General features: G+C 39.1%; 56 protein-coding genes, 1 tRNA gene and 1 other RNA gene (2 of these 58 running past the window's edge). 8 read left to right on the forward strand and 50 right to left on the reverse strand.

Going from position 1 to position 57671, the window contains the following annotated elements:
* Positions 1-13: the end of a glycoside hydrolase family 18 protein gene (locus ACFQU5_RS19795; RefSeq protein WP_390291897.1), read on the forward strand. It extends 1295 nt beyond the left edge of the window; 13 of the gene's 1308 nt are visible here — the last part of the coding sequence; its start codon lies beyond the left edge, outside the window; it ends in the stop codon at positions 11-13.
* 57 nt (positions 14-70) lie between these two features.
* Here the strand turns inward: ACFQU5_RS19795 and ACFQU5_RS19800 are convergent, their stop codons facing one another.
* A complete protein-coding gene (locus tag ACFQU5_RS19800; RefSeq protein WP_390291899.1) occupies positions 71-3388 on the reverse strand; it encodes an Eco57I restriction-modification methylase domain-containing protein in 3318 nt (1105 codons plus the stop codon).
* Between the two features lie 259 nt (positions 3389-3647).
* Between ACFQU5_RS19800 and ACFQU5_RS19805 the strand changes: the two genes are divergently transcribed.
* Entirely contained in the window at positions 3648-4211 is a 564-nt protein-coding gene (locus tag ACFQU5_RS19805) for a recombinase family protein (RefSeq protein ID WP_390291901.1), read from the forward strand.
* 238 nt (positions 4212-4449) lie between these two features.
* Here ACFQU5_RS19805 and ACFQU5_RS19810 read toward each other — a convergent pair whose 3' ends face one another.
* Together ACFQU5_RS19810 and ACFQU5_RS19815 are read right to left on the reverse strand one after the other, a co-directional pair.
* Positions 4450-4905 carry a hypothetical protein gene (locus ACFQU5_RS19810; protein ID WP_390291903.1) on the reverse strand — a complete coding sequence of 152 codons (456 nt, stop codon included), beginning with the start codon at positions 4903-4905 and terminating at the stop codon, positions 4450-4452.
* Between the two features lie 37 nt (positions 4906-4942).
* Positions 4943-5527, reverse strand: coding sequence for a hypothetical protein (locus ACFQU5_RS19815; protein ID WP_390291905.1), 585 nt, complete (start codon positions 5525-5527; stop codon positions 4943-4945).
* Here ACFQU5_RS19815 and ACFQU5_RS19820 point away from each other — a divergent pair.
* Positions 5520-6152, forward strand: coding sequence for a site-specific integrase (locus tag ACFQU5_RS19820; RefSeq protein WP_390291907.1), 633 nt, complete (start codon positions 5520-5522; stop codon positions 6150-6152). The two genes, ACFQU5_RS19815 and ACFQU5_RS19820, sit on opposite strands and share 8 nt — an antisense overlap.
* 137 nt (positions 6153-6289) lie before the next feature.
* Here ACFQU5_RS19820 and ssrA read toward each other — a convergent pair.
* From ssrA to secG, 5 genes are all read right to left on the reverse strand, one after another.
* Positions 6290-6645, reverse strand: a transfer-messenger RNA (tmRNA) gene (gene ssrA, locus ACFQU5_RS19825).
* Positions 6646-6852: 207 nt separating this feature from the next.
* On the reverse strand, positions 6853-7320 hold the full coding sequence (gene smpB / locus ACFQU5_RS19830) for an SsrA-binding protein SmpB (RefSeq protein WP_390291909.1): 468 nt from the start codon (positions 7318-7320) through the stop codon (positions 6853-6855).
* A gap of 228 nt (positions 7321-7548) precedes the next feature.
* Positions 7549-9978 (reverse strand): ribonuclease R, encoded by a 2430-nt coding sequence (gene rnr / locus ACFQU5_RS19835; RefSeq protein WP_390291911.1) that lies wholly within the window; start codon positions 9976-9978, stop codon positions 7549-7551.
* Between the two features lie 46 nt (positions 9979-10024).
* Entirely contained in the window at positions 10025-10774 is a 750-nt protein-coding gene (locus tag ACFQU5_RS19840) for an alpha/beta hydrolase (RefSeq protein WP_390291913.1), read from the reverse strand.
* A gap of 426 nt (positions 10775-11200) precedes the next feature.
* Positions 11201-11428, reverse strand: a complete 228-nt coding sequence (secG, locus tag ACFQU5_RS19845) for a preprotein translocase subunit SecG (protein WP_301137398.1) — start codon at positions 11426-11428, stop codon at positions 11201-11203.
* A 362-nt stretch (positions 11429-11790) separates the two neighbouring features.
* Here secG and ACFQU5_RS19850 point away from each other — a divergent pair, with 362 nt between their 5' ends.
* A complete protein-coding gene (locus tag ACFQU5_RS19850) occupies positions 11791-12768 on the forward strand; it encodes a bile acid:sodium symporter family protein (RefSeq protein WP_390291916.1) in 978 nt (325 codons plus the stop codon).
* Between the two features lie 224 nt (positions 12769-12992).
* Positions 12993-14666 (forward strand): alkaline phosphatase, encoded by a 1674-nt coding sequence (locus ACFQU5_RS19855; protein ID WP_390291918.1) that lies wholly within the window; start codon positions 12993-12995, stop codon positions 14664-14666.
* 66 nt (positions 14667-14732) lie between these two features.
* On the opposite strand, the gene ACFQU5_RS19860 is transcribed toward ACFQU5_RS19855, so the two are convergent.
* On the reverse strand, positions 14733-15656 hold the full coding sequence (locus tag ACFQU5_RS19860; protein ID WP_390291920.1) for a DMT family transporter: 924 nt from the start codon (positions 15654-15656) through the stop codon (positions 14733-14735).
* A gap of 161 nt (positions 15657-15817) precedes the next feature.
* Between ACFQU5_RS19860 and ACFQU5_RS19865 the strand changes: the two genes are divergently transcribed.
* On the forward strand, positions 15818-16387 hold the full coding sequence (locus ACFQU5_RS19865) for a DUF6434 domain-containing protein (protein WP_390291922.1): 570 nt from the start codon (positions 15818-15820) through the stop codon (positions 16385-16387).
* Positions 16388-16468: 81 nt separating this feature from the next.
* On the opposite strand, the gene eno is transcribed toward ACFQU5_RS19865, so the two are convergent.
* From eno to ACFQU5_RS19900, 7 genes are all read right to left on the reverse strand, one after another.
* On the reverse strand, positions 16469-17761 hold the full coding sequence (gene eno / locus ACFQU5_RS19870) for a phosphopyruvate hydratase (protein ID WP_390291924.1): 1293 nt from the start codon (positions 17759-17761) through the stop codon (positions 16469-16471).
* Between the two features lie 56 nt (positions 17762-17817).
* Entirely contained in the window at positions 17818-19353 is a 1536-nt protein-coding gene (gpmI, locus tag ACFQU5_RS19875; protein ID WP_390291926.1) for a 2,3-bisphosphoglycerate-independent phosphoglycerate mutase, read from the reverse strand.
* Between the two features lie 75 nt (positions 19354-19428).
* Positions 19429-20184 (reverse strand): triose-phosphate isomerase, encoded by a 756-nt coding sequence (gene tpiA, locus ACFQU5_RS19880; RefSeq protein ID WP_390291928.1) that lies wholly within the window; start codon positions 20182-20184, stop codon positions 19429-19431.
* 12 nt (positions 20185-20196) lie between these two features.
* The gene (locus ACFQU5_RS19885; protein WP_390291930.1) at positions 20197-21381 is read right to left on the reverse strand and encodes a phosphoglycerate kinase; all 1185 of its coding nucleotides are present in this window, start codon (positions 21379-21381) and stop codon (positions 20197-20199) included.
* A gap of 383 nt (positions 21382-21764) precedes the next feature.
* Positions 21765-22763: a type I glyceraldehyde-3-phosphate dehydrogenase gene (gap, locus tag ACFQU5_RS19890; protein WP_390291932.1), complete on the reverse strand. Its 999-nt coding sequence runs from the start codon at positions 22761-22763 to the stop codon at positions 21765-21767.
* Between the two features lie 113 nt (positions 22764-22876).
* On the reverse strand, positions 22877-23905 hold the full coding sequence (locus tag ACFQU5_RS19895; RefSeq protein ID WP_390291934.1) for a sugar-binding transcriptional regulator: 1029 nt from the start codon (positions 23903-23905) through the stop codon (positions 22877-22879).
* Between the two features lie 155 nt (positions 23906-24060).
* Positions 24061-24294 carry a glutaredoxin family protein gene (locus ACFQU5_RS19900; protein ID WP_390291936.1) on the reverse strand — a complete coding sequence of 78 codons (234 nt, stop codon included), beginning with the start codon at positions 24292-24294 and terminating at the stop codon, positions 24061-24063.
* Between the two features lie 125 nt (positions 24295-24419).
* On the opposite strand from ACFQU5_RS19900, the gene ACFQU5_RS19905 reads away from it, so the two are divergent.
* Positions 24420-25040, forward strand: coding sequence for a spore coat protein (locus ACFQU5_RS19905; protein WP_390291938.1), 621 nt, complete (start codon positions 24420-24422; stop codon positions 25038-25040).
* A 105-nt stretch (positions 25041-25145) separates the two neighbouring features.
* Here the strand turns inward: ACFQU5_RS19905 and ACFQU5_RS19910 are convergent, their stop codons facing one another.
* The 4 genes from ACFQU5_RS19910 to ACFQU5_RS19925 form a co-directional block, all read right to left on the reverse strand.
* Positions 25146-25868, reverse strand: a complete 723-nt coding sequence (locus ACFQU5_RS19910; RefSeq protein ID WP_390291939.1) for an amino acid ABC transporter ATP-binding protein — start codon at positions 25866-25868, stop codon at positions 25146-25148.
* On the reverse strand, positions 25865-26572 hold the full coding sequence (locus ACFQU5_RS19915; RefSeq protein ID WP_390291941.1) for an amino acid ABC transporter permease: 708 nt from the start codon (positions 26570-26572) through the stop codon (positions 25865-25867). Before ACFQU5_RS19915 ends, ACFQU5_RS19910 begins: the two co-directional genes overlap by 4 nt.
* A 24-nt stretch (positions 26573-26596) precedes the next feature.
* Positions 26597-27388, reverse strand: coding sequence for a basic amino acid ABC transporter substrate-binding protein (locus ACFQU5_RS19920; RefSeq protein ID WP_390291943.1), 792 nt, complete (start codon positions 27386-27388; stop codon positions 26597-26599).
* Positions 27389-27978: 590 nt separating this feature from the next.
* Positions 27979-28053: transfer RNA gene (locus tag ACFQU5_RS19925), tRNA-Arg, on the reverse strand.
* Positions 28054-28474: 421 nt separating this feature from the next.
* Here ACFQU5_RS19925 and clpP point away from each other — a divergent pair.
* Positions 28475-29065, forward strand: a complete 591-nt coding sequence (gene clpP / locus ACFQU5_RS19930) for an ATP-dependent Clp endopeptidase proteolytic subunit ClpP (RefSeq protein WP_390291945.1) — start codon at positions 28475-28477, stop codon at positions 29063-29065.
* Positions 29066-29246: 181 nt separating this feature from the next.
* Here clpP and ACFQU5_RS19935 read toward each other — a convergent pair whose 3' ends face one another.
* The 30 genes from ACFQU5_RS19935 to ACFQU5_RS20080 form a co-directional block, all read right to left on the reverse strand.
* On the reverse strand, positions 29247-29504 hold the full coding sequence (locus tag ACFQU5_RS19935; RefSeq protein WP_282991258.1) for an HPr family phosphocarrier protein: 258 nt from the start codon (positions 29502-29504) through the stop codon (positions 29247-29249).
* Positions 29505-29645: 141 nt separating this feature from the next.
* The gene (gene whiA / locus ACFQU5_RS19940; RefSeq protein ID WP_390291947.1) at positions 29646-30590 is read right to left on the reverse strand and encodes a DNA-binding protein WhiA; all 945 of its coding nucleotides are present in this window, start codon (positions 30588-30590) and stop codon (positions 29646-29648) included.
* Positions 30591-30662: 72 nt separating this feature from the next.
* Positions 30663-31625 carry a gluconeogenesis factor YvcK family protein gene (locus tag ACFQU5_RS19945; RefSeq protein WP_390291949.1) on the reverse strand — a complete coding sequence of 321 codons (963 nt, stop codon included), beginning with the start codon at positions 31623-31625 and terminating at the stop codon, positions 30663-30665.
* Positions 31626-31629: 4 nt separating this feature from the next.
* Positions 31630-32514 (reverse strand): RNase adapter RapZ, encoded by an 885-nt coding sequence (gene rapZ / locus ACFQU5_RS19950; protein ID WP_390291951.1) that lies wholly within the window; start codon positions 32512-32514, stop codon positions 31630-31632.
* Between the two features lie 16 nt (positions 32515-32530).
* On the reverse strand, positions 32531-32998 hold the full coding sequence (locus ACFQU5_RS19955) for an NUDIX domain-containing protein (RefSeq protein WP_390291953.1): 468 nt from the start codon (positions 32996-32998) through the stop codon (positions 32531-32533).
* An 808-nt stretch (positions 32999-33806) separates the two neighbouring features.
* The gene (trxB, locus tag ACFQU5_RS19960; RefSeq protein ID WP_390291955.1) at positions 33807-34754 is read right to left on the reverse strand and encodes a thioredoxin-disulfide reductase; all 948 of its coding nucleotides are present in this window, start codon (positions 34752-34754) and stop codon (positions 33807-33809) included.
* Positions 34755-34886: 132 nt separating this feature from the next.
* Entirely contained in the window at positions 34887-36410 is a 1524-nt protein-coding gene (locus ACFQU5_RS19965) for a tetratricopeptide repeat protein (protein WP_390291957.1), read from the reverse strand.
* A 209-nt stretch (positions 36411-36619) separates the two neighbouring features.
* The gene (gene hisIE / locus ACFQU5_RS19970; protein ID WP_390291959.1) at positions 36620-37252 is read right to left on the reverse strand and encodes a bifunctional phosphoribosyl-AMP cyclohydrolase/phosphoribosyl-ATP diphosphatase HisIE; all 633 of its coding nucleotides are present in this window, start codon (positions 37250-37252) and stop codon (positions 36620-36622) included.
* Entirely contained in the window at positions 37249-38007 is a 759-nt protein-coding gene (hisF, locus tag ACFQU5_RS19975) for an imidazole glycerol phosphate synthase subunit HisF (protein ID WP_390291962.1), read from the reverse strand. The genes hisIE and hisF overlap by 4 nt, the downstream gene beginning before the upstream one ends.
* Positions 38001-38648 carry an imidazole glycerol phosphate synthase subunit HisH gene (hisH, locus tag ACFQU5_RS19980; protein ID WP_390291964.1) on the reverse strand — a complete coding sequence of 216 codons (648 nt, stop codon included), beginning with the start codon at positions 38646-38648 and terminating at the stop codon, positions 38001-38003. Before hisH ends, hisF begins: the two co-directional genes overlap by 7 nt.
* The gene (hisB, locus tag ACFQU5_RS19985; protein ID WP_390291965.1) at positions 38645-39250 is read right to left on the reverse strand and encodes an imidazoleglycerol-phosphate dehydratase HisB; all 606 of its coding nucleotides are present in this window, start codon (positions 39248-39250) and stop codon (positions 38645-38647) included. The genes hisH and hisB overlap by 4 nt, the downstream gene beginning before the upstream one ends.
* Position 39251: 1 nt before the next feature.
* Positions 39252-40532: a histidinol dehydrogenase gene (gene hisD / locus ACFQU5_RS19990; protein WP_390291967.1), complete on the reverse strand. Its 1281-nt coding sequence runs from the start codon at positions 40530-40532 to the stop codon at positions 39252-39254.
* A 15-nt stretch (positions 40533-40547) separates the two neighbouring features.
* Positions 40548-41171 (reverse strand): ATP phosphoribosyltransferase, encoded by a 624-nt coding sequence (hisG, locus tag ACFQU5_RS19995; RefSeq protein WP_390291969.1) that lies wholly within the window; start codon positions 41169-41171, stop codon positions 40548-40550.
* Positions 41168-42334 carry an ATP phosphoribosyltransferase regulatory subunit gene (locus tag ACFQU5_RS20000; protein ID WP_390291971.1) on the reverse strand — a complete coding sequence of 389 codons (1167 nt, stop codon included), beginning with the start codon at positions 42332-42334 and terminating at the stop codon, positions 41168-41170. The genes hisG and ACFQU5_RS20000 overlap by 4 nt, the downstream gene beginning before the upstream one ends.
* A 676-nt stretch (positions 42335-43010) precedes the next feature.
* Positions 43011-43526, reverse strand: coding sequence for an acyltransferase (locus ACFQU5_RS20005; protein ID WP_390291973.1), 516 nt, complete (start codon positions 43524-43526; stop codon positions 43011-43013).
* A 4-nt stretch (positions 43527-43530) separates the two neighbouring features.
* Positions 43531-44172 (reverse strand): pyrophosphatase PpaX, encoded by a 642-nt coding sequence (ppaX, locus tag ACFQU5_RS20010; protein ID WP_390292085.1) that lies wholly within the window; start codon positions 44170-44172, stop codon positions 43531-43533.
* Between the two features lie 40 nt (positions 44173-44212).
* Positions 44213-45088 carry a prolipoprotein diacylglyceryl transferase gene (gene lgt, locus ACFQU5_RS20015; protein WP_390291975.1) on the reverse strand — a complete coding sequence of 292 codons (876 nt, stop codon included), beginning with the start codon at positions 45086-45088 and terminating at the stop codon, positions 44213-44215.
* 42 nt (positions 45089-45130) lie between these two features.
* Complete coding sequence (hprK, locus tag ACFQU5_RS20020) at positions 45131-46072, reverse strand: HPr(Ser) kinase/phosphatase (protein WP_390291977.1); 942 nt, start codon at positions 46070-46072, stop codon at positions 45131-45133.
* Between the two features lie 257 nt (positions 46073-46329).
* A complete protein-coding gene (locus ACFQU5_RS20025) occupies positions 46330-47868 on the reverse strand; it encodes an acyl-CoA carboxylase subunit beta (protein ID WP_390291979.1) in 1539 nt (512 codons plus the stop codon).
* A 15-nt stretch (positions 47869-47883) separates the two neighbouring features.
* Positions 47884-48663: an enoyl-CoA hydratase gene (locus ACFQU5_RS20030; RefSeq protein ID WP_390291981.1), complete on the reverse strand. Its 780-nt coding sequence runs from the start codon at positions 48661-48663 to the stop codon at positions 47884-47886.
* The gene (locus tag ACFQU5_RS20035) at positions 48648-49568 is read right to left on the reverse strand and encodes a hydroxymethylglutaryl-CoA lyase (protein ID WP_390291983.1); all 921 of its coding nucleotides are present in this window, start codon (positions 49566-49568) and stop codon (positions 48648-48650) included. Before ACFQU5_RS20035 ends, ACFQU5_RS20030 begins: the two co-directional genes overlap by 16 nt.
* Positions 49569-49581: 13 nt before the next feature.
* Entirely contained in the window at positions 49582-49794 is a 213-nt protein-coding gene (locus ACFQU5_RS20040; protein ID WP_390291984.1) for an acetyl-CoA carboxylase biotin carboxyl carrier protein subunit, read from the reverse strand.
* Positions 49795-49887: 93 nt separating this feature from the next.
* Entirely contained in the window at positions 49888-51249 is a 1362-nt protein-coding gene (locus tag ACFQU5_RS20045; RefSeq protein ID WP_390291985.1) for an acetyl-CoA carboxylase biotin carboxylase subunit, read from the reverse strand.
* A gap of 12 nt (positions 51250-51261) precedes the next feature.
* A complete protein-coding gene (locus ACFQU5_RS20050; RefSeq protein ID WP_390291986.1) occupies positions 51262-52905 on the reverse strand; it encodes an AMP-binding protein in 1644 nt (547 codons plus the stop codon).
* Positions 52906-52938: 33 nt separating this feature from the next.
* Entirely contained in the window at positions 52939-54081 is a 1143-nt protein-coding gene (locus tag ACFQU5_RS20055; protein WP_390291988.1) for an acyl-CoA dehydrogenase family protein, read from the reverse strand.
* Positions 54082-54172: 91 nt separating this feature from the next.
* The gene (locus tag ACFQU5_RS20060) at positions 54173-54823 is read right to left on the reverse strand and encodes a TetR/AcrR family transcriptional regulator (protein WP_390291990.1); all 651 of its coding nucleotides are present in this window, start codon (positions 54821-54823) and stop codon (positions 54173-54175) included.
* 154 nt (positions 54824-54977) lie between these two features.
* Positions 54978-55631 (reverse strand): CoA transferase subunit B, encoded by a 654-nt coding sequence (locus ACFQU5_RS20065; protein ID WP_390291993.1) that lies wholly within the window; start codon positions 55629-55631, stop codon positions 54978-54980.
* A complete protein-coding gene (locus ACFQU5_RS20070; RefSeq protein WP_390291995.1) occupies positions 55628-56335 on the reverse strand; it encodes a CoA transferase subunit A in 708 nt (235 codons plus the stop codon). Before ACFQU5_RS20070 ends, ACFQU5_RS20065 begins: the two co-directional genes overlap by 4 nt.
* 285 nt (positions 56336-56620) lie before the next feature.
* On the reverse strand, positions 56621-57004 hold the full coding sequence (gene cccB, locus ACFQU5_RS20075; RefSeq protein ID WP_390291997.1) for a cytochrome c551: 384 nt from the start codon (positions 57002-57004) through the stop codon (positions 56621-56623).
* Between the two features lie 59 nt (positions 57005-57063).
* Positions 57064-57671, reverse strand: partial view of a YitT family protein gene (locus tag ACFQU5_RS20080; RefSeq protein WP_390291999.1) — the 3' portion only. It continues 259 nt past the right edge of the window; 608 of the gene's 867 nt are visible here — the last part of the coding sequence; its start codon lies beyond the right edge, outside the window; its stop codon occupies positions 57064-57066.

The raw sequence follows: 57671 nt of genomic DNA on the forward strand, positions 1-57671 counted from the left end.
TTTCAGAAAATAATTGATTTGTTTATATAAAAAGAAGCTGACCTCTATTTGTGGTCAGCTCTTTTGCATATTAAACTAATTCAAGTACTACTACCGATTCTCGAACTGGTATTTTCCCATATTTAGCCATTTGCTGAGGACTATTCCCTTTATATCGAGCTACAAGAATTTTCTCTAATTTATAACCAACACGTTCTGCTATCAATGCTAACAAGTGATCGACAGGTACCACTACTCCTCCCCACCGTGAATTTCCTACAACAAATGCTAATTTCGAACCGTGCTTGAGAATAGATTTCATCGAAATTAAAGTCTCTTGTAGATCATCAAAATAACCACAAATCATGTGAGGGATTTTAGGATTATTATTTTCTGTCAGCTTAACTTTATTTAAAATTTCATTAACTTCAGGGATATCAGAAACGACGTCATTTTTAAATGAAGCTTCTACATGGGATTTATATGAGTCCTTAACTAGTCTCTTATATTCTTTCTCTGAGTTTAAAATCCCAGTTATGCTTAGCTCTGCTTTTTGCTGAGCAAAATAGTTATTTCTATTTAGATATGGTGGTGATGTTATTACAAACCCAGCTTCACCTTCAGGAACTGAATCTCTAGCGTTCATAGTAAAGACTTTCGCCATTACAGAGGGGTCTAATGAATTTCTTTCGATATCCATTACCATTTTCCATAATTTATCTTTTAAAATACCGTTTATATTTATATTTTCATCGACCGTCTTAATATTCAGCTTATTAACACCTACATTATCTTCCTTATTTAGGAATCGATAATGTGAGCCATGTTTTCTAATTAAGCTGATTTCCTCTAAAATAGAAATTAATCCTAGTAGAATAAAATCACGCTCATTTTTTGATAAACTTAACTTTTCTATATATTTTCTCCATCCTAATATTTGTTGAAGTATTTTAGGAGAATATGCTTTTAATAAATAATTCATGAATAACATATCCTCTAACTCTTCCTCTTTTTGATTTTCAAAGTCTAAGGATTTTAGTATTTCCTTAAGTCTCAATGAATCCCAATCACTTATTTTCAATTTAGTAATCCAGGTCATTAATGGGGAAATATCTGTGCCTATTGAATCTATTCCTAATTCTTTACATGCTAATAAGGTTGTTCCACTGCCTACAAAAGGATCAAATACTACTTCATCTCTTTTATACCCTATTTGGTCTAACAAATACTTTATTAAATCCTTAGAAAAGCCTTGTGTGTAGTGATACCAATTATGAATCGGTACATCCCCCTTATTCTTTTGAAAAGTTACTAATTTATTTAACTCTGGTGAATTAATATGATATTTATTGAATTTAGTAATTTCTACAGGTAAATACTTCAAACGACTATCAATTGAAAGTTCCTTATAATAACTATCACTAATTTCATCAACATTAATTTTCTGTTTAATATCCAGAATTTTTTTGTCCTCTATTTTAGGCTGTAAATTAGAATGCGAAACCTCATGATTCCTCTTTAAAAAGTCATTTATATGCGTTATCATTTGTTCATCTAATCCAAGTTTATCTATAATAATTTCATTAAGTAAAGATAAGGCCTCTAAATTATCTCCGTTTAAGTTTTTAATTACTTTTTTGATTTGCATTATTTCATCCGTAGAAAAAATTGGTAACCTTAATGAAACCAAATGACTTTTTAAAACTCTGAACCACCCTCTGTGCAGCTGAGTAGTTTTTTTCCTAAATTGATATTCCATAATTGGTGTATTAAGAATAGCCGTCCAAAAGTGATACTCCTCTTTGGTCATATCTTTAGCGATTAATGCGTATCCTGAGCTAAAAGCATATTTTCCCTCAAGGTCTGCTGCTATCTGTATTGATGGCATCATCTCTCTAATAAGAATTTTCGGTTTAAACATATGAATAATATTTTGAGATCGACTAAATTGAAATATTTTATCTTCTTTCTCTATACTTCTTGATTCTAAGACAGATTTATTTAACTCCATATAAGAGTTGAATTTAGGATAACTCTCTTCGCTGTAATTCTTTAGTTTTACTTTCCCGTTTGAAGAATCGAATTCATATGGCCAGATCAGAAACTGATTTATTCCTTCAATAGAAAATTTTCGAATGTTCGTCCCGTCTATAAATTCCCTCAAAACATCATTTTCAACTATATCTTTATTTTTCTCATCTAAAATAAAGACTTTGTTCGCACCAGTTCTAACTCCCTGAATGATCTTTTCAAAAATACTTGTAATTGAAACTGTAGTTTCTATATTATCAATTTTATTTAAGATTTCTTCTTCCAACGGATTATTTAATCTCCATGGATGCGCGAATAGTTTTGATTGTTCAATAGAGACTATTTTTGCTTTTTTCATTGCCGATCCTACAGAATCCCACTGAGTACCACTATCAAAACTTGTAACTGAAATTAAATTATTGGCTAACTTTTCATCATAACCAATTTTTTGGAAAATAATAACACATGTATAAGTCGTTTTGCCTTTAAAAACTTGCCCATCACCAAAATCAATTATCTCAATAATTCTAGTATTCCGTGATAATAAATTACAGATCTGTTTACCATATTTAGAAGTTAGAAACTTATTGGAGACTACCAATCCAGCAATCCCTTTATCTTTTAATAGATTAATAGTATTTACAATAAAAGGAACCGTTAAATCAAAGTTTCCATCTAGAAATCCATCGTATTCAGCTTTCAAAGCTTCAATATATGGCTCTTCTAAATTTTGAGAACGCACATATGGAGGATTTCCAACTATTAAATCATAATTATTATTTTTGAATACACTTTCAGATTCAAATAATGATATTTGTTCTGAATTATTTAACTCAATTAATGTATCTAAACAAGCAAATTCTATATTTTCAAACTGATTTAATAACTTAGCAGCAAATATGTATTCCTTATTAATATCATTTGCATAAATTTTCGAATCAGTCTCTAAACTAGTAGCCAGTTGGTTTAAAAAGGAACCCGATCCACAACTCAAGTCGCCAACATAGATCGGTTGTTCATTAAAGTATTCTTTATAATGGTTAATAGTTCTTTCTGTGATCATCTGCGCTAGCCATTTAGGAGTAAATACAGCACCTTGATTTTTTTTTATAATTTCATTACTAAAATAATCCCCTGCAGCTAAGAAAATGTCCTCGTTATTTAAACCCCCGTCGATATTTTTACAGATATCCCCTACTTCTTTATCCTTAAGATTTAATATATAATCTTTTATACAGTTTACCGTTTGATCGTCTAGCTCACTCAAGATTTTTTGGATTCTCTCATCTTTAAAAAGTGAAATTGTATCTTCTATTCCCAATCTTAAAGATCCTAAAATTAAAAACTCACTCATTTTACCAATTCTATTATCTTCCATTCTGAAACCTCAATTCTAAAAAAATCACGAGAAAAAAACACGTAACAAAATTATACACTTAAAATATAAAAAAAACAACGATTGCTAGGTATAAATTATATAATACTTAACTCTTATTTATTACGTGTATATAATCTTTAATCAGGAAGAAGCAAAACTTATAAGTTTTGATACCAATTACTTTTTGTGATAAAATCAGTATATCAATTGGTGTCAAAACTTATTATCAAAATTAAACTATCATATCGGGGGATTAATAATGAAATACGGTTACGCTAGGGTTTCAACTGCTGGACAAGATTTAGAAACCCAAATACAAAATTTAAAAACTGCTGGATGTGATGAAATCTTTAGCGAGCATTTTACAGGCACTCATACAAATCGCCCTGAGTTTAATACATTATTAAGAAAACTAGAGCCTGGTGATACATTAGTAGTAACTAAATTAGATCGATTTGCTCGTTCAGCTACAAAAGGAAGCGAGTTAGTTAAGGAGTTAATAGATAAAGGAATTGCTGTAAATATCTTAAATATGGGCTTGTTAGATAATACACCTGCATCCAAACTTGTGAGGAATATATTTTTCTCATTTGCTGAATTTGAACGTGATATGATTGTAGAGCGTACACAAGAAGGAAAAGCAATAGCAAAACTAAAACCTGGATTTAAAGAAGGTCGTCCTCCAAAATATACAAAAAAGCAGCTAAATCATGCGATTCAACTGCTAAATAATAATTCTTATAATCAAGTTTCTGAGCTAACTGGGATTTCTAAAAGTACATTAATACGAGAAGTTAAAAAAAGAAGAAAAGACGAGATCTAAATTTTTACCTCTTTATGTATCAACAATCGTTTGGATAAGTATAATACATGATTCTTCTTGTACATTATATAATAAGTGTAAGTGTTCATTTTTACGAAGTATCATATATATACTATTAAAATTCTCACTTGTACGAAACCAGCTTCCTGTTGAAACTAAAAAATTTACAGAGATAATATAATTAATAATTACCTTCAGAAAAAGGATAATAAAGTTCGCTGCACTCGTCTTTCCTAAATTACTTATGTACATCAACAATATATTGGATTAGTTTCATCCATGATTCTTCTTGTACATTATATGATAAGAGATCTTCATTACGAAGTACCAGATGTATACTATCAAAATTTTCACTTTTACGTAATCTCCACCAACTTTTACCAGAAGGCGCTCGCTCTTTAATAGAGCTGTATACCAACTTTTCTTCTGGATTGATGATTTTTGTTACGCTTCCAAAATTTAACAAATCTATGGGGAAGTCAATATAAAAGCCAAGCGCATTTTTCTTTGGATCAATATATCCGATTTTATAATCTGATTCACCATATTGTTTTTTTAATGACTTTGCCCATGGGACTGGCTTGTGACTCGCAATTAATAAACGACCTCCACGATTAGCTTCAATTTTACAATTGGGCATGTCATTAAATATTTTAACGAATTCTTTCAATTTTATTTGTACTATTTCATTCACTTCGACACCCCTTGTACTCTCCATCAATGTTTTGAAATTAACTATTCGAATTAGTTTCTAATTTTTGCTTCTCTTGAATTATTATATCTACTATCGATGATAACAACCTTGCTCTATTATTTTTTCCACTCATAGTACTAAAAAACATATATAGAATCGTTAGTGAAAACAATAAAAAATTAAGACATTGTATAATAAGAGTAAGTATTTCAAATGTAGTTGTGCCATGATTCAAAATGTCAATCGTCTTAGTAATAAAAAAACCAGATATTATTAGCGTTAGCATACTAACCGCTATTGTTTTACTCGTATTAGCAATGAAATTAGCAAAACCGTTGTTTAAGCTATTCTTTAAGGCATCTCTCAAGAGATAATAATCTACGAGCTCTTCTCCTACAAATATTTCTGTATCCTGTTTAAATTCCTTTAAGTTGTCTATAACATTTATCTTTTCTTCTTTATATCCAACAATTCTAAGTATAAGTTCATCTGTATCTATCTCGTCACCTAAATTAGTAAATAATTTATATTGTGAAGAGACTTGTTGCTTTGCTAATTCTAAATCTGTTTTATACCCTTTTTCCCTAAAAAATTTTAGGTATTGTGGTAGGAATATGGCCATTAACTATTATACAAAAGAACAATTAATAGAGTTTTTACAATGTCTAGAGAAAGAAGATAACATTAAATCTTATACATTATTTCGCTTACTTGCATATAGTGGAATGCGAAAAGGTGAAGCATTAGCTTTAACCTGGAATGATGTTAACTTTAAAGATAATGAAATTCGGATAAACAAAGCTTTATCACGTGGTGAAAATAATTTATATGTAAAAACCACTAAAACTAAAAGCTCTATTCGAACAATTCCAATGGATAAGAAAACAATAGATATTTTACAACAGTGGAAAAAACTTCAGAAGCAGGATAATCTAATGCTAGGTAAAAATGCATTACAACCAAAACAACTAGTTTTTAGTAATGAGAACAATGATTATCTTCAACCTACTAAAACACGAAAGTGGATGAGACAAGTCCAACAAAAATATAATTTAGAAAAGATAACAACTCATGGTCTTCGTCACACTCATTGTAGTTTACTATTTGAGGCTGGTGCGAGTATTAAAGAGGTACAGGAAAGATTAGGACATAGTGATATTAAAACGACTATGAATATTTATACTCATGTTACCAAAAAAGCAAAAGAAGCAACTGCAGAGAAGTACTCTATATACATGGATTATTAAGTTAAAAATCGATGGCATTTTAAATGCCATATTAAATGCCATTGATTGAAATTAAATGCTATTGCCTGATATGGGTAAAATAAAAAACCCTTGATATACAAGGGTTTTGATACTGTTTGAAATCCTATGATTTCGTATTATGGAGACGGCGGGAGTCGAACCCGCGTCCAGAAACTCCAATACTTAAGCGTCTACGCGTGTAGTCTGCCTATTCACGATTCGCGTGGCATTATGCCGACAAACAGGCGTCTTGCACGCTAGCTTGGAAATCTCTTGCCGGTGACTCAAGCGGCACCACCGACCGTATCCCACTAAAGTTGGGCCCTACGTTATCCACATGGGCGATGGATAGGCAGAGCGCTTACGAGCTTACGCTGCGAAAGCTAAATTTTGTTGTTTGCCAGTTATTATATAACTTCCGTTGATGACGGAGCCGAGACCTCCGACGCGCAGCTCAAGCTTGAACCATCCCTGTCGAATCCGTAACGTCCCCCTATATAAGAGAGATGTGTTTTCACACATACGGCATAAAAGGCGGTGAAGCTTTAGCCTTTAGCTACTGGCAACTTGTATACTTAGTATAAAACAAATTTAGAGAAACGGCAACACATCTGATTATTCCTGTCTATCCGAAATGTACCAAACCTGAATCTATCATCTTTTACCCGCGAATTTATCGCTTTAAACTCAACTTAAAAGGTTAAAACTGATTCTTCGCCTTGAAAGCACGTTCCATTTCCCTTTTGGCTTCCTTCTTCTTCAAATCATCACGCTTGTCGTAATTTTTCTTACCCTTCCCTACGCCGATTAATAACTTTGCATAGCCGTCTTTAATGTACATTTTTAGAGGGACAATTGTGTAGCCTTCTTGTTTAGTACGACCAAGTAGTTCGCTAATTTGCTTTTTATGTAACAGCAATTTTCTTACACGTAATGGATCATGGTTGAAACGGTTCCCTTGATCGTAAGGGCTGATATGCATATTGGAAATCCATGCTTGGTTGTTACGTATCTGAACGAAGGAGTCCTTTAGTTGAATCTTCCCTGCTCGGATTGATTTGATTTCTGTTCCTTGCAACACCATGCCGGCTTCAATTGTTTCTTCAATGAAGTAATCATGGTTTGCTTTTTTGTTTTGCGCTAATACTTTTCCAGTTCCTTTTGCCACGAGCGACACCTCACAATTTCTAAAAGCGAAACCGCCCTGCTTAGCCCCGACTAGCGCTGGAAGGTCCAAAGCGAAAGCTCTTTTTGCTTTCGTCGGAGGACATGAAGCGATCGAGGGGCTGGGCGGTGCAGCTAGACAACTTTATTATGATAAGAAGTTTCATATTTTCCTATCATCAAAACAATACCCCAAGTGCAAGACATCTCACACTTGGGCTTTAAATTCACCTTATCGTTTCTTCGTTTTTTTCTTTTTGTTTTTCTTCGCGACGCCTTCGTAATACTTTTGCTTTTGTTTTACTTTGCGTCCGCCTGTACCTGAGCCGGAACCGCCAGAACCAGATCCACCAGAACGACTTTCTGATCCTCTAGATTCCCCACGTCGGCCGCTACCGCCTTTGTCGTCGCCGTCTTTTACGCGACGGCCACCACGACCTTCTCTGCCTTCACCTTCAGATCTTCTACCTGAACCGGCGTGAATGACTTTCGGTGCGCTTTTGCGTGTTCGGCCACCATATGATTTCACCATATCGACCACTTCAAAGTCAACAGAGGACTCTTCTATTGTAACATTTGCGACGCGAACCTTCACCTCATCACCAATACGGAAGATGCGGCCCGTGTGTTCACCGACCATGATCATTTGACGGTCGTCGAAACGGTAATAATCGTCTGTCATATTGCTGATGTGGACAAGTCCTTCAATTGTATTTGGCAACTCAACAAAGATCCCGAAGTTTGTAACCGAAGATACCATTCCTTCGAATTCTTCACCGATTTTATCGGACATATATTGCGCTTTTTTCAGTGCATCTGTATCACGCTCGGCATCGACTGCACGACGTTCGCGTTCAGACGTATGATCGGCAATTTCATCCATTCTTTGTGCCCATTTGAAGGTTGTTTCTTTCGACACATCCCCTTCGATTAAATACGTACGAATTAATCGGTGAACGATTAAGTCCGGGTAACGACGGATTGGCGATGTAAAGTGCGTATAGTAATCCGTTGATAATCCAAAGTGACCGATTGATTCTGGATAGTATTTCGCTTGTTGCATCGAGCGAAGCAGCATTGTCGAGATGACCGGTTCTTCTGGCATTCCCTCAATGGCTTTGATAATTTCCTGCAATGCTTTTGGATGCACTGAATTTCCTGAACCTTTTACCACTAACCCGAAGTTTGTCACAAACTCAAAGAATCGTTGAAGTTTCTCTGGTTTTGGGTCTTCATGGATACGGTAAATGAATGGCACGTTCATCCAGTGGAAATGCTCTGCCACTGTTTCGTTGGCTGCTAACATGAACTCCTCGATTAAACGCTCGGAAACAGTACGTTCACGAAGAACGATATCCTGTGGCCAGCCTTCTTCATCCACTAAGACTTTAGATTCTTTGAAGTCAAAGTCAATCGCACCGCGTTCCATACGTTTCGTTCTTAGGATTTCAGCCAAGTCCGCCATATCCTTGAACATCGGTACAAGCTTTTCATAGCGCTCTTTTAACTGTTCATCGTCCTCTTCCAGGATTTTATAAACATCCGTATACGTCATACGTTCTACAGTTTTAATGACACTCTGGAAAATTTCATGCTCCACAACTCGTCCGTTTTGGTCGATTACCATCTCACAAGAAAGCGTTAAACGGTCCACCTGTGGATTTAATGAACAAATTCCATTCGATAAACGGTGTGGAATCATCGGGATTACTCGGTCTGTTAAATACACACTTGTTGCTCGATCATATGCTTCCTCATCGATAATCGAACCTTCTGTTACGTAATAGCTGACATCCGCAATGTGAACCCCTAATTTATATGTGCCATCTTCATTCTTCGTTACAGTAACAGCATCATCCAAGTCTTTCGCATCGGCACCATCAATTGTAACGATCATTTGATCTCGTAAATCACGGCGACCTACTAAGTCAGCTTCCTTAATTTCATCCGGCACTTCACCAGCTGCATCCACTACTTCTTGCGGGAACTCAGGTGGAATGCCATGTTTATAAATAATCGATAAAATATCGACACCCGGATCATTTTTGTGTCCCAGGATTTGTGTAATCATTCCAGTGGCAGATTTGATTTCATCCGGCCAGTTTGTTACCTCTACAACTACCTTGTGGCCATCTACAGCACCAAGGGAGTCTTCTTTTGTAACAAAGATATCCATATTTAATTTTTTATCATCCGTTACTACAAACCCAAAGCCACGATTCGCTTGGTATGTACCGACAAAAGTCGTTTTACTGCGTTCGATAACCTTTGTTACAGTACCCTCTCGTCGATCACCTGATGTCTCTTTTAGCACACGGATGAGCACGATGTCTCCATTTAAAGCACCATTGATTTCATGAGGTGGAATAAAGATATCATCCATTCCCACTTCTTCTGGTGTCACGAAGCCAAACCCTTTCGCATGGCCGATAAATTTCCCGCGAAGTAAGTTCATGCGCTCCGGAAGACCATAACGATTTGCACGGGAACGCACTACCGATCCTTCGTCTTCCATTCGTACAAGCGTTTTGATTAAATCCCTAAATTCCTCTGCGTCTTCTAATTCAAGTAATTCCTCTATTTCATCCACCTTTAGTGGTTTATAGTCATCTTGTTTCATTAAATCTAATATACGCAGTTGTAATTCATTTTTTTGTGTCATATATTTTCCCTCCTTTTTGCAATACTAAATGTAACTCTCTTGAGGCTTATGAATTTTCCCAATCCAGTGATTGCAAAAATTCAAGAACCGTTTCATGCAATAATTGTTTTTCTTGATCTAGCGTAATGACATGCCCAGAATGCTCGAACCATTTGATTTGTTTATTTAAGGATTCTACATTTTCATAAATAGTATGAGCAGAATGAGGGTCAATAATTTCATCATTTTTAGATTGTATGACGAAAATCGGTGCATATACCATATCGAGCTCTTGTCGAACATCCGTTATGAGCTGTTGTAATTGGGGCAATGAAGGCATTCCTTTTTCCCGGATCGCTTCAACTTCTTGTTCGATTGTCGGCTCCGGTTTTCCTTCAAAACGCTTATAATCCTTTGCGTATTTCAGAACACCCTGGAACATTTTATCGGTGGTTCTCATGGACATTGGAGAACACATCGTAACGATTCCCTTTACAGGCTGCATTAAACTTAGCTTTAATGAAAACACGCCACCTAATGAAAGGCCCACGACAGCAATTTCATCGTAGCCGGCATCTTTTAATGTTGCGTAGCCCTTTTGCACGTCTTCCCACCAATCATCCGGAGACGTTTCGATTAGTTGTTCAGGTGGAACCCCATGCCCCTTATAGTGTGGTGCGTGGCAAGTATAGCCCTGCTTTTCCAGAAAGCGTCCAAGCATCCTGACATCCGAAGAACTACCTGTAAATCCATGTAATAGTAGGACAGCACGTTTCCCTGCTTGAAAGAAAAATGGTTTTATTTCGGTATTACGCATTTTAGGTCCTCCAAATTATTCTTCTATATACATTATTTTCTCCATTATTATAAATTAAAACACTTAGCGCTTGTTGTTTGGGGACTTGTTATTTTATATAGGATGAATGAATTACTTGCGTGTTTGGGCACTTTACTTACGACTTTACACCATTTACGTGCGAACTCGTCCCCTTTTCGTGCGACTTCACTCTATTTACGTGCGACTTTCCCTTTTACGTGCGAGTTCGTTCTCTTTATGTGCGACTTCACGTGATTTACGTGCGGCTTTCCTCACTTTACGTGCGACTTTACACCATTTTCGTTCGAGTTCTCTTCTACTACTATATTTCCCTCTATTACATAAGTTTGGTAATTTCCGAAATTAAATTAAAACGCCTAACCATGCTCGGTTAGGCGTTGCATTCTTTATGAATCAAACTATTCGTTATATTTTTACGATTGCCAAAGTTAAGATAAAGAATAAAACTGCAAGAACGATTGTTATTCTATGTAAAACTAGCTCCATACCTCTTGCTTTCTGTTTACCGAAAAGTTGTTCAGCTCCACCCGAGATGGCACCTGATAATCCTGCGCTTTTACCAGATTGCAATAATACAATCACAATCAATGCAAGGCTTACGATAATTAGTAATGTTAATAACAAAGTATGCATAACTCCACCTCCTGAAATAGAAACTTCACAACAAGGTATAGTATAGCAATAATAGGTTGAAAATACAATAATCAGACGACTAAATGATTGACAAAAGTCTCATTCCTTCTATTTACTATCATCCTCATGTGAACTCTGCACTAAAAATGTTGTTCTCTATTTAAAAAGGAAAAATGACAATTTCACGTAAATCTACCCCAAATGGCCCATTCCTCCATTTTAGTAGTTTCTCACTATTTCTAACTTAATAATGTTTTATTCTCTTTTTATGCATATTAAACTAATTTTTCAGAATTTTATTGTAATTCCGATAATATTATCATAGAATGGTAACCAATATATCGAAAAGGGGTTACATCAGTATGAACACTTTACAAAAGATCGGGAAGTTCGCCGGTGATACGTTTGCTATTTGGGTTTTAGTCGCCGCTGGGCTTGCTATTTGGATGCCTGAAAACTTCACGTGGTTAGGGAATTATATTACACCATTATTAGGAATTGTTATGTTCGGTATGGGGATGACAATTAAATTAAGTGACTTTAAATTGATCCTGCAACATCCAAAAGGCGTTGCGATTGGCGTTGTTTCACAGTTTGTTGTAATGCCTACTCTTGCATTTATATTGGCGAAGGTTTTCGCACTACCACCTGAAGTTGCCGTAGGGGTAATTCTGGTTGGCTGCTGTCCAGGAGGAACTTCTTCAAACGTAATGACTTTTTTAGCTAAGGGTAATACCGCTCTATCTGTAACAATTACTTCAATTACTACTTTACTAGCACCGATTATGACACCAGCTCTTATCTATTTATTAGCTAGTGAATGGTTGCCCGTTTCGTTCTCGGCGATGTTTATGTCCGTAGTACAGGTGGTTTTAGTTCCAATTATCTTAGGGATTGTTGCACAATTTGTCTTTAAACCGGTTGTTGAAAAAGGGGTTGCAATCTTACCGACAGTATCCGTTATTGCCATTGTATTGATTGTAGCAGCGGTAGTAAGTGGAAGTCGTGACCGCATTTTGGAAACGGGGTTAATCATTTTTGCGGTTGTTATTTTACACAACGGCTTAGGTTATTTATTCGGCTATTTAATCGGAAAACTATTCAAGCTGAACTATGAAGATAAAAAAGCAGTTTCCATTGAAGTGGGAATGCAAAACTCAGGTCTGGGTGCTAACTTGGCGATGGCGCATTTCGACCCTGTAGCTGCAGTGCCAAGTGCGATTTTCAGCTTCTGGCACAATATATCCGGACCAATCCTTGCAACTTACTGGAGTTCAAGAGCTTCTAAAAAAGGCAAGGAGGAAGAACAACCAGAAATTGCGGAAGTTGCAAAAGCATAAAGACTGGGGACTACCATTCTAAAGTATTGAAGACTACTTTAATGGTAGTCTTTTTTAATGTCTTCATAATCCCTTTTTCACCTACCTTTTCTTGTTCCCCATAATTTACAAACTGGGACAAGCATTTACATTACTTAACAATGTTTTACAATTTCTAAACGCCAACTAAATAACTAGCTAATAGAATAAAAACTGAAAATACTAATCTATTAGGAGGCTTGGTTATGCCAGGTATACAAAAAAAATGGTTATCAGCAGCTTTAGTAGGAACACTTGCTTTATCTTCTCTTAGTATTGCAGCAGTTAATGCACAAGGGAATGGAAACGGGAACGGAAATGGGAATGGCAAAGCAAACGACAAGAATACTGAAAGTGCTAAAAATGTCATCATGTTAGTGATGGATGGAAGCAGTGATAATGTTAGTACAATCGCTCGCTGGTATAAAGGCGAAAGTTTAGCAATAGATAATATTTTAACAGGAGCTGTTCGTACGTATTCGGCTGAATCAGCTATTACAGACTCTGCACCAGCAGGAACAGCACTTGCGACAGGAAATAAATCAAACAGTGGCTACGTAGGAGTTTTACCTTCTCTTGTTAATACTCCAGGAGTTGAACAAGTCGCTGAAGAAGATGCATTTAAACCTGTAGCAAACGTATTGGAAGGTGCAAAACAGACTGGACGAGCTACTGGTGTTATTTCTACTTCAGAAATCCAGCACGCAACTCCTGCAGCGTTCTCTTCGCACGTGACAAAACGTTCAAACTATGATGATATCGCGGAACAGCAAGTCTTCCAAAATATCGATGTAGTACTTGGCGGAGGAAGTGACCCATTAAACGAAACACGCAAAGATGGGGACAACCTATTATCCGTAATTGAAGAAAAAGATTATGATTACGTAACGACTCGCGACGAATTATTGGCTTCAGATTCCGATAAAATCTGGGGAAGCTTTGCTCCGACTGCATTAGCTTACGATTTAGATCGTGAAAAAACAAAACCTGAGCAACCTACTCTAGCTGAAATGACTGAAAAGGCAATCGATACTTTAAGCCAAGATAAGGACGGATTCTTCCTGGCAATTGAAGGAAGTAAAATTGACTGGGCTGCACATGCAAATGATCCAATCGGTATGATTACGGACTTCCTGGCGTATGATGATGCAGTAGCGGAAGCTCTGGAATTTGCTGAACAAGACGGTGAAACTCTAGTAATTGCTGTAACAGACCACGGAAATAGCGGGATTACTATCGGTAACGTAAATACAGACTCTACTTATGATACAACACCAGTTTCTGCTTATATCGATCCATTAAAAGAAGCAACAATGACTGTTGAAGGGGCTTTAAGTTTACTTGAAGAAGATAAGTCGAATTTAGTGGAAGTAGCAGAAAGCTATGGATTAAAGAATTTAACTGCTGAAGAATTACAAGCATTAGAATCGAGTGAAGACTTAGGTTCTACACTAGTGCAGTTATTATCTACTCGTGCCAATATCGGATTTACGACAGGTGGACATACAGGAGATGACGTATTCCTATATTCTTACGGTCCTTCTCATCCAACAGGTTTAGTTGAAAATACAGATTTAGCTCACATAATGGCAAGTGCAATGGGCTTCAACTTAAATGATTTATCAAATGATATCTTTGTTGATGCAAAAGCTGAATTCGAAAAATTAGGCTATACAACTACAATTGATACAACAAACGAAAATAACCCAGTGTTTGTGGCAAAGAATAATAACCGCACAATCACTATCCCTGAAAATAGAAATACAGTTACGATTCAAAATGGCAATTCGGCTGGAAACACTCGCGAATTCAATACAGTAACAGTATACAATGATGAGAAATTCTTCATCTCTGAAGAAATGTTGAACTTCGCGAAGTAAAAAATAAAAGCAATGCTTGAGATTACATCTCATGCATTGCTTTTTTCGCTCAATTTGAGCCTCACGTTAAGCCTTCACTACGGCTTCTGATAGTTTTTGTTTCCTTTTCCTAATCCATTCTTCCACTCCACCAGTCCCGATCAACACACCGATAATGATTAACAGACAACCAAAGATTTGTGAAAGATGCATTTGTTCACCCAATATCACGACTGCACCGATTAAAGCAAAGATTGTACTTAAATTGTTGAAAATCGCTGTTTCAGCAGTCCCGATTTTTTTAATCATCGAGTTAAATAGACTATGTCCAACGGCTGTTGCAAAAATTGCCGAGAATAAAAATACTGCCCATAGTTCACCATTCAAACCTGAGAAGGCTGTAAACGATTCAGGTGTTATGACAAGGTTATACATAATCATAACCATCGATCCAATTGTTAACATATAAGCTGTCAGTACAAGAGGCGGAATCGTTAAGGTAATCCGGCGAATGATGAAAAAGCTAAAGGCTTGAACGATAATGGATCCTAACACATAGACGTCTCCCAATACAAAAGCAGTCACGGCAGAAACATCGTCTACCACTGCTATAGCAATCCCCAAAAAGCCTATAACAAACCCAGTAAATCTTAGCTTCGTTAACGAAGTTGCTCTCGTTGCAACAGCAATAATTGCTGTAATAAGTGGAGCTAAGCCGAGAATAAGAGAAGCCTTCACTGCAGAAGTTTGTTGTACTCCCGTTGCCAGTAAAGAGTGATGGGCGATGACTCCTAACAAAGTAGCCAGAAGGACAAACTTCCAAGGCATTTCTTTATATACAACTTGCTTTCTCATTACGAATAAGATGAGAAACAAAGTAATTCCTGCAAGGAAAATCCGAGTCCCTTGCATGACGAGAGGCGGTATGTCCAATACAAGCAATTTTAAAAGGGATAAATTAATTCCCCATAAAAACATGGTTAAAATCATAACTCCATAAGCTTTCAGCAAGATAATCCCCCTTCCCTAGAAGTTTATAGGAACTCTACAATTCAATTACATACCCATTATACTTTAACTGGAATTTATTTCATTATTTATTTTTGTAATATTGAAATTTAGGAACACCCGTTCTATAATTGATTTAGATAGTATTAAAGGAAGTGTTGTTGATGAGACCTCATCTAACGAAAGAAATCAATATTCAAAGTTTTAAAGACTTTTATTGGTTGAAAGAAGAACTCCAAACATTTTGCAGAGAAAACGGGTTAAGCCCCTCAGGATCCAAGATTGAAATTTCCGATAGAATCGAGACATTTCTGCAAACAGGAGAGATAAAAAAACCTGATAGGAAATCAGGAATAAATAAAAAGCTTGAACCACAAGCAAATTTAAGCCTGGATACAGTCATCACGGAAAACCATCGTTGCAGTCAAGATGTACGCGCATTTTTCAAAACAGTGATTCCAAATTTTCATTTTTCTACTTATATCCAGAACTATTTTAAAAACAATGTTGGCAAAACGTATCGTGATGTTGTAGATGCTTGGTTTGAGGAAGTCGAGCGAATGAAAGATCCCTCATTTAAGAAGAATATTGCCCCGCAATTTGAATACAATCGGTTTATTCGTGATTTTTTTGCCGACCCAGAAAATCAAACGAAAAGTCGTGAAGAAGCAATTGAAGCCTGGAATGCCATCAAAAAACTCCCTGGAAGCAACGAGTATAAACCTAGTATTTAGCTTGAAGACCACACTACAAATTGAATCCCTACGTAAAAAACCACCTGATTCAACTTGAATCAGGTGGCCCTAAACTTACGATTATCGTAAGTTGTAGAATGTTTTTAAACCAAGGTATTGGCTTGTTTCTGCCAACTGATCTTCGATGCGAAGAAGTTGGTTGTATTTTGCTACGCGGTCTGTACGGGATGGTGCACCTGTTTTAATTTGACCAGCGTTTGTTGCTACTGCGATATCCGCGATTGTTGCGTCTTCCGATTCACCAGAGCGGTGAGAAATTACAGCCGTGTACCCTGCGCGTTTTGCCATTTCAATCGCATCAAACGTCTCCGTTAATGTACCGATTTGGTTTACCTTAATCAGGATTGAGTTCCCCACACCTTGCTCGATCCCTTGAGAAAGTTTGTTTGTATTCGTTACAAATAGGTCATCCCCAACAAGTTGAACACGATTTCCGATACGTTCTGTTAGTAATTTATGGCCAGCCCAGTCGTTTTCATCCAGACCATCTTCAATTGAGATGATTGGGTATTTCGAAGTTAACTCTTCATACCAATCAACCATTTCTTCGGAAGTTTTCACAACACCTTCACCATCTAAATGGTATTTGCCATCTTCTTTGTTGAATAGTTCTGAAGATGCAACGTCCATTGCAAGCTGTACTTGTTCACCTGCTTTGTAGCCAGCTTTTTCGATTGCTTCTAAGATGACTGTAATTGCTTCTTCGTTTGAGCCCAGGTTTGGAGCAAAACCACCTTCGTCACCTACTGCCGTATTGTAGCCTTTTTCTTTTAACACTGATTTTAGGCTATGGAAGATTTCAGCACCAATGCGTAGTGCATGACGGAAAGACTCAGCTCCTACAGGCATTACCATAAATTCTTGAATGTCCACGTTATTATCAGCGTGAGCACCGCCATTTAAAATGTTCATCATTGGAACTGGCAGTTGTTTTGCGTTTACGCCACCAAGGTATTGGTATAAAGGAATGTCAAGGTAATCTGCTGCTGCATGCGCCACTGCCAAGGAAACACCTAGAATTGCATTCGCTCCTAATTTTCCTTTGTTTTCAGTACCATCCAATTCGATTAACGCTTTGTCAATTACTACTTGGTCTAGAACCGAATAATTGCCTTCCAACTCTTCGGCAATAATTGTATTCACGTTTTCTACTGCTTTTAATACACCTTTACCAAGATAACGAGACTTGTCTCCATCTCGTAATTCAACTGCTTCATATTCGCCTGTTGATGCACCAGATGGTACGATGGCACGGCCAAATGCACCTGACTCCGTAAATACTTCTACCTCTACTGTTGGATTTCCACGTGAATCTAATACTTCGCGAGCATAAACTTGTGTAATAAATGGCATAATTAAACTCCTTTATTTGTCAATTTTCTTTTATACTTCTACAGGCAACTCACTACTCACTCATTGTCAAATAGTGGTGAACCTGTCATTTCCTGTGGCTGTTTTACATTTAGTAATTTTAACATAGTTGGGGCAAGATCGGCTAAAATTCCACCATCTCGCAAGCTTATATCTGACTTTGTCACGATGACCGGCACTGGGTTGGTTGTATGGGCTGTCATTGGTTGGCCATCTAGCGTAACCACCTCATCCGAGTTTCCATGGTCAGCCGTAATGATTGCTGTTCCGCCTTTAGAAAGGATTGCCTCAACCACTCTTCCTAGACATTCGTCCACTGTTTCGATGGCCTTAATCGTTGGTTCGAGCAGCCCGCTATGCCCAACCATATCTGGATTGGCAAAGTTTAATATAATGGCATCGAATTTATCTGCTTCGATTTCTGCAACTAAGGCATCCGTCACTTCGTAGGCACTCATCTCAGGTTTTAGATCATATGTAGCAACCTTAGGTGAAGCAATTAAAATCCGTTCTTCTCCCGGGAATTTTTCTTCACGTCCACCACTCATAAAGAAGGTTACATGTGGGTATTTTTCAGTTTCAGCAATCCGCAGCTGCTTCAATCCACTTCTTGAAATAACTTCACCGACAGTATTCACTAAATCAATATTTTCAAACGCCACATCTGCATTTACATCCCCACTGTAATGTGTGAAGGTTACAAATTTCAAATTGGTCGGATGCTTTTCAGATAGCTTAAAACCGATAAACCGATCATTCGTGAATACTGTAGAAAGCTGAATGGCACGGTCAGGTCGGAAGTTAAAGAAAACAACCGCATCATTCGTATCCACTGTTGCAACAGGCTGTCCTTCTTCAGTGATGACAAAAGGAATGACAAACTCATCTGTTGCTTCTCTTTCATAAGAAGACTCTACCCCAATTTTGGCAGATGCCGCCGTTTGTCCAATACCATCAACTAGAGCGTTGTAGGTTAATTGAACACGTTCCCAACGTTTGTCGCGATCCATTGCATAGTAACGGCCATGAATGGAGGCGAATTTACCGACACCAATATCATTCATTTGTTTTTGCGTTTCTTCGATATATCCGATCGCCGTTGTTGGGCCCACATCACGGCCATCCAAGAAGCCATGCACATAAACCTCATCCAATCCATTTGCCTTGGCTAATCGGAGTAAGGCAAAAAGATGTTCATAATGGCTATGAACGCCGCCATCGGATAATAAGCCCATTAAATGAAGCTTTGAGTTATTTGCTTTTGCATACTCGACAGCAGCAATAAATTGCTCGTTTTTATGGAATTCGCCATCTCGAATTGCTTTATGAATACGAGTCAAACTTTGGTAGACAATTCGTCCTGCTCCAATGTTTAAGTGACCCACTTCTGAGTTGCCCATTTGACCTTCCGGCAGGCCAACTGCTTCCCCACTCGCAGTTAATGTAGAGTGGGGAAATTCTGCCCAGTAACGATCAAAATAAGGTTTCTTGCTTTGTGCAACAGCATTTCCGAAAGTTTCATCGCGAAATGCGAAGCCATCTAAAATAATTAATGCAACAGGTTGTTTAGGCATTGGTTTCCACGCCTCCAATATTTTATCCACTACTTGATGGTATTCTAGCTGTCACTAGCCAATTTAGACCAGTAATTACTGCACTTTGTTTAGTAATGCTAGATAAGAGTCTTGGTCCAGGCTTGCCCCACCTACAAGAGCTCCATCTATATGTTCTTTTGAAAGCAGTTCTTCAATATTTTCCGGTTTCACGCTGCCGCCATATTGTATACGAATACTTTCCGCTGTTTTTTTTCCGTAAAGTCCTTCTACTACGTCACGGATCTTGCCGCATACTGCATTCGCATCATCAGCCGTCGCTGTTTTTCCGGTACCGATCGCCCAGATTGGTTCATAGGCAATGACCATATGATTGACTTCTTCTGGTGTAAAACCTTCTAAAGCAGCGGTTACTTGAGAAGATACCTTCTCTTCGGTTTTCCCGGCTTCCCGTTCTTCCAGCGTTTCACCGCAGCAAATAATCGGCACGATGCCGTTCGTAAGGGCTGCTCTTACTTTTTTATTCACTGCTTCATCGGTTTCGTTGAAATACTCACGACGCTCTGAGTGTCCTAGTATCACATAGTCAACATTGATGGAAGCAAGCTGTGAAGGGCTTATTTCACCAGTAAAGGCGCCTTCATTTTCATAGTGCATATTTTGGGCACCGATTGCTAAATCCGTTTCCAACGCGATATCCACTAAAGCCGGCAGAAAAAGTGCTGGTGCACAGATGACAGCATCCACTTTCTCTTCGGATGGGATATTTTCGCGTACAGATTCTGCAAATTCTACTGCCTCGTCAAATGTCTTGAACATTTTCCAGTTTCCAGCAATGATAGGTTTACGCATGAAAATGCCTCCTTATTTATCGTTTAGGGATACAATTCCTGGAAGTGCTTTTCCTTCCATTAGTTCAAGTGAAGCTCCTCCACCTGTCGAAATGTGATTCATCTGGCTTGCTACCTCAAATTTCTCTACAGCCGCAGCCGAATCTCCACCACCGATAATCGTGTATCCTTCAGTATCCGCCATCGCTTGAGCAACAGTTTTCGTACCGTTTGCGAATTTGTCCATTTCGAATACACCCATCGGCCCATTCCAGATGATTAGTTTTGAGTCCTTGATAATTGATGCATAGTGTTCTGCTGTTTTAGGACCAATATCCAGACCCATCCAGTCTTCTGGAATTTCTTCTATATCAACGGTTTTCGTTTCCGCATCTTTGGAGAATTCGTTTGCAATCACCGCATCAATCGGCATATGAAGCTGCACGCCTTTTTCCTTTGCCTTTTCGATAAAGCTTTTCGCCAGGTCGATTTTATCTTCTTCCAATAACGATTTTCCGATTGAATGGCCCTGCGCTTTAATGAATGTAAAGGATAACCCGCCACCAATGATTAAGTGGTCTACTTTATCTAAAAGGTTTTCGATGACACCAATTTTATCCTTCACTTTTGCTCCACCAATAATCGCCGTAAATGGTCTTTCCGGATTAGATAATGCTTTTCCTAATACATCTAATTCCTTTTCCATTAGTAAGCCTGAAACTGCTGGGATATGTTTTGCAATTCCTTCTGTAGAAGCATGTGCACGATGGGCTGCTCCAAATGCATCATTCACATAAATGTCAGCTAATTTCGCAAAAGATTTTGATAACTCTTCATCGTTTTTCTCTTCACCTTTATGGAATCGGACATTCTCCAATAAGACGATGTCGCCTTCTTGCATGGTTGCAACTGTATTTTCTACTTCTGCACCAATGGATTCATCCAATTTGATCACTTGTTTACCAATTAGTTCTGATAAATGTTTGCCCACTTGCGTTAAACGCATATCTTCATTTACTTCGCCTTTTGGACGTCCTAAATGAGAAGCAAGGACTACTTTCGCTCCTGACTCCACCAGTTGTTTAATCGTCGGTATGGCTGCACGAATTCGTGTATCATCCGTAATTTCACCATTTTCCATCGGTACGTTGAAATCCACTCGTACAAATACTCGTTTACCTTTTACTTCTACATCATTCATCGTCTTCTTTAAAAACATTGAAGAAAACCCTCCTTCAAATAATGATTGCATTCACTTTTAGTTAACTATATTCAATGTCTCGCATTTGGCAGGAATAAAGCGTCTCCTTATATCCTATCTTTGCGAAACTTGAAAACTTGATTTAGCGCCTCACATGCGGCAAAGCGGTATCGATTTCATATGCGGATCTTTAAATTATCTTTTGCTTGTCCGCCTAAAAAAAAGCGATGGGTATTTTTATCCATCGCTTCCTTTACCCACCATTATTATAAATGGTAACAATTATAAAGGCTATACTTTTCACTTACTATAAGCTAAATATGTCATAACAAATAGACACATTGTGTTACTTCATAATAAAAAGTATGACACATTAAATTCTCACCATTTATACTGGGTACCTATTTTTGTGTAATATATAAAGCTAAATCCATTAAACGGTTTGAATAGCCTACTTCGTTATCATACCAAGCAAGTACTTTTACCATATTGTTATCCATCACCATTGTTGATAAACCATCCACTGTAGATGAATGAGGGTTGCCGTTATAGTCAATTGAAACAAGCGGCAATTCATTGTAATCTAGGATGCCCTTTAATTCTCCACCAGCTGCTTCTTTTAATACATTATTTACATCTTCAACAGTTACAGTATTATTTAACTCCACAACTAGGTCAACGCAAGATACGTTTGGTGTTGGTACTCGCATCGAGAAACCATCCAATTTTCCTTTTAACTGTGGAAGTACTTTTGAAACCGCCACTGCTGCACCTGTAGTTGTTGGAATCATTGATACCGCACCGGCACGTGCACGTCTAGGATCATCATGTGGGAAGTCCAGGATACGTTGGTCATTTGTATAAGAGTGAATTGTTGTCATCATGCCACGTTTAATGCCAAACTTCTCATCCAGAACTTTTGCCACTGGAGATAGACAGTTCGTTGTACATGATGCATTTGAAATGACATCTTCTGATGGCTGGTATTGTGTATGGTTTACGCCCATTACATAAGTCGGCATTTCGCCCTTTGCAGGAGCTGAAAGAATCGCTTTTTTCGCACCGGCCTGCACATGTTTTGAAACTTCTTCCATTGAGCGGAATCGGCCCGTTGACTCAATGACAACATCAATATCCAGCTCGCCCCATGGCAAGTCTGCAGGATTTTTTTCAGATAATACTTGAACTTTTACACCATCAACGATAAAAGCATTATCCTCCGATTGCACATCGGCATCGTAAACACCATGAACAGAATCGTATTTTAGAAGGTGAGCAAGTTGATGTGCATCCGATAGGTCATTTACTGCTACTACTTCAAATTCACTATTTTTGATTGCTTCACGAAATACCAGTCTACCAATACGTCCAAACCCGTTAATTGCAATTTTGATTGCCATAACAATTTCCTCCAAATAGATAATATTTTCTATATAAAACTTCTCTCAAGGCTACTATTGCCTATAAGAAAATAAATTAACCATAAATTCATGCCACTTTTCCTACCAAGAAGCTAATTTTCCAAAATGGCATTTGCTGCTCCTTCATCCGTAATCAGGATGGTTTGAGGGGCAGTTTCATTTTTAAAATACGCCTGAATTGCTTTTGCTTTAAGCGATCCACCCGCAACGGCAAGTATGTGTGGACTTTGCTTCACTTGTTCAAGCTGGATGCCAATCGTATTAATTCGGTATATTATTTCACCAGCTTCGTCAAAATAATAACCAAATGCTTCACCAACGGCATTTTTTTCATTTAACATCTTAATGATTGATTCGTTTGAATCTCGCCTGTGAGCCATTTCTTTTGCAGTCCCGATTCCATGAATGACAATATCAATATGGTCGTACAAATCGAGCACTTCCTTGACAATGGGTTCTTGAATCATCGTCGCAAAAGCTGTTTCGCTTAAATTTTCAGGCAAGTACAAGGTACGGAAATCCGCGCCACATTTTGAAGCAAATTGAGAAACGAGTGTATTTGCTTGTAGGTTCATTTCATTGCCAAGGCTCCCACGTGCTGCGACGAAAGTAAAGGTACTGAGTGATTTTGTTGGAGAGAGAAAGTTTGTTAAAGTAGCCACCGTACTTCCACCTGTAATCGCAACGGTAAAATCCTTTTTAGCGATTTTCATTAAATATTCGCTCGCCTCTTTACCTAAAAGCTGTTGACTGCTTGAATCACTATTAACATCACCAGGCACGATAATTACTTTTTTAATTCCTAGGATTTCAGCCAAATTCTTCTCTTTTTTACTGAGCCCAGAAACTTCCTGGAATGTTTCTTTTAGCTCTTCAAGAATTTCATACCCTTTACTCGTGCAAATCACGCCTTTTTGCGTCGTTTCAATTAGATTTTGATTGTTTAGCAATGTCATTTCATTACGAACAGTTCGTTCTGAAATATTCAACGTTTCCAGAATCATCCTTCGACCAATCGGACCAGCCACAGCAATTGTTTGCAGTATCCGGTATCTTAACTGAATGATCGACGATAGTTCCGGTACTAGGAGTTGAACGGCTTGCTGAGATTCATTGTTCAAGAAATACACCTGCAACTTTCAGTGGGGTCAATTATGTCCCTGCACAAACTTTTTGTCCCACTTAAATTAAAAAAATATTCTATACTTAGAGTATACATTTCTTCATGAGATTCTACAAATATTTCTGATTTTTTTTTTTATAAAGCACCCCTATTTTATGCCTGGAGCGCTTCATAAAGTGTGACATAATCCAGATTTCCATATTGAAGTATTTGGCCATCCTTCTCTACAACAGGAATCATGAGCATGTATTTCTCATGCAATGCTTCATTTTCTTCTATATTGATGATTTCTATTTCTAGTTGAAAATCACTTTGAAGCAGCTTTAAAGTCAATAATCCTTCCTCACATAAGGAACAACCTGGTCTTGAAAAATAATCTACTTTCACAATTGTTTCCTCCATACTAAATTCTCTTTTTTAAGAATCGCAAAATTCACCTGAATAATCAACTTGTAACTACACAAACTATATTCGTACGTTTTTGTACACTAAAATCTGGGAGGAATTAAATTATGGACAATCAATTCATGAATGAATCTCAAGCAACTCAAGGAAATATGCCACTTTCAATGAATCATGGTGCACATGAAGTATTAGACGTACACGAGGTCCTAAGTGCTTCTATAGGTGCAATGAATACGTTTATCTTCTTCCGTCCTCATGTACAAGACCAAGAACTTATGAATATCTTGGACAGACAATATGCTTTTATGTTGGACGAGTATAATATTACGGCTGAATGTTTCAAAACTGGACAAGATCCAAGCCACCCTACACGTTCTTATAAAATGCAAATGGGCAACGACACAAATTACGGCTTAACAGCAAGCCAACCGAAGAAGCCAATGACTTCAGCTAATGAAATTAATGACGGCATTATCTCTGGCTTCTTATTAGCCTGCCATAAGACGGCTGCTACTGGTAAAACAACTGCCGCTCTTGAATCAACAAACCCAGTTGTACGTCGCGTATTACAGGACTCTATTCAAAACTGTATCGAAATGGCTTACGAATTATCACTTTACCAAAACAAAAAAGGGTTATATCAAGTTCCACAACTTTCTCCGGCAGACATGCAAACGATGTTAAATATGTACGGTCAGGCTGATAAAGCGAAAGATATGCCTAACTAAGAAAAGCGCAAGCGCCCTGCTTAGTCCACACTTTTCAAAAAATATATACTTATTCATTAATAACGAAAAAATCCATTTGATGTTTGTTCATCAAATGGATCTTTTTTATAGGACTTTCCCTAAGAATGCTTTTGTTCGCTCATTTTTAGGAGCATCAAAAATTACTTCTGGTTTTTCTTGTTCAACAATGTAGCCGCCATCCATAAACACGACACGGTCTGCAACCTCACGGGCAAACCCCATTTCATGAGTTACCACTACCATCGTCATCCCTTCGAGCGCCAACTGCTTCATAACATCCAGTACTTCCTTTACCATTTCTGGATCTAGTGCCGATGTTGGTTCGTCAAATAACATGACTTTAGGTTTCATCGCAAGGGCACGAGCAATTGCAACACGTTGTTGTTGTCCACCTGAAAGCTGCTCTGGATAATTATAGGCTTTTTCTTTCAGTCCAACTTTAGCCAACAATTCAAATGCTAAGTTTTCAGCATCACTTTTTGACAATTTACGTATGGACATAGGTGCCATCGTAATGTTTTCCATCACGGTCATATGAGGAAATAGGTTGAATTGCTGGAACACCATTCCAACCTCTGTCCGAATCAAGTTAATATCGGTTTTAGGGTCATTCACTTTAACGCCTTCTATATAGATGGCGCCATCGGTAATTTCCTCCAATAAATTGATGCATCTTAGAAATGTACTTTTACCCGATCCCGATGGACCAATAACACATACTACTTCTTTCTCACGAACCTCATAGCTAATACCTTTTAACACTTCCAAATGGCCAAAAGATTTAGTTAAGTTTTCTACTTTGATCATACGCCAAGTCCGCCCTTCTGCTTTCTACGCGGATTATAGCTATTGCTAAATCTTTTCTCCACATATGCAATCAGCTTTGTTAATAGATAAGTTAGGACTAAATACATCAGTGCCGCTACCAAGTATGGTTCCCAGAAACGTTGGTAGGCTCCCGCCACTACTTTAGCCGCATATAAAATATCGCTTGCCGCAATAACTGTTACTAGAGAAGAATCCTTTAGCAATGCAATGAATTCATTTCCTAAAGGCGGTATCATTCTACGAAAAGCCTGTGGCAAAATAATTTTGCGCATTGCTTGATTTTGCGTTAATCCTAACGAACGAGCCGCTTCCATTTGCCCTTTATCAATCGATTGAATCCCTGCTCGAATAATTTCTGCATTATAAGCAGCACTATTTAATATTAGAGCGGTAATACCTGACACCATAAATCCAAACGATTGTCCGAACACTGCTGGAATAAACGCTAAATGGATGATTAAAATTTGAACAAGCATCGGTGTACCGCGAAATAGATCCACATATAGTTTGGATGGCCAATAAATCCACTTCTTTTTGGACGTTTCGCCCAGCCCTAATAACACCCCCAGGATGATACCACCGATATATCCACTAATTGTTAGTACGAGCGTTACCCATAGTCCACGCAAAAATAATTCACGGTAGTTCCAGATTATGTCCCAGCGTAGGTCAAAGATGTCCATCTGAAACACACCTCCAATCATTCATTATTCGATCTCTTGACCTGTAATTTCTGCTAACTTACCATTCTCTTTGATCTTTTTAATTCCATCGTTTAATAGTTTTAATACTTCTTCGTTCCCTTTTTTCACCATCAAACCATAGTACTCTTTTTCAAAACTTTCATCTTCGATAACTTTAATTGGGGCATCTGGATTATTTTTTAGGTACTCCATGATCACTGTATTATCTCCTATTGCAGCATCAGCAGTGCCATTAATTACTTCTTGGTATGCAATAGGTTGATTTTCATATGCCAGAATATCCGGGTTTGTTTGACCTAATACTTTTTGTGCAGCTACGTGAGAAGTAGAATTGATCTGCACCGATACTTTTTTGCCTTTTAAATCTTCTATTGAAGTGATGTCTGTATTGTCCTCAGGAACGACAATCATTAAAGTCGCTTCAAAGTAAGGGTCCGTGAAATCATACGTTTCTTTTCTTTCATCAGTAATTGTGATCCCGGCAGCCCCAAAGTCTAATTCCCCTGTCGTGATTTGAGAGAAAACTGGTTCCCATCCAACATTTTTCAATTCATATTCAAAGCCCATTTCTTCTGAAATCGCATCTAATACATCTACGTCAATTCCAACAATATTGCCGTTATCATCCATTGATTCGAAGGGTGCGAAAGTTGCCTCTGTTCCTCCTACTAATTTAGTAGTTCCATCGCCGCTATCATTACCACTCGTTTCACTTCCTGTTCCACAAGCAGCTAAAAGTATTGAAGCCGCAGCAATTGGTGTAATCAATGAAAATAGCTTTTTCTTTTTTAACATTGTAATTCCCCCTAAAGTTTATATTTTTTCTATTTAACTATTCAGATTCTTCTAAAATCGGAAAATATGTTTATAATTATACAAACTTATTAATATTTAAACAATACCTTTTTTAAAAATATACTTCTGCTTGCTTACACTTACATGCGAGGAGTATAAAACTTGTATATGGAAGTAAGTATTCCGATTGTTCTCTCTACACAAAATGCTCCTTAATATATATGTTTACTTAAGTGGTTTGTATGAATAGTCCGCACATTCAAGTTAAATACTCTCTATAAAAGTGGTTAATCGTTTTCATAAGAACAAAAAAATGACCCAAAAAGTTTTTGCAAACTTTTTGAGCCATTCTTTTTCTTATAGTATCAAACCTCAAACAAAACCAAACACTAGATCATAACTTATAAAAATTTTATATGAAAAGATTGGTAATGATAGTTTAAAGAGAATGAATTTGGGATAAAATGAATTGGTACAGTAATTGCATTTTATCCCGTATCTTTCATTCCCTCTGGATTCTATTATGCTGCTAAACTAATAGGATCCATGGAAGGTCTACCTTATTAAAATTTATAGTTGAAACAGTAAAATGGCGCCCTCGGAGGGAATCGAACCCCCAGCGGAAGAACCGGAATCTTCTGTGTTATCCATTACACCACGAGGACATTTTATAGTAGGAAAACTTACTCGTAACGCTGAAAATAGAAATCGTTCTTCATTTACATAGACTTGAAGTGCTTTAGGACATTCCGCCATTGTAAAATAAGACTTTTCTATTATACAAATGTATACAGGGTAATTCAACTACTAAATGATAGTTAAATTTGATTATATTGTGTCTATTTAATGAAAGGTTTAATCAATTTATTTTAACTAATGAAAATAAAAGCAACTAAAATTTTTCTTTACTTCTTATTTTAAGCATGGGTCATAGAATAATAGCGGATACAAACTTGCAATATTTTGTTAAGGATAGTGGTTTATATTTGACCTTCCTTGACTATTCTGTGTATGATATGTGTACAGCTAAAAGGCAATTCTTTTAGCATTAAGCTAACGATTAAATCTTTTTAAGGAGGATTTACAATGAATTTAATTCCTACAGTTATTGAACAAACAAGCCGCGGAGAACGTGCATATGACATTTATTCTCGTCTTTTAAAAGACCGCATCATCTTATTGGGCAGTGCGATCGACGATAATGTCGCTAACTCTATTGTTGCACAATTATTATTCTTAACAGCAGAAGATCCAGATAAAGATATTTCTTTATACATTAACTCACCAGGTGGATCAATCACTGCAGGTATGGCTATTTACGATACTATGCAATTTATCAAGCCACAAGTATCTACAATTTGTATCGGAATGGCAGCATCAATGGGTGCCTTCCTACTTGCAGCTGGTGAACCAGGTAAACGTTTTGCATTGCCAAATGCAGAAGTTATGATTCACCAACCATTAGGTGGCGCTCAAGGTCAAGCAACTGAAATTGAGATTGCTGCAAAACGCATTCTATTCTTGCGTGATAAATTGAACAACATCTTAGCGGAACGCACTGGTCAACCATTAGAAACAATTGCTAAGGATACGGACCGCGATAATTTCATGACTGCTGAAACTGCGAAAGAATATGGTCTGATCGACAGCATCATTACTCGCATTGAAGATAAATAAGAAGTACAAAAGGTGAAGAGGATATAATTCCTTTTCACCTTTTTTTTGCAAAATTAAAGAAGTTGAATACCTATTTTTTAGAACTAACTAAAAAAACGTGTAGATAAAGTCGATTATCGACTTTGCCTACACTCTAACTATCTCTTGCCTTACCTTGCTAGCGTTTACAATAGAGTACAGCTTATTCTTCTCTTTGAATAAGTGATACTAGTCCATCTACGGCTTCTTGCTCGTCTTTTCCCTCAGCAATTAGAGTAATTGTTGTTCCTCTTGCTATGGCTAAACTCATAATCCCCATAATAGACTTAGCATTTACTTTTTTCTCGTCTTTTTGTAAATACACTTCAGATTTGAATCGATTGGCTTCCTGCACAAACAATGCCGCTTGTCTTGCCTGCAAGCCCGATTTCAATTTTACTTCCACATTGGTTTCAACCATTTATGATACTCCCTTTCAAACCGTTCATATATATACATTTATCTTATCTAAATTGTATGAAAAGAACAACGATAGAATCCTGCAATTTTGAAAACTTCAGTAAAATTTACATTTGTTGTCATTATTTTGTGAATTCGAGCGTTATTTAATGGTTTCTCCACGTCTTAGGCTATCTGCAATTTCATCAATCTTACGCAATCGATGGTTTACACCTGACTTACTTACTGCACCGGTAGAAACCATTTCCCCAAGTTCTTTTAATGTTACATCTTGATATTCAACTCGAAGCCTAGCAATTTCCCTTAATTTTTCCGGCAGCTGATCTAAGCCAATTGCGTTTTCAATAAAGCGAATGTTCTCAACTTGACGAATGGCCGCCCCGATTGTCTTATTTAGATTTGCTGTTTCACAGTTCACAATCCGGTTTACACTATTTCGCATATCACGCAAAATACGTACATCCTCAAACTTCAGCATGGCCTGTACGGCTCCAACAATTCCCAAAAAATCAGATATTTTTTCAGCTTCTTTCAAGTAAGTTACAAAGCCTTTTTTTCGTTCGATGGTTTTGGCGTTTAAGTTAAATCTGTTCATCAATTCTGCCAAGGCTTCACCATGTTCTTTATATAATGAATATATTTCTAGATGATAGGCTGAAGTTTCAGGGTTGTTAACAGAGCCACCTGCTAAAAACGCACCACGTAAATATGCCCTTTTTTCATCTCTATTTGAAAGTAATGAAGTAGAGAGGGAATGATTTAGTTGAAAGTCTTCAGATAGTATATCTAAATCTGCTAATAGTTCACGGGCACCGTCACGAACACGGCAAATGTAAACATTGTTTTTCTTTAAGCGCATTTTTTTTCGAACTAGCAATTCTACATTATATGGATATAGCTTTTTGACAATTGTATAGAGTCTTCTCGCAATTGCTGCATTTTCAGTCTGTACATCAAGACTGAGCTGTCTATTTGTAAAGGATAATGTTCCATTCATGCGAATAAGAGCAGAAACCTCTGCCTTTAAACAATTATCATTGGATTCTAGTTGCGTTAATTCCTTTTTCGTTTCGGAAGCAAATGACATCTTTTTCCCCCCTTTCACTATGTATGAAAACTATCATACCATACAATCTAAATTTGAAACCTTGTATGTTTTTTACATTCTCGTCAATGTGTAGTCATAAAGCCACTTGGCAATTTTATTTGATTCATGGCGAACAACGCCAGATTGGATCGTGGCAATCTCTTTTTTTATCACCTCGAGGCCCATATTTTCTAACCTCTCGATATCAAACAACACAGGTTCTGCATTCTCTTCTTTATAGTTTTCTCTAATTGGAGATGGTAATTCGATATCATTTACTAGAATTGCATCTAAACAAGGTTTTCCCACATGATCATAGATTGCCTGGACATGATCGGTAGCACGGTATCGCATTGTCTCGCCTTGCTGCGTCATCAGATTGCAAATGTAAATCCTCTTCCCTTTTGCTTTTACTAAGGCCTTCCCAATTTGTTTTACGATTAAATTAGGAATAATGCTAGTGTATAAACTTCCTGGTCCAACCAGGATAAAATCAGCTTTTTCAATTGCCCGAATTGCTTCAGGAAGCGGTTTCACATCTCCTGGAACTAAAAAAACACGTTTAATCGGCAATTTGGAATTAGGAATTTTCGATTCTCCTTCAATAATTGAACCGTCGACCAGTTCAGCATGCAGTGCTATTTTTTTATTTGCTGCGGGCAATACTTTCCCGTGGACCTTTAATACTTTGCTCATTTCTGCAATGGCATGGCTAAAATCACCTGTAATGTCAGTTAGAGCAGTGAGCATTAAATTTCCCAACGAATGCCCCCCCAAGTCCTCGGACTCCGAAAATCGATACTGAAACATTTGCTCAACAAATGGCTCTATATCAGACAGTGCAGCAATTACATTCCGGATATCACCAGGCGGCGGAATATCATAGTCATCACGCAGGCGACCCGAAGAGCCTCCATCATCTGCAACTGTGACAATTGCAGTAATGTCAAACGGATAGTTTTTCAACCCGCGCAACATCGTCGATAGGCCAGTGCCCCCTCCTATGACTACGATATTGGTTTTCTGTTTCTTCATTCCGTCAATCCTTTCTGCGATTGATATCTCGGTGGGTAATTGCTGTTTGATAGCTATTGCTAAATAGTTTCCCATAGTGTTCGGCTAACGTGACAGAGCGATGCTGTCCGCCTGTACAACCAAAAGCAATTACCAGCTGGGATTTCCCCTCATGGATATATTGTGGAATCATAAATTTAAATAAATCCGTTAGTTTTACGATTAATTCTTGAGCTTCCTCTTGCGCTAATACATAGGAAGAAACTTCTTCCTGGAGGCCCGTTTTTGGTCGCAATTCTTCCACGTAGTAGGGATTTGTAATAAAACGAACATCAAAAACAAGATCCGCATCAATCGGAATACCATTTTTATAACCGAAAGACATCACATTGATTGAAAACTTTGGGCTTGCAGCGTTAGAAAACTCCTTACCTATACGTTCTCTCAATTGCCTTGGCTTCAATTTAGATGTGTTGTATACAAATTTTGCTCTCCCCTTCAACTCGCTTAGCAATTCCCTTTCCTTCTGGATTCCCTCAAGTGGGGCTCCTTGCGGGGCAAGCGGGTGCGAGCGGCGGGTTTCTTTATATCGCTGAACAAGCGATTCATTATCTGCATCTAAAAATAAAACACGTGTATTAACATATGCTTCTTTCTCCAATATATCTAGGGCATCGATAAGGGAGTCAAAAAATTCTCCCCCGCGCATATCCATTACAGCTGCAATTTGAGTAATATTACGTTCCGATTCCTTCATTAATGCTAAAAACGTTGTTAATAAGGCAGGCGGCAAATTATCAATGCAATAATATCCTAGATCCTCAAAGCTCTGAACAGCAACTGTTTTTCCAGCTCCAGACATCCCTGTAATAATCACTATCTCATGTGTAAATTCTTGAATATTACCCATGTGATCATCTCCCTTTTTAAGTCTCTTTTGAAGATTGAAACCTTTCATCTATTAATTCATAATCTGTTGTATAGGTAAATGTACCATATTGTACACCTTCATCTAATGCAGCAAATAATAAGTTATTGCGATCTCCTTCAGCCATTGGCAGTTTACGCAACGCTTCGATTGGATGCCATTCCAAGACGCCTTCTCTTGTTTCCTTAAACTGCTCTCCTACTGTCCCATATGAAACAAATGTATAGAGCATCCACTCATCTACGGTCTTTTCACCATCTTTGATAATCATCGTGTAGACACCTTTTAAATGGGGATTGGTTGGCTTTAAATTTGTCTCTTCCCAGAATTCTCTTTGTGCCGCTTCATAGATTGATTCTCCACTTTCCATCTTTCCTCCTGGAGCCACATACCAACCTCTTCTAGGTTTTTGGAGAAGCAGAACCTTCCCATCTTGAATTGCTAATAAATTTGCTATCCGTTGCATGACAACCACCTCAAATCATTTGTTACCCTATATTACGTATTATACCTTATGAAATAGTCATTCGCGTAATCGGAAAGTCTGATTTACTTTTTGTTTACTTGAATGAATTGAAATGGTTCATAAAGAAGGAAATTAATTGGGCTTTACTAATAAAGATTCTAAATTTTTATGCCTTAGGTGAGCGGGCTAAGCACACAAGCCGCTGAGCCACCTTGTGTCTCAACGACTTGTCTCTGTGCTTATGTTAAGGCCCGCTCACATAAGTTACCAATTCTAAAGTTTCCGTATTTATTACGCAGCTTACGCGGTAGGCTGCGGTTTCTTTATTTGGACAACTTTCTGTATATAAAAGTTAAAAAACATTTCAACATTTATAATTAAAGCAAGAAATTGCTATGAGGAAATGTGATTTAGAGTTTTCTTATAAAGATTCTAATTTAGTATTATTAGGTGATTGGGCTAAGGGGCCAACACGATGTTGGTCATGGGAGCGATGTCACATGGACGTGACGTTCTCGCTCCCCACACATGCAGCACGAGCCACCTTGTGTCTCAACGACTTGTCTCTGTGCTTATGTTAGGGCCCGCTCACATAAGTGAAAACAACTTTCTTTAAACTTACTTGAAATTCAATTTGTACAAATATTCATCTTACACAAATTCAATTTCATATTAATTTACCCACAACAAAAAAAGTTGCTTCCTTATGTTGATGGAAGCAACTAAAAACTAAAAAGGGGGGTAAAACTTATACCCCTATTATAGCGATTGTTTGTTTCAATGAGGTTACAAAAGAATTAAAAGCATATTAATTCTGCTTGATTTTTTCAGTTAATTCTTCTACATAATGCTGAGCTGTTTGAGCCGCAATACTTCCATCACCTGTTGCCGTAACGATTTGACGAAGCATTTTTTCGCGAACATCCCCAGCAGCAAAGATACCTTTAACTGAAGTTTCCATTTTATCGTTTGTCACGATATAGCCATGTTCATTTAAAATACCCAGGTTTTTAAATGGCGCTGTTAATGGATCCATTCCGATATAGACAAATACACCGTCCGTTTGGAAATCCTGCTCACTGCCATCAACCGTTGAAACAAGTGTGACACTGCCAACTTTTCCATCTTTTTCGTTAATTTCTTTCAGTGTATGATTCCAGATGAAATCAACTTTTTCATTTGCAAAGGCACGATCTTGCAGAATTTTTTGAGCGCGGAGCTTATCACGACGGTGAACAATCGTTACTTTATCGGCAAATCGAGTTAAATACACGCCTTCTTCTACGGCAGAATCTCCACCACCCACAACAACTAGGTGTTTTTGTTTGAAGAATGCACCGTCACAAACTGCACAGTAACTTACGCCGCGTCCACCAAGTTCTTTTTCTCCTGGAATCCCCATTTTTTTATACTCTGCACCAGTTGTCACAATGATCGAACGTGTTTTGTATTCTTTTGAACCCGCTTTAATTACTTTATATTCTTCGCCATCAATAATTTCGGCTACATCGCCATAGGCATATTCTGCACCGAATTTTTTGGCATGCTCGAACATTTTAGTAGAAAGCTCAGGCCCTAAAATCGTTTCGAATCCAGGATAGTTCTCAACTTCCTCGGTATTGGCCATTTGTCCGCCAGGAATACCGCGCTCGATCATTAAAGTAGCTAAATTGGCACGTGAAGCATATACTGCTGCCGTCATCCCTGCAGGACCTGCACCGATTATAATTACATCATAAATTTTTTCTTCAGCCATACAAAAAGCCTCCCTATCGAAAAAGCGCTTAGTTCATTCGCTTTTATCATCTTGAATATAACTCTATTAAAGTTTTTCTACTTCTTTTATTATCGTAGGACAATCCGATAGTAACTTCAACTTTATTGCTTACTAATCAAACGGAAGATATGTGATTAACTCTTCAACATACTTCGTTAACGTTGCAGCAGATATGCCAAATTTTTGTGCATAATGCTTTTTTGTCACCTTATTGCTGTTGATTGTCGAGAAGAACATATACTCTACTGCTGCAGCTAAAGCTTTAATATTTTTAAAATGATATTCATCTTTTAGTGCCCGTTCACTTAATACAAACCACATCTGGAATAAATATTGAACTTCTGTTGTAATGGTTGGGATGCTTTTATACAGTTCCTCAGCCACTTCCATTGAACGAACAAAATGTTTTTCCATTTCATTTTCCTCATCAAATTGATGACCTAAAGCATATGCCAAGCAAAGTTTTTCAACGGCACTATATTGGGCAAGATCAATAATCTTAGGATGTGCAATAATTTCTTGCTTATAAGCAGACTTACTTAGCAGGAAAAACCCGAACATGCGATGTGTACTATATTTACTGGTAATTTTCTCGATGATGAACTCGCGGCTATTTTCTAAAGATTCCTCGTCGGTTTCTTTTTCCGCATCCAGCCAGGGTTCAAAACCATCCTTTGTAGGGTCCATGTCCACAAGAATTTTCCATGCTTTCTTTCCTTCTTCTACATGTCCGCTAAAATATGCGGCTTGCGCCAACCAAAAGTAGAAGCCTGTATCTCCGGCAAAACCTTTTCGCTTCATGCTGTGAAGCCACTTATAAGCCAGTTCATACTCACCGATTAAAGCAAATGTCGCCCCAAGCTTATAGCGGTTTTCCCAATCATACGGGTTGATTTTCTTCAGCATATCGACAATTTGGGATAAATCTTGTTCATCCTTCTCATAGTATGCAATGACTGCTAAATTGCAGATTGCATGCAGGTTGCCTAGATTTTCACGAAGCACATGATGCAATAATGCTTTTGCTTGTTCTGCATCCTCCATATAAAAATACGCTAACGCCAAATTATTGTAGGCTGGCCATAAATCTGCAAACTTTTCTATTAATTGCTCTAAAAGTTCAATTGCTTCAGTAAATTGACCGTTTTCCATCAAGCGACGTGCTTTTTCTTGCGCGGCGAGCTTTTCAGAATCTTCTTCATCAAGTGGTTCATCTTCATCCTCTTCAAATTGAACAAATTCAATGATTTCTTCCGCTTCTTCTACATACATTCCATCTGGTTCCATCTTGATGTACATTTCTGCATATTTCTGGGCATCACGAACCATCCCGATGCAACCTGAAACTTCCGCCAAAAAAAAGACATGCTCTGGTTCACTTGGCTCTAAACTGTAGGCAGTATGGATTAACTCATAAGCCTTCTCAAAATTTTGAGCTTCCATTTCCAATATGCCAAACTGCATAAGCACATGAGCATCATCGGGGCTAAGTTCAGCAGCTCGTTTCATATATTTATACGCTTTGTCCATTTGGTCTTTATCCATGGCTTTGAGCGCTTTATTAAAATAATAGTCACCGTTTGGAATAAACGATACAACATTATTCAGTTTTTCTTTTTGACGTTGATTTTCCAAAGTACATCCTCCGAACTAAATTCATTACACCTTGGCGTAATTATATTGCTTCGTTATACCAAAAAGTGGCTGAAACAAAGCAAAAGGAACGTATAATACGTTCCTTAGACAATTAACCTTATTATAACATAATTACGTCATACGTCATTATTTAAGAATTGCTATACTACTAAATCATCCCCGTTTTACTCTAAGAAAACAGATTCCTATTATTTAGTATTTTTACTCTTATCATCGTGTCTTGATTTTAAAACTTCCAGTACATCATACACATTCACTTTTTGCTCTTGCAGCAGCACTAATAAGTGGTAAAGTAAATCGGCTGATTCCCATTTCACTTCTTCGGCATCGCGGTTTTTCGCACCAATTACCACTTCTGTTGCCTCTTCGCCAACCTTTTTACAAATTTTATCGATCCCTTTTTCAAATAAATATGTAGTATAGGCACCTTCCGGCATATCGATTTCACGCTGGCGGATAATATTGACTAACTGCGGAAGAATGTCCACTGACCCAACGCTTGTCTTTTCTACAAGTAAATTTGTAAAGCAAGTAGTCGTTCCATTATGGCATGCAGGACCTGCCGGCAAGACCTCAACGACTAATGCATCCTGGTCGCAATCCGATTTAATCGAAACCACCTTTTGGATATTTCCGCTAGTTTCCCCTTTATGCCATAGCTCTTGTCTTGAGCGGGAGTAAAACCAGGTTTCTCCTGTTTCGATTGTTTTTTGGAGAGATTCTTCATTCATATAAGCCACAGTTAAAACTTCCTTCGACTGTGCATCTTGTACAACTGCTGTAATTAATCCTTTGTCATCGAACTTTAACCCTTCAATCATCTGACCCAAACCCCTTTTTCGCGTAGTACTGATTTTACTTCAGCTACACTTGTTTCTTTATAGTGGAAAATTGATGCTGCTAGTGCGGCATCCGCATCAACATCTTGCAAGACTTCGACAAAATGCTCTGCGTTCCCGGCACCTCCGCTTGCTATGACAGGTACAGTTACTGCATCACGAACTGCCTTTGTTAAGGCTAAATCAAAGCCGGTTTTTTCACCGTCTTGATTCATGCTTGTTAATAATATTTCGCCTGCACCAAGTCGTACTGCTTCTTTGGCCCATTCTACAGCTTGCCACTCTGTTTTGTTGCGGCCGCCATGGGTATAGACCATCCATGTTCCGTCTTCCTCCGAGAATCTTGCATCAATCGCCACCACGATACATTGAGCACCAAAGAAATCCGATCCTTCTTTGATTAATTGGGGTCGTTCCAATGCGGAAGTATTGACAGATACTTTGTCTGCACCAGCACGCAGTATTCGTTTCATATCCTCTAATGTGCGGATACCTCCACCAACCGTAAATGGAATCGCAAGGCTAGATGCTGTTTTTCGGACGACATCGACCATTGTTTCACGACCTTCGTGTGATGCTGATATATCCAGAAATACTAGTTCATCGGCACCTTGCTCATCGTAAAATTTTGCTAGTTCGACAGGATCTCCGGCATCACGCAGCTCCACAAATTGTATGCCTTTTACAACACGTCCCTCTTTTACATCAAGGCAGGGGATAATTCGTTTTGTCAGCATATTTGCACCCCCACACCTTTTAACCATTGTTCAAGCAGGAAAACACCAAATTCCCCTGACTTTTCAGGATGGAACTGCATCCCGCAAACATTATCCGCTTGTACTACACCCGGAACTTCCGTTTCAAAATAGTCTGCACAGGCTGCAAGCTGTTCGCGATTTATATTTGCTGCATAAAATGAATGCACGAAATAAACATACTTGCTTTCCGGTAAAGATTGATCTTCCAACCATTTAGGCAAGCACTTGAATTCTAATGTATTCCAGCCCATATGTGGAACGCGATATTTTGTCCCATTCGATGATTCACCTGAAAATCTTGTGATTTTTCCATTAAAGAATCCAAAGCCTCTCGTTGGTGTCACTTCTTCACTTTCCTCAAAAAGCAATTGCATCCCTAAGCAAATTCCCAAAAGCTGTTTATTGGCATCCACTTGTTCACGTATGAAAACATCTAAACCTGTTTCAGCCAGGCGTTTCATCGCATCTGGAAAAGCACCGACCCCCGGTAGGATCAGGGCATCAGTTGCTGCCAGTTCTTGAGGATTTGACGAGACGGTCACATCACAATTCAGTCTTTTTAACGCTTGCTCTACGCTAAATAAATTGCCCATTCCATAATCGATTACCCCAATTCTCATGTCAACAATCCTTTCGTTGACGGTACGCCTTTCACACGAGGATCGATTTGTACCGCATCATCAATTGCTCTTGCCAATGCTTTAAAAATAGCCTCAATAATATGATGTGTATTATGGCCATAAGGAACGATTACGTGCACATTCATGCGTGCTTCCAATGCGAATTTCCATAAAAATTCATGGACCAGCTCTGTATCAAATGTTCCGACTTTATCTTTTAGAACAGGCTCTACTCGATACTCTAAATGGGGTCTGTTCGAACAATCGATCACCACTTGCGCTAGTGCATCATCCATTGGCACAAAGGCGTTTCCATAGCGTTTGATGCCTTTTTTATCACCAAGTGCTTCACGAATGACCTGCCCCAAAACAATGCCGATATCTTCTGTCGTATGATGATCATCGATATGTGTATCCCCATCTGCAATGATTTTGCCGTCAAATAAACCATGCTTGATAAATAAATCCAGCATATGGTCCATAAAAGGGACGCCTGTTTGTACTTCTGCATTTCCAGTGCCATCTAAATTTAATTCAACTGCAATTTTTGTTTCATTGGTAGTTCGTTCTATTTTCGCAACTCGTAATTTTTGTTCTGTCATATTAGTTATCTCCTTTAGCCCAACCTCGGGATTCTACTGCACGGGCATGCCCTTCCAGCCCTTCCATTCTTGCAAGACGTGCAATTTTCGGTGCATTTTCTTTCCACGTTTTTTCACTATAGTAAACTACGCTTGTCCGTTTGATAAAGTCATCCACATTCAAGCCACTTGCAAAACGTGCTGTACTATTTGTGGGCAGCACATGGTTTGTTCCCGCAAAGTAATCACCCACTGGCTCAGAACTATAACGCCCGATAAAAATCGCCCCTGCATGACGAATTTTTAATGAATCCTCTTCCGCATTCGCCGTAACAACTTCCAAATGCTCTGGAGCTAATGAGTCGACAGCCTGTATTGCCTGCTCGAGATTTTGTGCCAGATAGATTTGACCAAAGTTTTCGATTGATTTTCGTGCAATCGCTTCTTTTGGTAATTCTCTTAACTGCTTTTCAACCTCTTCTGCCACGTCTTGCGCTAATCTTTCACTCGTTGTGATGAGTACTGCACAAGCCAAGGCATCATGCTCAGCCTGAGATAATAAATCGGCTGCAATTTCATCGGCATAAGCTGTTTCATCAGCCAATACGGCAATTTCACTAGGTCCAGCAATCATATCAATCGCCACTTCACCAAATACTTCCCGTTTCGCTAATGCGACAAAAATGTTTCCAGGACCTGTGATTTTATCCACCGGTGAAATTGTTTCTGTTCCATAGGCCAAGGCTGCAATCGCCTGTGCTCCACCAACTTTGTAAATCTCATTGATTCCTAAAATTGAAGCAGCGACTAGAACCGCATCCGGGAGCTTCCCATCCTTTCCAGCTGGAGAGGTAATGACAATTCGGTCAACTCCTGCGACTTGGGCAGGAATCACATTCATCAGAACGGAAGAAGGGTATGCTGCTAACCCGCCAGGCACATACAAGCCTACTGCATCTAATGGGACGATTCTTTGTGCAAGCCAAGAACCATTGTCTAAAGGCAACTTGTACCCATCCCGTTTTTGCGCCTCATGATAATAGCGAATATTGGCTGCTGCTGCTTCCAGATCCTGCTTTAGCTGAGGGTCAAAGTTTAGCACCGCTTGTTCCATCTCGGCTTGTGTTACGCGGAAGTCATCCAATCGAATGCCATCCCACATTTCACTATATTTCCGAAGGGCTTCATCACCATTTTCACGAACATCCTGAAGCACCTGCCGAACAGTTTTTAATTGCTCTTCGTTTCCACCTTCAAGCTGTCTCTTTAAAGATATTGTGTTCGTTAATTTTGTAATTTTCACAACTAGCCCTTCTTCCTAACTGACAATTTTTTTCAGACGAGATACTAATTCCTGAATACGCGCACTTTTCATTCGATAACTAACTGGATTTGCAATCAGCCTGGAGGATACATCTGTAATATGCTCGTATTCCACAAGGCCGTTCTCTTTTAACGTCCTTCCGGTAGAGACGATATCGACAATTCGATCTGCTAATCCAATCATCGGTGCAAGCTCAATGGAACCGTTCAATTCAATGATTTCTACTTGCTCCCCGATTTCCTTATAATAATTCATCGCAATATTGGGATACTTCGTTGCAATACGTGGTGCAATTTCATTCATCGTTGTATTCGGCAAACCTGCTGATGCTATGTAGCATTGACTTATTTTCAAATCCAACAGTTCATGTACATTTCGGCGCAATTCCAATAATGTATCCTTACCCGCAATTCCGAGATCTGCTACGCCGTGTTCCACATAAACTGGTACATCTGTTGGTTTGGCTAATATAAAACGAATTTGTTCTTCCGGTATTTCAATCATGAGTTTACGAGACATTTCAACTTCTTCAGGCAAGTTGAATCCCGCATCGATCAGCATCTGATATGCTTCTTCAAAGATTCGTCCCTTTGGCATGGCAATTGTTAAGTGGCTCATTTTGCTGCATCCTCCTGGCTGACATACACGATGTTGTCGAAGTGTTTTGTAAATGCCTCTTCATCAACTAACCCTTTACGCGACTGAAGTGTAACGCGTTTTCCTTCTTCTCTATAAGAATGGGCCGTTTCCAATGCTTTGGCAAATAGCTCTTCTTCAAAAATCAAGCCGATAGTTTGAACAGAAGAACCTTGTGATGGGACAACCTCCAAAAGTCGATCTACACGGATTCCGAAGCCCGTTGCTCCAACTTCATTTCCAAAATGCTGTAATAATCCATCGTATCGGCCTCCATTCCCTAATGCAAAGCCACTTCCTTCAGCAAACACTTCGAAAAGCATCCCCGTGTAGTAACTCATATGACTTGATAATGTAAAATCCAGTGCAACATATTGCGATAGATCTGCAATTTCGATTAGCTCCATTAGCTGCTGCATATATTCTAGTGCGTCATTTTTGCGTACATATTTTTCAATGTCCCGTATCGTTACAAAATTTGTCGCTTCGCTAATGAATTGCAGTAAAGCATCTGATTTCGTTTTAGGTAAATTGAAGCTTTCAACGGCTTCTTCAAAGCCAACATAATTGCGTTCGACTAATAGTGTTCTAAGTGTATCGGCTTGTTCTTTACTTTCTGTGTAATCTTTTAAAATACAATTTAGTACACCTGCATGTCCAATCGTGATTTTAAAGGAATCAATTCCAAAAGCTTGAATCAAATGAATTGCTGTTACAATCACCTCTGCATCAGCAAAAACTGTTCCATCACCGATGATTTCAATACCCATCTGCCCAAACTCCGCGGGGCGTCCTCCTTCTGTTTGCTGAGCACGGAAGACATTCGCAAAATAAGATAGACGCAAAGGAATTTTTTCCTTTAGTAATTTTGAAGTAGCAACACGTGCAATCGGTGTTGTCATATCCGGGCGAAGCACTAACGTATTGCCCTGGCTATCTACCAATTTAAACAACGAAGCATCATAAATCGCGGATGCTTTCCCTACCGTATCAAAGTATTCCAGGCTAGGTGTTTGAATAAATTCAAATCCGCGAGCACGTAGAAATTCTCGTCCTATTTGACGAATTTCCTCTGTTTTTTCATATGTGATTGGGAATGTATCACGCATTCCTAATGGCTTTTCAAACATTTTTATCGATGACATCATAACACTTCCTATCATTCTTACTTTAGTACACTAGAGAATTAGAGAACTGATATATTAAAGTAATTCTATCGAACATCATTCAATTCGTCAATCCATTGATTCTGCTATTTTCATTAAATATTATAAAGATTATGATTTCTTTCATTATACCTTTTATTGATTAATAGAAAAACATGTGGAAGAGAAAGTGATGGATTGTGAGGAACTAGGAATGTTAAGTAAGATTGCTTTAGTAGGAGGTGCGTGATTTTCCTGTTGTTTGATTGCTTTACGTGTGGATTTATTCTGTTTACGTGCGAGTTTGATTGTTTTTCGTGCGACTTTACCCTATTTACGGGCGGGTTTGACTGCTTTACGTGCGACTCCACTCTTTACGTGCGAGTTTGATTGTTTTTCGTGCGACTTCACCCTACTTACGGGCGAGTTTGACTGCTTTACGTGCGACTCCACTCTTTACGTGCGAGTTTAATTGTTTTACGTGCGACTTCACCCTGTTTACGGGTGAGTTTGACTACTTTACGTGCGACTCCACTCTTTACGTGCGAGTTTGATTGTTTTACGTGCGACTTTACCCTGTTTACGGGCGAGTTTGACTGCTTTACGTGCGACTCCACTCAATTTACGTGCGAACTAAACTCAACAAAAAAAGAATCTAAAAGTACTTTACCTACTTTTAGATTCCTGACTTTTTTCTTTCGGCCATTTGCTCGGCTGTGTAAATAATTCGCATCGGATTGCCTCCAACCATACTGCCGGCAGGGACATCCTTATGGACCAGGGTTGCTGCAGAAACGATTGCCCCGTCTCCTATTTCAACACCAGGCAAGATGGTGGAATTGGCACCGATCATCACTTCGCTGCCAATCTTCACATCACCTAAACGATATTCTTCAATTAAATATTCATGGGCTAATATCGTCGTGTTATAGCCGATAATGGTATTATTTCCGATGGTGATTCTTTCGGGATACATAGAATCAGGCATCACCATCAAGGCAAGGGATGTCTTTTCACCAATTTTCATATGTAAAAACGTACGATAAATCCAATTTTTCATATTCATAAATGGCGTAATTCGGCCAAGCTGAATAAAAATAAAGCACTTCATTACTTTCCAGAATGACACTGTTTGATAGACTTTCCATAATGAGTTTGCACCTTGAACAGGATATCGTTCCGTCCTTCTCATCCGATTAAGACTCCTTCACAATTGTTAATAGGTCAGACATATGCTGCAAGATATAGTCTGGTTTAAATTGTCTTAAGTACTCCTCACCTTTGATGGACCATGCAACTCCCGCTGTTTTCACGCCTGCATTTTTCCCTGCTTCAATATCATGATAATTATCTCCAATCATCATGACATCTTCTTTTTTTACACCTAATTTTTCGATGGCTAAAAGGACAGGCTCTGGATCAGGCTTTACATTTTTCACACTGTCCACACCAACCCAAAATTCAAAAAAATGTTTTGCTCCCATTAGATCTAACCCTTTTTCAATCGTATCGCGTCGCTTGGTTGATACGATTGCTAAACGGATTCCTTGCATTTTAAGCTTTTCTAATGTGGACACTACTCCATCGTATTCTGTCACTAATGTGTCATGATTGGCATAATTCCATTGTCGATATTTCTCAATCATGTCTTCTACTTCGTTTGGTGTTATTTGTTCAAAGGTTTCTTTTAATGACGGACCAATGAAATCCATGCAATCTTTTGGCGAATATTGCCCAGGAAATCGTTCTTCCAACACATTCATAAATGTTTGGATAATCAAATCATTGGTATTTAATAATGTTCCATCAAAATCAAACAGCAAAGCTTTCATGCTAATTTGCAACTCCTTTATCTCTTTACGAGCTCCAATTAATTGCTTACTTTTTTTTCGATTTATTTTTAGAATTTTTTTTTGCTTTAGTGTTGGCAATTTTCTCTTCATCAAGATAACGAACAACAGGGCGAACCTTCATTCTTCTGTAAACAATGAAAATAATACCTAAAACAATTGCCAAAATCGATACGACTTGGGCAGAACGTAATTCCCCAATTAGATATAAACTGTCTGTTCTCATACCCTCGATATAGAAACGACCGATTGAATACCAGATCATGTAACTGAAGAAAATTTCTCCGCGATGCAAGTTTACTTTTCGTAAAGAAAGTAGAATGATCAGACCAACAACATTCCACATTGATTCATATAAGAAGGTTGGATGAACATATGTCCCAAGGTCTTCAATATACATCTGTTCAATTATCCAATTTGGAATCATTAAATTCTCCAAAAACTCACGGGCAACTGGTCCACCGTAAGCTTCCTGGTTCATAAAGTTGCCCCATCGCCCAATAATTTGACCAATTAAAAGACTCGGTGCAAGAATATCTGCAACCTTTAAAAAACTAAAGCCTTTTTTCTTGCAGAAAATATAAGCAGTAATCACAGCACCAATTAAAGCACCATGAATCGCTATACCGCCATTCCAAATTTGAATAATTTTCTCAGGATTAGCTCCATAATACTCCCATTTCATTGAAACATAATAGATGCGAGCACTTATAATGGAGATTGGAATCGCCCAAATCAACAGATCCGCTAAAAAATCTTCAGGCAATCCTCTTTTAACTGCCTCTCTTTGTCCTACAAAATAGGCTAGTACAATTCCAAAAGCAATTAAGATTCCGTACCATCTTACTTCAATGCTCCCCAGCGAAAAAGCAACAGGGTTTATTGCAAGTAATAGTTGTTCCATTTAAATACTCCTCTCATTTAAAGCAACCTTCCTAAAAAACGGTTAGTAGTCATCCATTTCATCTTGAATGGCGATGACCTCATCTAATCTTCTAGAAAATTCTTGTGCCGCGTTCACACCCATTTTTTTCAATCGGTAATTCATGGCTGCTACTTCTATAATTACAGATACATTTCGCCCTGGCTGAACAGGGATTGTCAATTTGGTAATATCTGTATCAATTATTGTCATTTTCTCTTCATCTAAACCTAATCGGTCATAGGTTTTATCCGGATCCCAGTTTTCCAGCTCAATAATTAATGTAATTCGTTTTGTTGGACGAATTGCACTCGCTCCAAATAAAGTCATAATATCAATAATCCCGATACCTCGGATTTCTAATAGATGCTCTAAAAGAGGTGGTGGACTGCCTATTATTAAGTCTTCTGTTTCTTGGCGGATTTCCACACAATCATCAGCGACCAGTCGGTGTCCCTTTTTGATAAGCTCCAGCGCTGTCTCACTTTTACCTACACCGCTCTTCCCGATAATTAAAACACCTATTCCATATACATCGACCAGAACACCATGGACAGCTGCAGTTGGCGCTAATTCACTTTCAAGGAAGTTGGTTAGTCTACTTGAAAAGCTTGACGTTTTCATGGTAGTTGTTAAAACGGGTACATCATTTTCATTGGATGCAGTGATTAACTCGGCTGGCACTTCCAATCCTCTTGAAACGACGATAGCAGGCGTTTCATGTGAACAAAGCTTCAGCATTCGTTCCTTTTTTAATTCTGTCGGGAGCATTTCAAAAAAAGATAATTCAGTTTTTCCGATTAATTGAACTCGGTCTGCAGGATAATGCGTAAAATAGCCCGCCATTTCAAGTCCTGGTCTGGAAATATCGCTCGTTGTAACATAACGGCCAATTCCTTCATGCCCACTTACTAACGTTAAATTAAATTTTTCTATGACTTCTTTTGTCGTTACTTGAATACTCATTACCCCCTACCAATTTCTGATACAAACTATTGACATATAGTACCTATTTTAGCATGTAACGAATGGATTGTATTTAAATTAATCTTTCTTAACATAAGAAAAGCAGATGAGAAGTGCAATGCAGGGATAGAAAGGTGGATGGCTGCAATGTTTAGATACTGCCAAAACAAGAAAAAAAGCCTGTATGTTGATGTATAACTTATCATCAACATACAGGCTTTAGCTCTTATACTATCTTCTTCATTACTAAGGAAACATTAAACTGGGCTGACGCCATGCTTGCGCTCCGTGAATGTGAGTTCCTTCGTTTTGTAAGCATCTAAACGCAGCTCCAGCGTTTTGCGCAGCTCGTTCGGTTCTATGACATCGTCGATAATCAATTCCGATGCCAGGCGGTACACATCAATTTCTCTTCGGTATTCTTCACGCTGCTGTTCAATAAATGCTACCTGCTCCTCTTTTGGCAGTGCTGCTATTTTGTTGGCATAAACAGCGTTCACAGCAGCTTCCGGCCCCATTACCGCGATTTGAGCGCCTGTTAATGCAATACATACGTCCGGTTCAAATGCCGGACCGGCCATTGCATAAAGACCTGCTCCATATGCCTTGCGGACAATAACCGTAATTTTCGGCACTGTCGCTTCACTCATCGCAAAAATCATTTTCGCACCGTGGCGAATAATGCCCATCTTCTCTACCTGAGTACCAATCATGAATCCAGGCACATCTGCCAGGAAAATCAGCGGAATATGGAATGCATCACATAGGCTGATAAACTTTGCAGCCTTGTCTGCCGAATCATGGAACAGTACGCCGCCTTTAACCCGAGGCTGATTGGCAATAATGCCGACAGACTGGCCATTGATGCGGGCAAAGCCGGTGATGATTTCAGCTGCGAACAGCTTCTTCACTTCACAAAATGAATCTTCATCGATTATCCGGTTAATCAAGTCGAACATATTGAACGCCGCATTCTGATTGGCAGGGATAATCTCCTCAATCGACTTTTCAAACGTCGAAGGTAGTTTTGGCTCCTCTACCTTTGGCTTGTTTTTAAAATTATCCGGGAAATAGCTAATGTATTTTCTAGCGTAAGCAATTGCCTCTTCCTCCGATTTTGCCAGAACATCGCCACAGCCTGAAATCGAACAGTGCATTTTTGCGCCGCCCATCGTTTCAAGATCGACTTTTTCACCGATGACCATCTCGGCCATTCGAGGCGAGCCTAAGTACATGGAAGCATTTCCTTCTACCATGACAACAACATCGCAAAAAGCAGGAATATACGCACCACCCGCTGCAGAAGGGCCAAATAACAGGCAAATTTGTGGAATGCGACCGGACATTTTTACCTGATTATAGAAAATACGGCCTGCTCCTCTTCGACCTGGAAACATTTCCAACTGATCCGTGATTCGGGCACCAGCCGAGTCCACCAAATAAAAGAGGGGTACGCCTAATTTTTCAGCCGTTTCTTGAATACGTATGATTTTCTCAACCGTCCGCTTCCCCCATGAACCCGCTTTGACTGTTGAATCATTTGCCATTACACACACAGTCCGTCCGTGTATTTTCCCGATACCTGTGACGACGCCATCTGCAGGTAGGTCGCCTGCAAGTACATTGGCAAACGTTCCATCCTCGGTCATTAACCCCTCATCAAATAGTAGCTCCAGACGCTCGCGAACAAATAATTTCCCCTGTTCCTTATTCTTCTTGTGATATTTTTCATGACCGCCTTTTAACACGGTATCCTTCATTTCCTGATAGTTTTTATCAGCTGTCAATTTTGTCATTTCTCCCATCCCCCTTTATTTGCCATGATAGAGCGGTAAGCGTTTTTCTTGAAAAGCTTTTAACCCTTCCTGCCGGTCTTCCGTATTAAGTAATCGGCTATAAGCTAATGATTCAATTTGTAGTCCGGTAGTAATATCCGTCTGCATCCCTTGATTGATGGCAGTCTTTGCTTGAATGAGTGAAAGAGGCGCATTTTTCCCTATTTCCCTTGCCAAATCCATTGCCTGTTTAAGCAAGTCCTGTGGTTCCACAATGTGCTCAATCATTCCATAATGATATGCTTCCTCTGCTGACAATCGACGAGCTGTATAAATTAACTCCTTTGCCTTCCCTATACCAATAAGACGCGGAAGACGCTGTGTCCCTCCTGCACCTGGAATGATGCCTAGTGCAGTTTCGGTCAACCCAAGTTTTGCCGTCCTGCTAGCCAACCTTATATCACACGCAAGTGCAAGCTCAAGACCGCCGCCAAATGCGACACCGTTGATTGCAGCTATTACCGGTTGAGCAAGTGCTTCGAAATGATTCACAGTTTGACCGATTAATGCAATGGTTTTGCGAGTTTCTTCCTCATTCATTCCTTTGCGTTCCTTTAGGTCTGCACCGGCACAGAAAGCCTTTTCTCCGTCTCCTGTAACAATAACAGCGCGGATGGAACGGTCATAGTGAATCTCTTCTAGCACTTCATTGATTTCATGCAGCATCTGAACTGATAATGCATTGGCTGCCTCACTTCTTGTAAGCATGACAACTGCAACCCCATCTTCTACCTCTACCGTTACGAAATTTGGCACGATTCTTCCTCCCCTCGTGCAATAGCCACCAGCTTTGATGAAAGTTTTTTACCGACGATTCCTTCTATATAGAGGGCTGTTTTCTGGATTTTTTCCAGGTTGACCCCTGTCGCGATACCCATCTCATGCAATAAATACAGTAGATCCTCTGTTGCCACATTGCCCGATGCCCCCTTTGCATACGGGCAGCCACCCAGTCCACCAATGGCACTATCAAATTTCGTAATCCCATGTGCTAAACTTGTCATGACATTTGCTAATGCGGTTCCTCGTGTATCATGAAAATGCATTGCCAGACTTTCTGCCTTAAAATGGCGCAGCATTTCGCTTAGCAGAGCATCCAGCTGTGTCGGTACACCAACGCCAATTGTATCTCCAAGGGAAATTTCTGAAATGCCCATATCAAACAGTTTTTCCGCCACGTATACAACCTGCTCAGGTTTTGTATAGCCATCATAAGGACAAGCAATGACAGTGGAAATATAGCCCCTTACCGTTTTACCAGCTGCTAAAGCGCCATCAACGACTTCTTTTAGTACTGGAAATGTCTCGTCAATCGATTTATTGATATTCGATTTGTTATGCCCCTCACTTGCCGACATAAAGACACTAACTTCATCCACGTCTGCTTGAAGCGCTCCCTCCAGCCCCTTGCTGTTCGGTACAAGCGCAGCGTAAGTAATATCGTTGTTTCGCTTAATTTCCTTTAGCAACTCTACAGCGTCTGCCAATTGCGGAATCCATTTCGGATGTACGAAGCTCGTCACTTCAATATAATTTAGCCCCGCGTCACTTAACCGATTAACAAGCTCGATTTTGTCATCAGTCGGAATAAACTTCATTTCATTTTGCAATCCATCACGTGGTCCTACTTCTTTTATTTGCACTTGCTTCGGCAGCTGCATGAACAACACTCCCTTATTCGATTTCGATAAGATCGTCGTCTACGTTAATAAAATCACCTTCCGCAACAATAATCCTTTTAACTGTACCTGCCTCTTCTGCAGCAATTGGAATCTCCATTTTCATGGACTCTAAAATAACAACGTCCTGATCAGCTGCCACTTGCTCACCTTCTGATACCAAAATCTTCCATACTGTCCCTGCCATACTTGCTTTTACTATTGTCATATATTATCCCTCCGCGTAAAATAGAATGCGAGAGAAGCGGCACGTAGTAGATGTGTTCTCGCCAAAGTTCAATCATTCGCGCCTCTTCTCGTCTTATTTACCGACTGTACTTGCCTTTGGCAAATAATATTCCTCTACAAACTTCGTCGTTGTCACGCCTGACAGGAATTGCTCATGAGTAACGCTTTGCAACAACATTGGAATGTTTGTTTGAATACCTTCGACTACATAGTTCCTTAAGGCATCAGCCAGTCTTGCACATGCTTCCTCTCGCGTCTCTCCGAATACTACTAGTTTCGCAATCATTGGATCATAGAATGGTGTAACATCGCTTCCGGTTTCCACTGCTATCTCATGTCGAATTCCTTCGCCCTCGGGTAATACAAGTTTCGTAATTTTTCCTGGTGATGGGAAGAATGTCACTGGGTGTTCTGCATAAATACGCACCTCGATTGCATGGCCCTTTTTCTGGATGTTTTCTCTTGAGAAAGCAAGCATCTCACCATTTGCTACCTTCAGCTGTTGCTCTACGAGATCGAGCCCCGTAATTTCTTCTGTTACCGGATGCTCCACCTGCAGCCTTGTGTTCATCTCAAGGAAGTAGAAGTTTTGCTCTCGGTCTACTAGAAACTCAATCGTCCCTGCATTTGTATAGCCGATATGCATTGCCGCATCTACTGCTGCATCAAGCATTTTCTTACGCGTTTCTTCTGATATAAATGGCGAGGGAGCTTCTTCTACCACCTTCTGATTGCGCCTCTGGATGGAGCATTCACGCTCGAATATCGGTACAACATTTCCATGTGCATCAGCTAGCACCTGTACTTCGATATGGTGCGGTTCCGCAATGAATTTTTCGATAAACATTGTGCCATCTCCGAAGAAGCTTTGTGCACGTTTTTGATTGCCTTCAAAGGCCTTAAGCAGCTCTTCTTCATTGTTCACTAGCTGCATCCCAATTCCGCCGCCTCCTGCAGAAGCCTTCAGCATAACAGGATAGCCAATTTCCTGTGCTATTTTCGCCGCTTCTACCGTGTCTGCAATTGGTTCATTGACACCCTGCACAATTGGCACCCCAGCCTGTTGCATCGTTTTACGGGCTTCTAGCTTGCTGCCCATCATTTGAATAACCTCTGACTTTGGCCCGATGAACGTCAACCCTGCTTCTTCCACGCTTTTTGCAAAGGCTGCATTTTCGGATAATAATCCGTATCCTGGGTGTACTGCATCGGCACCAGTTTGCTTTGCTACATCTAAGATGGCGTCTATTTTCAAATAGCTTTGGGCTACAGGCGGTTTGCCGATACAGAAGCTTTCTGTTGCCTCTTTTACATGAAGGCTGATCGCATCAGCCTCAGAGTAGATTGCTACTGTATCGATGCCTAATCTTTTGCAAGTTCTTATGATGCGTCTTGCAATTTCGCCTCGATTAGCAATGAGTATTTTTTTGAACATAATCCAACCTCCCTATTGCAATGTTTTGACGAAGCCTTTGAACTGTTCGCGAAGTTTAAACTTTTGTATTTTGCCTGATGCCGTCATTGGATAGCTGTCGATGAAAAGGATATAACGGGGAATCTTGTGCCTTGATATTTTCCCAGTGCAAAACTCCTTTATTTCCTCTTCCGTTGCTATCTGTCCTTCTTTCAGGATAATCCATGCTACTGCTTCTTCGCCGTACTTCTCATCCGGTACCCCTGTCACCTGCACATCCAGAACTTTTGGGTGTTGGTAAAGGAATTCTTCAATTTCGCGAGGGTAGATGTTTTCTCCACCACGAATAATCATATCCTTCAGTCGGCCTGTCACTCGAACATATCCATTTTCGTCCATTGTGCCAAGGTCGCCGGTATGAAGCCAGTTGTCAGTATCGATTGCTTCTTCCGTTGCTGCAGGGTTATTATAATAACCTTTCATGACAACGTATCCTCGAGCACAGATTTCTCCTTGTTCTCCTCTGGGAAGCTCCTCGTTTGTACCAGGCTTTACAATTTTCACTTCCACATTCGGTAAAGCGCGGCCAACTGTCTCTACTTTGAGATCCAGTGGGTCATCAGCTCTTGTCTGTGTAATCACTGGCGATGACTCAGTTTGACCATAGCAAATTGTCACATCTTTCATACCCAATGTGTTGATAACGCCTCTCATCACTTCAATTGGACAATTGGAACCTGCCATGACGCCTGTTCGCAATGTCGATAAGTCAAATTCCTTAATATTTGGTAAATTCAGCTCACTGATAAACATCGTTGGTACTCCATGAAGAGCGGTACACTTTTCTTTTTCAACCGTCCTTAGTACTTCCTCTGGATGGAATTCTTGTACAGGTACCATTGTCCCTCCCGCCGAAACGATTGCCAATGTTCCTATAACGCAGCCAAAACAATGGAAAAACGGTACAGGGATACATAGGCGGTCTTCATGAGTCAGCTTCATGCACTCTGCAATATTAATCGCGTTATTGATCAGATTGGAATGCCTGAGCATCACACCTTTTGGAAAACCAGTCGTCCCTGATGTATATTGAATATTAATGACATCATCATATGTTAAAGATTGTTTGCGCTCTTTTAGCTGTTCATCGGAAACCTTGCTGCCATTCGCCAGGAATTCTTCGTAGCTGAACGTTCCAGGATATTTCTTATCACTTATGACCACTACTGTTTTTAAAAGTGGCAGGCGGACACTATGCAAATGACCAGGCTGACAGTCTTTCAATTCTGGACACAATTCATATAATGTATCGATAAATGAATGATCCCGATATTGGTCGATTAATATAATGGCCCTTGAATCAGATTGCTTGAGTAAAAACTCCAATTCACTTGCACGATAATTCGTATTAACCGTTACAAGCGGTGCACCCATCTTGCCGGACCCGAACTGCAGTCCTGGCCATTGATGTACATTCGTTGTCCATACCGAAAAATGATGTCCTTTTTCCAGTCCAATCGCCATTAGTGCTTTCGCAACTAAATCACTGTGCTTGTTGAACTGGGTATATGTCATTCGGAGATTCTGGTCCGTATAAACTAATGCCTCCCGGTCTGGAAACTGAGCGCACTTTTCTTCCAATAACTCGCCAATCGTTTGATAAACCAAATTTGCCATTCGCATGCCTCCCCATTTTTATTTGTCAAAGAACTAACAGCCCAATAGTCGTGAAATGACAACACGCTGGATTTCTGATGTCCCTTCCCCGATTTCCATCAATTTGATATCGCGTAAATGACGTTCTACATCGTATTCCGCCATATAACCTGAACCGCCATGGATTTGAATTGCTTGGTTACACGTACGGAAGCCCATCTCCGAGGCAAACAGCTTTGCGTAAGCTGCCTCTTTTTTGAACGGCTTGCCCTGGTCCTTCAACCATGCTGCCTTCATTACCATATTGCGAGCGAGCTCGATTTCCATCGCCATATCTGCCAATTTGAACTGGATGGCCTGTAATTTAGAGATTGATTTCCCAAATTGCACGCGTTCTTTAGAATATTGCAGCGCTTTCTCGAAAGCGGACTGAGCAATCCCGACAGATAATGCAGCAATTGAAATACGTCCGCCATCCAACGTATTTAAGAACTGACCGAACCCTTTCTTTTCATCTCCGAGTACATTTTCTCTTGGTACACGTACGTTTTCCATAATAATTTCACAAGTATTTGATGCACGAACACCCATTTTTTTATAGTCAGAACGGATTGTTACACCTGGTGTGTCGGTTGGAACAATGATAGCGGTAATAATGTTTTTACCTCGCTCATCCGTACCGGTTACTGCTGTCACCACAACCTGGCGTGCATAGCTGGCATTGGTAATCCAGCATTTCTCACCGTTAATAACCCATTCATCACCATCGAGGGTAGCTTTTGTCCTTGTGCCCCCTGCATCTGATCCCGCATTCGGTTCTGTCAATCCAAACGAGCCAAGAGTCTTGCCTTGAGCCATTGGAACGAGGTATTCTTGTTTTTGCTCTTCTGTTCCGAAATTATAAAAAGGTGTTGCTCCCAGGCTGACAGCCGCTGCATAGCTCAAGCCCGTACCTCCGCATGCACGACCGATTTCTTCTACGGCTAATGCGTAGGAAATTGTGTCTCCTCCAGAGCCGCCGTATTCCTCAGGAAACGGGATACCGAATAAACCTAGTTCCGCCATTTTATCAAAGCTTTCTTTTCTAAATTCATGCTTCTCATCCAACTCACGTGCATAAGGAGCAATCTCCTCCTGAGCAAAATCTTTGACCATATCGCGAACCATTTGCTGTTCTTTTGTTAGTTCAAAATTCATTCATAAAACCCCCTCTAGTTTTGATTCATTCGATTGATACCGACTAGTCGGTTTGTATGTGATTATTAAAAAACCAGGCTGCATTGACTGGCTAATCTCTTATACCTAACATGACGTATTTTTTCTCTTCCGCTTCTAAAGTACCTTGATCCGTTAAAATTCCTCTTAAAATCAAATCGTTAAAATGAAGTGTAATTTGCTCCATTGTCAGGCTACCGTTCTGCCGGTACCATTTATATGTCCAGTTCACCAATCCTATGATGGCCATAGTCGTAATTGTAGTAGAAATCTCAGGTCGAAAATGACCACTCTTTTTCCCATCCTCGATTACCTGCTCAATTAGCTTTCGGTATTCTGTTCGTTTTTCCTTGATGATTGCTTTAAATTCAGGAGGTAAATAGGCACTTTCATCATAAAAGACGGTAATATGCCGCTGATAGACATCAAATACATTTGTAAACGCATACAACATAGCACACACTTGATCGATTGGTGTTTCATTTTGGTCATATGCTTTTTTTGTTTCTTTTATGACATGAGAAATGAATATATCATGTATTTCGTATAACAAAGCATCCTTGGATTTAAACTTATGATAAAATCCACCTTTGGATGTTCCAGCTGTTTCAACAATTTCATCTACCGACACGCCGTGATAACCCTTGTGCCGGAATAGATCCAGTGCCGATTCAATAATTCTTTCCTTCAATGATTGCATGACCAACGTTTTCTCGCCCCCCATCAATCACCCCTTAGACGCCACGTCATTATTTCTAGCGAAAATACACATATTCTCTACATTTTGTAGAATACTGCTATTTTGAATATAGCAAACTTGCAATCTGGAATCTAGTGAATTTTCACAAATAACGTCAAAAAATTCCTTTTTCTCTGCCTCAAGCATAGTTTTTCAGATTTTCACTGATAATAAAATCTGCCTCGGTTTTCTCTTTTATTTCCTCGACCGAGACACCCGATGCTGTTTCAATAAGCAACATGCCTTCATCCGTAAAGTCAAACACAGCTAGGTCTGTAATAAGACGGTGGACGACCCGTTTTCCAGTCAAAGGCAACGTACATTCTTTTTTTATCTTGGATTCCCCATATTTTGAAACATGTTCCATAATAACAATCACTCGTTTTGCCCCTTGCACTAAATCCATTGCTCCGCCCATGCCTTTAACCATTTTGCCCGGGATCATCCAGTTCGCCAAATCCCCTTCTTGGGAAACTTCCATTCCTCCTAAAATTGCTACATCGATATGAGCCCCTCGAATCATGGCAAAACTTTCTGCACTATCAAAGAAAGATGCGCCAGGTACAGCCGTTACCGTCTCTTTTCCTGCATTGATTAAATCGGGATCCACCTCATTTTCGTATGGATATGGGCCTATCCCTAACAGTCCATTTTCCGATTGAAGCAATACTTGGTAATCACTAGGTATTTCATTAGCTACTAATGTCGGCATACCGATTCCGAGATTGACATTCATGCCGTTTTCAATTTCTTGTACTGCGCGTTTGACAATTCGCATCTTTGCAGTCGTCATCCAATCGTCTCCTCCACTCTTGTCGTACGTTTCTCGATTTTCTTTTCGTAGGATTCCCCTAAAATCACATGTTGTACAAATAATGCCGGAGTATGAATCGCATCTGGATCCAGTTCGCCTACTTCAACGATTTCTTCTACCTCTGCAATCGTAATTTTTCCTGCTGTCGCCATAATCGGGTTGAAATTACGAGCTGTTTTTCGGTATACGAGGTTTCCAAGTTTGTCGGCCTTCCAAGCTTTCACAAAAGCATAATCGCCGATAATTGCACGTTCCTCTATATATTCTTTGCCATCGAATTCCTTAACCGGCTTGCCTTCTGCAATTTGGGTTCCTACTCCAGTAGCTGTATAGAACGCTGGAATGCCGGCCCCACCTGCTCGGATACGCTCTGCCAGTGTACCTTGTGGTGTCAGCTCTACTTCAAGCTCTCCACTTAAATATTGCTGCTCAAAAATTTTATTTTCTCCTACATAGGAAGCGATCATTTTTTTGATTTGCTTGTTGGCAAGCAACAATCCTAAGCCCCAATCATCAATGCCACAGTTATTACTTACAACTGTCAGATCCCTTACTCCTTTTTGGCGGATAGCATTGATTGCAGTCTCCGGAATACCACAAAGCCCAAAGCCTCCCACTAGAATAGTAGCTCCATCCTCCATCTCACCAACTATTTCGCGTATACTTTTTTCTACTTTAAGCACAAAATACCTCCTTAAGGTTATTTTACAACTATTATAAACATATGATTTTGAACTAGTAAACTAATATATTCTAAATTTTAGTACTATTAAAACAATTGATAGATTTATCGTATTAAGTTGAATAGTCCTTCTCGACCAGTAAAACGACTTTTTTTATTGTGGGCGTCTTCCTAATCTATGAGTTCGAAATCCACTTTTATTCATATTGGTTAAATTGTTTTGGAAAACAAAAAAAGACAAAGCCACTGTAAAATGACTTTGCCTTTTTTAAATTGATTAATCGGTTTATTTTTGTTCAGCTAACCAAGCCGCTGCAGCTTCTGCTTCTTCACCTTGCAGTAAGCCACCTGGCATTCCACCCTGACCATTTACGATAACATCATGAATTTCATCTTCAGAAAGACGACCACCTACATCTGCTAACGAAGGTGCATTACCCATACCTTCCAAGTTACCGCCATGACATGAGATACAAGTTGATTTAACGAGGCCCTCACCTTGTCCAGCATCTGCGCCACCAGCAGTATCACCTGTATCTGTTGCTTCGTCTGTTGCCTTATCTTCCGTAGCTGTGTCAGTAGCTGTATCTGTTGCTTCATCGTCACCGCCGCCACATGCAGCCAGGAATAACGCTGAACCGAAAATTAGTGCTAACATTGCTTTTTTCATTTTTGAACCCCTCCAAAAAAATATTAAAATTGCGTACTACAATGGTAATTATACCAAAGTTATACTCGTTTGAAACCTTCACCCAGAACTTCATAAGCATCAGAAACAATCACAAACGCAGTCGGGTCAACGGTTTTAATGATTTGTTTCAGCTTTGTGAACTCTGATTGATACACAACCACCATTAGCATCAGGCGTTCTTCACCGGTATAACCTCCAAATGCAGGCACCTTCGTAACTCCTCGATCAATATCCGCATAAATTGCATCACGGATTTCATCTTGTTTGTTAGATATTATATACACCATTTTTGATTGGCTAAAACCTAACTGAACAATGTCGATGGTCTTTGTCGTTACAAAAAGTCCAATTAATGCATATAAGCCTTTTTCCAAATCAAAGACCAATGCTGCACTAATCGCAATAATACCGTCGATAAAAAGAACACTTGTCCCTAATGTAAGCCCAGTATATTTCGTAATAATTTGGGCTAATAAATCAGTTCCACCAGTAGAAGCATTCCCTTTAAATACGAAACCAATACCTAATCCAACAATAATTCCACCAAAAAGAGCCGCTAATAATGCATTTGTTGTTAAAGCTCCTATGTCTGCAAACACGATAACAAAGAATGGCAAGGCTAAAGTACCAACAAATGATTTTAGCC

The organism is Ureibacillus sp. GCM10028918 (assembly GCF_042666115.1).
Lineage (GTDB): Bacteria > Bacillota > Bacilli > Bacillales_A > Planococcaceae > Ureibacillus.

Bases quoted from the DNA above. Each gene is read 5' to 3' on its own strand.
- ACFQU5_RS19800 (WP_390291899.1), bottom strand. From the start codon at position 3,388: ATGGAAGATAATAGAATTGGTAAAATGAGTGAGTTTTTAATTTTAGGA.
- ACFQU5_RS19805 (WP_390291901.1), top strand. From the start codon at position 3,648: ATGAAATACGGTTACGCTAGGGTTTCAACTGCTGGACAAGATTTAGAA.
- ACFQU5_RS19820 (WP_390291907.1), top strand. From the start codon at position 5,520: ATGGCCATTAACTATTATACAAAAGAACAATTAATAGAGTTTTTACAA.
- ACFQU5_RS19815 (WP_390291905.1), bottom strand. From the start codon at position 5,527: ATGGCCATATTCCTACCACAATACCTAAAATTTTTTAGGGAAAAAGGG.
- rnr (WP_390291911.1), bottom strand. From the start codon at position 9,978: ATGACACAAAAAAATGAATTACAACTGCGTATATTAGATTTAATGAAA.
- ACFQU5_RS19840 (WP_390291913.1), bottom strand. From the start codon at position 10,774: ATGCGTAATACCGAAATAAAACCATTTTTCTTTCAAGCAGGGAAACGT.
- secG (WP_301137398.1), bottom strand. From the start codon at position 11,428: ATGCATACTTTGTTATTAACATTACTAATTATCGTAAGCCTTGCATTG.
- ACFQU5_RS19850 (WP_390291916.1), top strand. From the start codon at position 11,791: ATGAACACTTTACAAAAGATCGGGAAGTTCGCCGGTGATACGTTTGCT.
- ACFQU5_RS19855 (WP_390291918.1), top strand. From the start codon at position 12,993: ATGCCAGGTATACAAAAAAAATGGTTATCAGCAGCTTTAGTAGGAACA.
- ACFQU5_RS19865 (WP_390291922.1), top strand. From the start codon at position 15,818: ATGAGACCTCATCTAACGAAAGAAATCAATATTCAAAGTTTTAAAGAC.
- eno (WP_390291924.1), bottom strand. From the start codon at position 17,761: ATGCCATTTATTACACAAGTTTATGCTCGCGAAGTATTAGATTCACGT.
- gpmI (WP_390291926.1), bottom strand. From the start codon at position 19,353: ATGCCTAAACAACCTGTTGCATTAATTATTTTAGATGGCTTCGCATTT.
- tpiA (WP_390291928.1), bottom strand. From the start codon at position 20,184: ATGCGTAAACCTATCATTGCTGGAAACTGGAAAATGTTCAAGACATTT.
- ACFQU5_RS19885 (WP_390291930.1), bottom strand. From the start codon at position 21,381: ATGTTTTTAAAGAAGACGATGAATGATGTAGAAGTAAAAGGTAAACGA.
- gap (WP_390291932.1), bottom strand. From the start codon at position 22,763: ATGGCAATCAAAATTGCAATTAACGGGTTTGGACGTATTGGTAGACTG.
- ACFQU5_RS19905 (WP_390291938.1), top strand. From the start codon at position 24,420: ATGGACAATCAATTCATGAATGAATCTCAAGCAACTCAAGGAAATATG.
- ACFQU5_RS19910 (WP_390291939.1), bottom strand. From the start codon at position 25,868: ATGATCAAAGTAGAAAACTTAACTAAATCTTTTGGCCATTTGGAAGTG.
- ACFQU5_RS19915 (WP_390291941.1), bottom strand. From the start codon at position 26,572: ATGGACATCTTTGACCTACGCTGGGACATAATCTGGAACTACCGTGAA.
- ACFQU5_RS19920 (WP_390291943.1), bottom strand. From the start codon at position 27,388: ATGTTAAAAAAGAAAAAGCTATTTTCATTGATTACACCAATTGCTGCG.
- clpP (WP_390291945.1), top strand. From the start codon at position 28,475: ATGAATTTAATTCCTACAGTTATTGAACAAACAAGCCGCGGAGAACGT.
- ACFQU5_RS19935 (WP_282991258.1), bottom strand. From the start codon at position 29,504: ATGGTTGAAACCAATGTGGAAGTAAAATTGAAATCGGGCTTGCAGGCA.
- whiA (WP_390291947.1), bottom strand. From the start codon at position 30,590: ATGTCATTTGCTTCCGAAACGAAAAAGGAATTAACGCAACTAGAATCC.
- ACFQU5_RS19945 (WP_390291949.1), bottom strand. From the start codon at position 31,625: ATGAAGAAACAGAAAACCAATATCGTAGTCATAGGAGGGGGCACTGGC.
- rapZ (WP_390291951.1), bottom strand. From the start codon at position 32,514: ATGGGTAATATTCAAGAATTTACACATGAGATAGTGATTATTACAGGG.
- ACFQU5_RS19955 (WP_390291953.1), bottom strand. From the start codon at position 32,998: ATGCAACGGATAGCAAATTTATTAGCAATTCAAGATGGGAAGGTTCTG.
- trxB (WP_390291955.1), bottom strand. From the start codon at position 34,754: ATGGCTGAAGAAAAAATTTATGATGTAATTATAATCGGTGCAGGTCCT.
- hisIE (WP_390291959.1), bottom strand. From the start codon at position 37,252: ATGATTGAAGGGTTAAAGTTCGATGACAAAGGATTAATTACAGCAGTT.
- hisF (WP_390291962.1), bottom strand. From the start codon at position 38,007: ATGCTGACAAAACGAATTATCCCCTGCCTTGATGTAAAAGAGGGACGT.
- hisH (WP_390291964.1), bottom strand. From the start codon at position 38,648: ATGAGAATTGGGGTAATCGATTATGGAATGGGCAATTTATTTAGCGTA.
- hisB (WP_390291965.1), bottom strand. From the start codon at position 39,250: ATGACAGAACAAAAATTACGAGTTGCGAAAATAGAACGAACTACCAAT.
- hisG (WP_390291969.1), bottom strand. From the start codon at position 41,171: ATGAGCCACTTAACAATTGCCATGCCAAAGGGACGAATCTTTGAAGAA.
- ACFQU5_RS20000 (WP_390291971.1), bottom strand. From the start codon at position 42,334: ATGTCATCGATAAAAATGTTTGAAAAGCCATTAGGAATGCGTGATACA.
- ACFQU5_RS20005 (WP_390291973.1), bottom strand. From the start codon at position 43,526: ATGAGAAGGACGGAACGATATCCTGTTCAAGGTGCAAACTCATTATGG.
- lgt (WP_390291975.1), bottom strand. From the start codon at position 45,088: ATGGAACAACTATTACTTGCAATAAACCCTGTTGCTTTTTCGCTGGGG.
- hprK (WP_390291977.1), bottom strand. From the start codon at position 46,072: ATGAGTATTCAAGTAACGACAAAAGAAGTCATAGAAAAATTTAATTTA.
- ACFQU5_RS20025 (WP_390291979.1), bottom strand. From the start codon at position 47,868: ATGACAAAATTGACAGCTGATAAAAACTATCAGGAAATGAAGGATACC.
- ACFQU5_RS20035 (WP_390291983.1), bottom strand. From the start codon at position 49,568: ATGCAGCTGCCGAAGCAAGTGCAAATAAAAGAAGTAGGACCACGTGAT.
- ACFQU5_RS20040 (WP_390291984.1), bottom strand. From the start codon at position 49,794: ATGACAATAGTAAAAGCAAGTATGGCAGGGACAGTATGGAAGATTTTG.
- ACFQU5_RS20045 (WP_390291985.1), bottom strand. From the start codon at position 51,249: ATGTTCAAAAAAATACTCATTGCTAATCGAGGCGAAATTGCAAGACGC.
- ACFQU5_RS20050 (WP_390291986.1), bottom strand. From the start codon at position 52,905: ATGGCAAATTTGGTTTATCAAACGATTGGCGAGTTATTGGAAGAAAAG.
- ACFQU5_RS20055 (WP_390291988.1), bottom strand. From the start codon at position 54,081: ATGAATTTTGAACTAACAAAAGAACAGCAAATGGTTCGCGATATGGTC.
- ACFQU5_RS20060 (WP_390291990.1), bottom strand. From the start codon at position 54,823: ATGGGGGGCGAGAAAACGTTGGTCATGCAATCATTGAAGGAAAGAATT.
- ACFQU5_RS20065 (WP_390291993.1), bottom strand. From the start codon at position 55,631: ATGACGACTGCAAAGATGCGAATTGTCAAACGCGCAGTACAAGAAATT.
- cccB (WP_390291997.1), bottom strand. From the start codon at position 57,004: ATGAAAAAAGCAATGTTAGCACTAATTTTCGGTTCAGCGTTATTCCTG.